Source organism: Bifidobacterium sp. LH_450, from assembly GCF_056356715.1.
The window spans coordinates 456791-514461 of the sequence record NZ_JBKEUU010000002.1; the positions used below are offsets into that span (position 1 = coordinate 456791).

General features: G+C 66.4%; 41 protein-coding genes and 2 tRNA genes (2 of these 43 running past the window's edge). 10 read left to right on the forward strand and 33 right to left on the reverse strand.

Features of this window, described 5'->3' with window-relative positions:
• The 5 genes from AC1AXT_RS04385 to lysS all read right to left on the reverse strand — a co-directional run.
• Positions 1 to 617: the 5' portion of an ABC transporter substrate-binding protein gene (locus AC1AXT_RS04385; RefSeq protein WP_476541813.1), read on the reverse strand. It extends 574 nt beyond the left edge of the window; the window shows 617 of its 1191 coding nt (coding positions 1-617); the start codon lies at positions 615 to 617; its stop codon lies beyond the left edge, outside the window.
• A gap of 46 nt (positions 618 to 663) precedes the next feature.
• Positions 664 to 1869, reverse strand: a complete 1206-nt coding sequence (locus AC1AXT_RS04390) for a uroporphyrinogen decarboxylase family protein (RefSeq protein WP_476541811.1) — start codon at positions 1867 to 1869, stop codon at positions 664 to 666.
• Between the two features lie 291 nt (positions 1870 to 2160).
• On the reverse strand, positions 2161 to 3489 hold the full coding sequence (locus AC1AXT_RS04395; RefSeq protein ID WP_476541809.1) for a hypothetical protein: 1329 nt from the start codon (positions 3487 to 3489) through the stop codon (positions 2161 to 2163).
• Between the two features lie 211 nt (positions 3490 to 3700).
• Positions 3701 to 5290, reverse strand: coding sequence for a hypothetical protein (locus AC1AXT_RS04400; RefSeq protein ID WP_476541808.1), 1590 nt, complete (start codon positions 5288 to 5290; stop codon positions 3701 to 3703).
• Positions 5291 to 5476: 186 nt separating this feature from the next.
• Positions 5477 to 7114: a lysine--tRNA ligase gene (gene lysS, locus AC1AXT_RS04405; RefSeq protein ID WP_476541851.1), complete on the reverse strand. Its 1638-nt coding sequence runs from the start codon at positions 7112 to 7114 to the stop codon at positions 5477 to 5479.
• Positions 7115 to 7375: 261 nt separating this feature from the next.
• Between lysS and AC1AXT_RS04410 the strand changes: the two genes are divergently transcribed.
• Positions 7376 to 7449 (forward strand) — tRNA-Pro (locus tag AC1AXT_RS04410).
• Positions 7450 to 7690: 241 nt separating this feature from the next.
• On the opposite strand, the gene AC1AXT_RS04415 is transcribed toward AC1AXT_RS04410, so the two are convergent.
• From AC1AXT_RS04415 to AC1AXT_RS04440, 6 genes are all read right to left on the reverse strand, one after another.
• Positions 7691 to 9025 carry an O-acetylhomoserine aminocarboxypropyltransferase/cysteine synthase family protein gene (locus tag AC1AXT_RS04415; RefSeq protein WP_476541806.1) on the reverse strand — a complete coding sequence of 445 codons (1335 nt, stop codon included), beginning with the start codon at positions 9023 to 9025 and terminating at the stop codon, positions 7691 to 7693.
• Positions 9012 to 10271, reverse strand: a complete 1260-nt coding sequence (locus AC1AXT_RS04420) for a trans-sulfuration enzyme family protein (RefSeq protein WP_476541804.1) — start codon at positions 10269 to 10271, stop codon at positions 9012 to 9014. Before AC1AXT_RS04420 ends, AC1AXT_RS04415 begins: the two co-directional genes overlap by 14 nt.
• Positions 10272 to 10572: 301 nt before the next feature.
• Entirely contained in the window at positions 10573 to 11445 is an 873-nt protein-coding gene (locus AC1AXT_RS04425; protein ID WP_476541802.1) for an ABC transporter permease, read from the reverse strand.
• A gap of 223 nt (positions 11446 to 11668) precedes the next feature.
• Positions 11669 to 12457 (reverse strand): ATP-binding cassette domain-containing protein, encoded by a 789-nt coding sequence (locus AC1AXT_RS04430; RefSeq protein WP_476541801.1) that lies wholly within the window; start codon positions 12455 to 12457, stop codon positions 11669 to 11671.
• 34 nt (positions 12458 to 12491) lie between these two features.
• A complete protein-coding gene (locus AC1AXT_RS04435) occupies positions 12492 to 13022 on the reverse strand; it encodes a hypothetical protein (protein WP_476541799.1) in 531 nt (176 codons plus the stop codon).
• Positions 13023 to 13077: 55 nt separating this feature from the next.
• Positions 13078 to 15153 (reverse strand): PspC domain-containing protein, encoded by a 2076-nt coding sequence (locus AC1AXT_RS04440; RefSeq protein WP_476541798.1) that lies wholly within the window; start codon positions 15151 to 15153, stop codon positions 13078 to 13080.
• Between the two features lie 290 nt (positions 15154 to 15443).
• Between AC1AXT_RS04440 and AC1AXT_RS04445 the strand changes: the two genes are divergently transcribed.
• Positions 15444 to 17030 carry an ATP-binding protein gene (locus AC1AXT_RS04445; protein ID WP_476541797.1) on the forward strand — a complete coding sequence of 529 codons (1587 nt, stop codon included), beginning with the start codon at positions 15444 to 15446 and terminating at the stop codon, positions 17028 to 17030.
• Between the two features lie 255 nt (positions 17031 to 17285).
• On the opposite strand, the gene AC1AXT_RS04450 is transcribed toward AC1AXT_RS04445, so the two are convergent.
• Positions 17286 to 17972: a LuxR C-terminal-related transcriptional regulator gene (locus tag AC1AXT_RS04450; RefSeq protein ID WP_476541795.1), complete on the reverse strand. Its 687-nt coding sequence runs from the start codon at positions 17970 to 17972 to the stop codon at positions 17286 to 17288.
• A gap of 343 nt (positions 17973 to 18315) precedes the next feature.
• On the opposite strand from AC1AXT_RS04450, the gene AC1AXT_RS04455 reads away from it, so the two are divergent.
• From AC1AXT_RS04455 to AC1AXT_RS04465, 3 genes are all read left to right on the forward strand, one after another.
• Positions 18316 to 20520 carry a DUF4037 domain-containing protein gene (locus tag AC1AXT_RS04455; RefSeq protein ID WP_476541850.1) on the forward strand — a complete coding sequence of 735 codons (2205 nt, stop codon included), beginning with the start codon at positions 18316 to 18318 and terminating at the stop codon, positions 20518 to 20520.
• Positions 20521 to 20534: 14 nt separating this feature from the next.
• Positions 20535 to 21149, forward strand: coding sequence for a DUF4125 family protein (locus AC1AXT_RS04460; RefSeq protein ID WP_476541793.1), 615 nt, complete (start codon positions 20535 to 20537; stop codon positions 21147 to 21149).
• 226 nt (positions 21150 to 21375) lie between these two features.
• Entirely contained in the window at positions 21376 to 23040 is a 1665-nt protein-coding gene (locus tag AC1AXT_RS04465) for an alpha/beta hydrolase family protein (RefSeq protein ID WP_476541791.1), read from the forward strand.
• Here the strand turns inward: AC1AXT_RS04465 and AC1AXT_RS04470 are convergent.
• From AC1AXT_RS04470 to serS, 13 genes are all read right to left on the reverse strand, one after another.
• A complete protein-coding gene (locus tag AC1AXT_RS04470; protein WP_476541790.1) occupies positions 23037 to 23780 on the reverse strand; it encodes a GntR family transcriptional regulator in 744 nt (247 codons plus the stop codon). The two genes, AC1AXT_RS04465 and AC1AXT_RS04470, sit on opposite strands and share 4 nt — an antisense overlap.
• Position 23781: 1 nt before the next feature.
• Positions 23782 to 25257 carry an aspartate aminotransferase family protein gene (locus AC1AXT_RS04475; RefSeq protein WP_476541788.1) on the reverse strand — a complete coding sequence of 492 codons (1476 nt, stop codon included), beginning with the start codon at positions 25255 to 25257 and terminating at the stop codon, positions 23782 to 23784.
• Between the two features lie 262 nt (positions 25258 to 25519).
• Positions 25520 to 26956 (reverse strand): metallophosphoesterase family protein, encoded by a 1437-nt coding sequence (locus AC1AXT_RS04480; RefSeq protein WP_476541786.1) that lies wholly within the window; start codon positions 26954 to 26956, stop codon positions 25520 to 25522.
• 168 nt (positions 26957 to 27124) lie between these two features.
• Positions 27125 to 28243 (reverse strand): ABC transporter ATP-binding protein, encoded by a 1119-nt coding sequence (locus AC1AXT_RS04485; RefSeq protein ID WP_476541784.1) that lies wholly within the window; start codon positions 28241 to 28243, stop codon positions 27125 to 27127.
• Between the two features lie 132 nt (positions 28244 to 28375).
• Positions 28376 to 29341, reverse strand: a complete 966-nt coding sequence (locus AC1AXT_RS04490) for an ABC transporter permease (protein ID WP_476541782.1) — start codon at positions 29339 to 29341, stop codon at positions 28376 to 28378.
• Positions 29329 to 29472 carry a hypothetical protein gene (locus AC1AXT_RS04495; protein WP_476541781.1) on the reverse strand — a complete coding sequence of 48 codons (144 nt, stop codon included), beginning with the start codon at positions 29470 to 29472 and terminating at the stop codon, positions 29329 to 29331. Before AC1AXT_RS04495 ends, AC1AXT_RS04490 begins: the two co-directional genes overlap by 13 nt.
• Before the next feature lie 15 nt (positions 29473 to 29487).
• On the reverse strand, positions 29488 to 30165 hold the full coding sequence (locus AC1AXT_RS04500; protein ID WP_476541779.1) for an ABC transporter permease: 678 nt from the start codon (positions 30163 to 30165) through the stop codon (positions 29488 to 29490).
• Positions 30162 to 31229, reverse strand: a complete 1068-nt coding sequence (locus tag AC1AXT_RS04505) for an ABC transporter substrate-binding protein (protein WP_476541777.1) — start codon at positions 31227 to 31229, stop codon at positions 30162 to 30164. Before AC1AXT_RS04505 ends, AC1AXT_RS04500 begins: the two co-directional genes overlap by 4 nt.
• Before the next feature lie 656 nt (positions 31230 to 31885).
• Positions 31886 to 33406 (reverse strand): amino acid permease, encoded by a 1521-nt coding sequence (locus AC1AXT_RS04510; protein WP_476541776.1) that lies wholly within the window; start codon positions 33404 to 33406, stop codon positions 31886 to 31888.
• A gap of 179 nt (positions 33407 to 33585) precedes the next feature.
• A complete protein-coding gene (locus AC1AXT_RS04515; protein WP_476541775.1) occupies positions 33586 to 34701 on the reverse strand; it encodes a phosphotransferase enzyme family protein in 1116 nt (371 codons plus the stop codon).
• Between the two features lie 145 nt (positions 34702 to 34846).
• Positions 34847 to 35812 (reverse strand): hypothetical protein, encoded by a 966-nt coding sequence (locus AC1AXT_RS04520; protein WP_476541773.1) that lies wholly within the window; start codon positions 35810 to 35812, stop codon positions 34847 to 34849.
• 82 nt (positions 35813 to 35894) lie between these two features.
• A tRNA-Ser gene (locus tag AC1AXT_RS04525) sits at positions 35895 to 35979 on the reverse strand.
• 755 nt (positions 35980 to 36734) lie between these two features.
• Positions 36735 to 38021 (reverse strand): serine--tRNA ligase, encoded by a 1287-nt coding sequence (serS, locus tag AC1AXT_RS04530; protein WP_476541771.1) that lies wholly within the window; start codon positions 38019 to 38021, stop codon positions 36735 to 36737.
• Between the two features lie 226 nt (positions 38022 to 38247).
• On the opposite strand from serS, the gene AC1AXT_RS04535 reads away from it, so the two are divergent.
• A complete protein-coding gene (locus AC1AXT_RS04535; protein WP_476541770.1) occupies positions 38248 to 39336 on the forward strand; it encodes a diacylglycerol/lipid kinase family protein in 1089 nt (362 codons plus the stop codon).
• 395 nt (positions 39337 to 39731) lie between these two features.
• On the opposite strand, the gene AC1AXT_RS04540 is transcribed toward AC1AXT_RS04535, so the two are convergent.
• Positions 39732 to 42713, reverse strand: a complete 2982-nt coding sequence (locus AC1AXT_RS04540) for a collagen-binding domain-containing protein (RefSeq protein WP_476541768.1) — start codon at positions 42711 to 42713, stop codon at positions 39732 to 39734.
• A 459-nt stretch (positions 42714 to 43172) separates the two neighbouring features.
• Positions 43173 to 45323, reverse strand: coding sequence for a glucose PTS transporter subunit IIA (locus tag AC1AXT_RS04545; protein ID WP_476541766.1), 2151 nt, complete (start codon positions 45321 to 45323; stop codon positions 43173 to 43175).
• Between the two features lie 399 nt (positions 45324 to 45722).
• Here AC1AXT_RS04545 and pgm point away from each other — a divergent pair, with 399 nt between their 5' ends.
• Positions 45723 to 47399 carry a phosphoglucomutase (alpha-D-glucose-1,6-bisphosphate-dependent) gene (gene pgm / locus AC1AXT_RS04550; protein WP_476541765.1) on the forward strand — a complete coding sequence of 559 codons (1677 nt, stop codon included), beginning with the start codon at positions 45723 to 45725 and terminating at the stop codon, positions 47397 to 47399.
• A 134-nt stretch (positions 47400 to 47533) separates the two neighbouring features.
• Here the strand turns inward: pgm and AC1AXT_RS04555 are convergent, their stop codons facing one another.
• Entirely contained in the window at positions 47534 to 48601 is a 1068-nt protein-coding gene (locus AC1AXT_RS04555; protein ID WP_476541763.1) for a ribonuclease H family protein, read from the reverse strand.
• 237 nt (positions 48602 to 48838) lie between these two features.
• On the opposite strand from AC1AXT_RS04555, the gene rpiA reads away from it, so the two are divergent.
• Positions 48839 to 49543, forward strand: a complete 705-nt coding sequence (gene rpiA / locus AC1AXT_RS04560; RefSeq protein ID WP_476541762.1) for a ribose-5-phosphate isomerase RpiA — start codon at positions 48839 to 48841, stop codon at positions 49541 to 49543.
• Positions 49544 to 49647: 104 nt separating this feature from the next.
• Here the strand turns inward: rpiA and radA are convergent, their stop codons facing one another.
• On the reverse strand, positions 49648 to 51090 hold the full coding sequence (radA, locus tag AC1AXT_RS04565; RefSeq protein WP_476541760.1) for a DNA repair protein RadA: 1443 nt from the start codon (positions 51088 to 51090) through the stop codon (positions 49648 to 49650).
• Positions 51091 to 51259: 169 nt separating this feature from the next.
• On the opposite strand from radA, the gene AC1AXT_RS04570 reads away from it, so the two are divergent.
• Positions 51260 to 51883: a hypothetical protein gene (locus tag AC1AXT_RS04570; protein ID WP_476562584.1), complete on the forward strand. Its 624-nt coding sequence runs from the start codon at positions 51260 to 51262 to the stop codon at positions 51881 to 51883.
• Between the two features lie 247 nt (positions 51884 to 52130).
• Positions 52131 to 52220 (forward strand): 30S ribosomal protein bS22, encoded by a 90-nt coding sequence (locus AC1AXT_RS04575; RefSeq protein WP_004268639.1) that lies wholly within the window; start codon positions 52131 to 52133, stop codon positions 52218 to 52220.
• A 435-nt stretch (positions 52221 to 52655) separates the two neighbouring features.
• Here AC1AXT_RS04575 and AC1AXT_RS04580 read toward each other — a convergent pair whose 3' ends face one another.
• From AC1AXT_RS04580 to infB, 4 genes are all read right to left on the reverse strand, one after another.
• Complete coding sequence (locus AC1AXT_RS04580) at positions 52656 to 54119, reverse strand: riboflavin kinase (RefSeq protein WP_476541756.1); 1464 nt, start codon at positions 54117 to 54119, stop codon at positions 52656 to 52658.
• 58 nt (positions 54120 to 54177) lie between these two features.
• Positions 54178 to 55188: a tRNA pseudouridine(55) synthase TruB gene (gene truB, locus AC1AXT_RS04585; RefSeq protein ID WP_476541754.1), complete on the reverse strand. Its 1011-nt coding sequence runs from the start codon at positions 55186 to 55188 to the stop codon at positions 54178 to 54180.
• 151 nt (positions 55189 to 55339) lie between these two features.
• Entirely contained in the window at positions 55340 to 55873 is a 534-nt protein-coding gene (gene rbfA, locus AC1AXT_RS04590) for a 30S ribosome-binding factor RbfA (protein ID WP_476541753.1), read from the reverse strand.
• 150 nt (positions 55874 to 56023) lie between these two features.
• Positions 56024 to 57671: the 3' portion of a translation initiation factor IF-2 gene (gene infB, locus AC1AXT_RS04595; RefSeq protein WP_476541752.1), read on the reverse strand. 1172 nt of this gene lie beyond the right edge of the window; only the last 1648 of its 2820 coding nucleotides appear in the window; its start codon lies beyond the right edge, outside the window; the stop codon is at positions 56024 to 56026.

Below are 57671 nucleotides of genomic sequence, written 5' to 3' on the forward strand. Positions count from 1 at the left end.
TCCTCCTTGAAGTATTCGTACGCCTGCTTGCCCCAGTCGTTCTCGATGTACACGACCGAAATCTTCTTCGCCTTCTTCGCGATGGCGTCGGCATATACCTTCTCATAGGAATCGGTGCCGATGGCCGGGCTCCACACATGGTCGCCGGTGTCGGTGAACGTCGGCGAGGAGTTGTTGAACCCGTAATGGACGAGCCCCGCCTCCTGGAACGTCGGGCTCGCGGCGGCCGACGCGGGCGACGAATAGTCGCCGACGACGGCGATGACCGACTGGTCCGACGCCAGCTTCGGCGCCACCGACGCGTCCTGCTTGGCGTCCGACTGCGTGTCGTAGTACTTGAGCGCCAGCGTCTTGCCGCCCACGCCGCCGTTGTCGTTGACTTCGTCGACGGCGAGGTCCAAGCCCTGCTGGAACAGCTTGCCGTACTCGGCATACTGCCCGGTCTTCGGGTACAGCACTCCTATATATACGGTGGAGCCGCCGGTCCCCTCCGCTTCGGCGCTCGCATCGCCGTTCAGGCCGCAGCCTGCCGCCGAAAACGCCAGCGCCGCCGCGCCGATGGCGGCCACCGCCGCCGTTGCCGCCCTATGCGGGCGTCCGGTCTTCCTCACAGCCATGGTTCCTCTCTTTCCTTGCTGAAAAATCTTGGTTTTTCCTTTAGATTCAGTCGACCTCGCCGAAGCGTTCGCCGGCAACGGACAGCGCAGCCAGTTCGCGCAGCGTTTCGTCGGCGGCCGGCGTCGGCACCGTGCAGCTCGGGGCGAGCAGGAACGGGCGGCCGGCTTGCGTACGGACCGTTTCCTCGAGCTGCTCGCGGATGCGCGCGGCGTTCGCGGCGTCGGCGAAATCGAACGAGTTGGCGCCGAGCACCGGCACCGCCGAAAGCGACCCGGCGTCGGCGACGGACGGGTTGCCGTCGGCGAACGCGTCCCACTGCAGGATGTCGACGTCGGCGATGTCGAACCACTCCGGGTTCGCGTGGTCGCGGCAGGTATGCAGCAGGATCGCGGCATCGGGATTGGCCGCGCGGATGGCGTCGAGCACGATCCGGTCAAACGGCTCGCCGAACTCGGCGTACTGTTCCGCCGTGAAATAGCCGTTCGACACGGTGCCGGTGACGGCGTAGAAGATGCCGTCGAGGCCGGCGCCGCCTTCGCTTTCCGGCTTGACGAGCGCGGCTGCGTAGTCGGCGAGCGTTTCGGCGATGTTCGTCAGCGCCGTCTTGGCGGCTTCGGGCTGCGCGTAGAGGAAGTCGGCGAGCGAGACCGCCGGGTCGGCGTACGCGTCGCCCGGGTAGAGCGGCAGGTCGGCGATCTGCAGCAGCACCGACAGCGGGGAGAAGATCGACTGCAGCACGGCGCGGTCCGTCAGTTCGCGGCGGATCAGCCTCGCCGCTTCGAACGATTCGGCCAGAGGCGCGCTCTTGGAGGCGTCGAGGCGCCCGATCTTCGCGATATCGGACGGCTCGGCGATGACGGAGCTCACCTTGCGCGGGATGACGTAGCCGCCGTAGTCGTTTTCGTCGTAGACGTTGCCCCAGCTTTCGGCATAGTAGACGGCGCGCGGGTTGATCTTCACCCAGTCCCAGTCCCAGCGGCGCACGAACTCGACGTACGCGTCGGCGAATTCCCGCGCGCCGTATTCGTGCCCGACCAGGTGCTGCCACGCCGCGACGAGGTACGGCGCGGTGTTTTCGGACAAGATTTCCGCAGCGGTTTCGGCAGGCTGCGTTGCGGCGGGGACGGCGGCGTTCGCGAGGACGGTTTCCGTGGCTGCGTCGGAGCCGGCTGCAGCCGCGGTCGCCTTGGCGGCACGCTGCTTGCGGGAGTCATTGACGATGGCGTGGAACAGATCGCGGCGGTTGGTCATGGGTTGCTTCCTTTCGGGAGGTTTCCAGCGGCGTTGCGCTGGAGGAGATGGTTTCGTACGACTGTCGTGGGAACAGTAAAACACACGAAAAAACGCAATCGCAACCCAAAAACCGGCGTGTTCTTCCATCTATTTTCTATACCGCGCTATCAAAGATTGCAGTGCTTCCAAAACACGCCATCCCATAACTTTTTCTTAGATATAACCACAATTTATTACCCGCATCAAATGGCAAACGAAAGGGCCCCTCCCAAAAGGGAGGAGCCCTGAATCTTAGGCAAGCAAGGATTGTCAGCTCTGCTGCGGCTTGCCTTGGCTTGCGCCCTGCGGATCCTGCGCCGGGGCCGCTTGCGCGGCCGGCACACCCTGGGCGTTGTCGTAGCCGTCCGGCATGAACTGGCCATTGGCGTACTGGAAGCCGGGCTGGTTGCCCTGCGGGGACGGCGGCACGGTCGGCGAACCGTCCGGACCGTTCATGAACTGGCCGTTCGCGTACTGGAATCCGTAGTCGGACACGCCGGCCGGAACGCCGGTGTTGCCGTTGACGATCGGGTTGCCGGCCATCGCGGCCTGCTGCGCCGCGTACGGGTTGGCGGGAGCGGCCGGGGCGCCGGCGCGGACGGCAGCGGCGCCAGCGGTGCCGGCGGCGTGGCGTTCGTTATACAGCGAAATGATCGTGCCGATGAGCAGCACAATGGCCGAGATGATGATCAGCCATGCGCCGGCGCTGAAGCTGAACGAGTACGACGCCATGCTGCTCGAACCGGAGGTCTTGGCGTGGCCGCCCATGTAGTAGGCGCCCTCTTCGGCGACGGTGTAGACCATCAGGATGTCGGCGAGAATCGTGACGGTCAGTGCGGAGACGTTCTGGCGCAGCAGCGCAAGGACGGCGATGGCGATGACGCCAACGAAGATGACCCAGCCAAGCGCGCCCTCGACGTCCATCAGCGACGCGCTGAACGTCTGCGTCACCGAATCGGACAGGCTGAACAGGCCGCCGCCAATCGTCGCCTTCGCGGTGATGAACGGCACGAACACGCCGATGACGCCGATGACGGCGCCGATCACGGTAATCAGCGCGCCGTAGTCGAATTCCTGGCCGGCGACGGTCAGCGAAGTCTTGGACGCCTTCTTGCCGGCGGCCGGCGGCGGCGCGACCGGGCGCTGCGGCTGCTGCGGCGCGCCCTGCGCCGGAGCACCCTGCGGAGGAACGTTCGGCACGCTCTGGCGCGGTGCACCCTGCGGGGCTGCGTTCGGCGCGCCCTGCTGCGGCGCGTTCGGAGCCGCGTTAGCCGGCGCAGCGTTCGGCGCGGCATTCGCCGGAACGCCGCCCTCGGTCGCCGGGGCGCCATTGACCGGCGTCGGCGCGTAGCCGGTCGGCGCGGCGCCGGCGAACGTGCCGTCGGGCACGGCGTTCGCGGCGCTCTCCTCGACGGTGATGGACGCTTCGAGCGGCGGCTCCATCGGCGTGATCACGGTCTGGTTTTCAAACGGGCCCATCGGCACGACGGGTTCGTCGGAGACGCCGGCGTCGGGCGCGACGCGCACCTCCTCAACGGTTTCGGTAACGGTTTGGTCGGCCTGCTGCGGCTCGCGGGCCGGATCCTTGGGCTGGTCCATGTCCCCTCCTCGGTAACGTTTGCGTTCGGTCTCACTCAATCTCGCAGTCAATCGAGCATTGCCGGGGGCGCACCCCCGTCGTTACGCACCAGTGTAGGGCGGCCAAGCTGGGCGGTGACTGAAAACTTTCCGACAACGAACAGGCCGGGGCGCGCTGCTGCGTCGCCCCGGCCTGTGCCGCCTTCAATCTATGCAAGATTTCCCGCGGCCGTTACCGCTGTCCGGCTCCGTTTTCCGGCGGCGTCGGAATCGAAGATTCCTCGGTTTCCTCAATCACGACTTCCTCCTGCGCAACGGGAGCGGCAGGCGGCACCGGAATGCCGGCGGACGGCGCGGTACCCGTCGCCTGCGCGGCCGGCTCGGCGGCGGCTTGCGGCGCCGGCTCCGGCGTGGCGGTGGAGAAGACCGGCTGCATGCCCGGTTCCGGCGCGACCGGCTGGCCGTATGGCTGGTACGGCTGCGGTGGCTGCTGCGGCGGCTGCTGGCCGGCTGCCGGCTGGGCATATGCCGGCTGCCGGTACGGGTTCTGCTGGTACGGCTGGCCCGGCTCCTGGACGTACGGGTTCTGCCGGTAGTCCTGCTGGGCGGCGCCTTGCGGAGCGGGAGCCTGCTGGTAGCCGGGCTGCGCATAGGGCGCCGGCTGCTGGTAGCCGTAGCCGGGCTGCGGGGCGCTGCCGGAACGCGGCGGCATGCCTGCCGGCACGCCGGGCTGGACGGGAGCGCCGGGCCTGGGCGGGCGCTGCGCCGCGCGGGCTGCCTGCTGCTGCTCGTAGCGCTGCATGCGGGCGCGGGCTTCGGCATCGAAGGGCTGCATGCCCATGCCCATGCTCGGCTCGACGGAAGCGGCGAAGTAGGCGTGCGCATCGCCGGCGACGGCGGCGGTACGCATCTTGTTGAGCTTGACGGCGTTGAACTCGGTGAAGAACGACACGAACGTGCCGGCCAGCAGCAGGATGACGGCGATGAGCGCAAGCCACAGGCCGGCGCCGTACGAATAGCTGGCGGCGCGGTCCATCGTCGACAGGCCCAGGCCCGAATAGCCCTGGACCTGGCTGTTGTAGTCCGAGTACATGGAGTTGAGCTGCGAAACGGAGCTCTTGATGGTGCTGTAGGTGGCGAACAGCGTGCAGATGGAGATGAGCGCGTCGGCGAGCGCGACGATGGCCGCCGCAAGGTTCTTCGCCAGCACCACCAGCACGACGGTGGCGATGGTGGCACAGATGATCAGGACCTGGAAGAACGTGTTGTAGCAGAAGGGAGAGGACGTCAGGCCGCCGGTGACGGCCGTCAGGCCCGCGCCCGACAGCGAGATCTTCATGAACGGCACGAAGCAGGCGACGATCAGCAGCACGGCGCCGAGCAGCGAGGCGATGGCGAAGTAGCTGTAGTAGTGCTTGCCGATCTTGATGCTCATCGGCGGCACGGCGACGGTGCCGGGCACCGCGGCGTTGGCGGCCGGGGGCACCGCTGCGGGCGGCGGGACGGATGCCGACGGCGGCACGTTCGCGGCGCGAGGCGGAACGTTGGCGGCAGGCGGCACCGGCGCGCCCTGCGGCGGCATGCCGGCCGGGCGCTGCCCGGACTGCGGGGCCGAGTGGAACCGCTGCGGCTGAGACTGCTGAGACTGGGATGGCTGCGGCTGCGCGTACGGCGACTGCGGCGGCGTCTGCTGGTACGCGCCCTCTGCATACGGCGTCTGCTGGTACGCGCCCTCGGCGTAGGGCGACTGCTGGTACCCGCTGGCACCATCCGGCACTGGCATGCCGGCGGGGCGCTGCGGGTTGGGATTGGCGGAACCCATGGCTCTCCTTTATGTTGACTGAACCCTATTGGAAAAATCTTGGCGGGAAAACCTGACAGAACCCGGAAAGACAGGTGCCGGCGGAAACGCCGGCGGAAAATCTCGTTGAAAATCTCGCGGAAAAAACAGCGCGGCCGCAGGCGTTTTCCGAACCGAGCGGAACGCCTGCGGCCGCGATGCGCGCGCCTAGCCGATGAGCGGCTTGACGAGCGGGAACGTGATCGTTTCGCGGATCGTCGCACCGGTCAGCGCGATCAGCAGGCGGTCGATGCCCATGCCCATGCCGCCGGCCGGAGGCATGCCGACGCCGAGCGCCTCGAGGAAGTCCTCGTCGATGTCGCAGGCTTCCTCGTCGCCGGCGGCCGCGTCCTTGGCCTGCGCGACGAAGCGTTCGCGCTGCACGACCGGGTCGTTGAGCTCGGAATAGCCGGTGGCCAGCTCGAAGCCGCGCACGTACAGGTCCCACTTCTCGACGACGCCGGGGATGGAACGGTGCGCCTTGACGAGCGGGCTGGTTTCCACCGGGAAGTCGCGCACGAACGTCGGCTCGTACAGCTTGTCCTCGTAGAAGTGCTCCCAGAGATGCTCGACGAGCTTGCCGTGGTTCTCGACGTCGTCGCGCTCCACGCCGAGCTTGTCGGCGATGGCGCCCAGGTGCTCGACCGACGTGCCCGGATGCTCGGGGCCGCCGTTCGGCACGATTTCCTCGCCGAGCGCTTCGGAGAGCGACTCGTACATGCTCATCGTCTTCCATTCGCCGCCGAGCTCGTACTCGGTGCCGTCGAGCAGCGTCACCTTCGTCGTGCCGTAGACGTCCATCGCCGTCTTCTGCACGAGCTCCTTGACGAGCGCGCCGATCGTGTCGTAGTTGCCGTACGCCTGGTAGGCCTCGACCATCGTGAATTCGGGGGCGTGCGTCGCATCGACGCCTTCGTTGCGGAAGTCGCGGTTGATTTCGAACACGCGGTCGATGCCGCCGACCAGGCAGCGCTTGAGGAACAGTTCCGGCGCGATGCGCAGGTAGAGGTCGAGGTCGAACGCGTTCATGTGCGTCGTGAACGGGCGGGCGGCCGCGCCGCCGTGCACCGTCTGCAGCATCGGCGTCTCCACCTCGATGAAGTCGTGGTCCTCGAACGTATGGCGCAGGGAGCTGACGGCCTTGGAGCGGTTGCGCACCATGTCGCGGATGCGTTCGTCGGCGATCATGCCGATGTACGGCTTGCGGGTGCGGGTGTCCTCGTTGAGCTCCTTGTGCAGCGCCGGCAGGGGCTGGAGCGACTTGGCGGCGATCTTCCAGTCGTCGGCGAAGACGGAGAGCTCGCCGGTCTTCGAGGCGATGACCTTGCCGTGCAGGTACAGGTGGTCGCCGAGGTCGACGAGCTGCTTGAACTGCTTGAGCGAGTCGGCGCCGACGACCTTCTTCGAGATCATGCCCTGGATCTTCGTGCCGTCGCCGGCCGACAGCTGCACGAAGCACAGGCCGCCCGCGTTGCGGATGAACAGCACGCGCCCGGCGATGCCGACTTCGTCCTCGGTCTCCGCGCCGGCTTCCAGCGTCAGGTCGCCGTTGTCGTCTTCGTAGCGCTTGCGCACCGCTTCGATGGTGTCGGTCACGTCCAGCGTCACCGGGTAGGGGTTGACGCCGTCGCGCAGCATCATCGCGCGCTTGGCGACGCGCATCTGCACCTGCTCGGGGTGCGCGAGCGGCCCGAACTGCTCGTTGGACGGGTCGACGGCTTCCTCGAGCGTCGCGTTCGCGTCGATCTTCTCGCGGATCGCCGCGTCCTGCGCGAGCAGCATTTCGGCGCGCTCGACCGTCGTCATGACCGGGCCGTTCGCCTCGGCTTCGGCCGCCGTATCGGGTTCCTCGACGACTTCCACGCTCGCCGCCGCTTCTTCAATCTGTTCCTGGGGCTCGTTCGCCACGTTCGTTCCTTTGTCTATACGATTCCTTTTGGGCATGCAATCTGCTCCAGTCTACTTACAGCCCTCCTCTTTGCCTTGCGATTCCCGCGCGCCGCAACTGCGACACGCCGATTTTGCGTTTTCAGGAACGCCGGCTTAATATATCACTCGTTGCAAAAACGGGCTGTAGCGCAGCTTGGTAGCGCGCTTCGTTCGGGACGAAGAGGCCGCGAGTTCAAATCTCGCCAGCCCGACCCAAAGAAAACCCGCTGGAATCCACAAGGTTCCAGCGGGTTTTCGCTTTCCTCCGCCGCCCCTCTCCCTCGGGCCGGCTGAGGCGAACGCTTCGCGTCCGCTTGACCACTCCCGCTTCGAGCTTCGCCTTCGGCTTGCTCTCAGCGACCCCCGAACAAGGCCGCAAACGCTTTCGCGTTTGCATATTTCAGCGGCGGGCGCCAGCGGGGGTGAGTAGGTTGCGCGAGGTTGGCGTGCAACCTAATAGGCGGCGCGGATGGCTTGGTCTAGGTCGGCGATGAGGTCGGCGGGGTCTTCGAGGCCTATGGAGAGGCGAATCAGGTTGTCGGTGACGCCGGCGGCTTCGCGGTAGGCGGCGGGGACCTCGCGGTGCGTGATCCGCGCTGGGTCTACGATCAGCGAACGCGTGTCGCCGATGTTCGCGACATAGGAGAACAGCCGCACGCTGTCAAGGATTGCGGCGACGTTCTCGCGGCCGCCGTCCACCTCAAACGACAGGATGCCGCCGATGCCGTCAGGAAGGTAGCGGTCCGCCAGTGCAAGCTGCGAATCTTCACCGGCAAGCGGGCTGGCGCCGGGGACGGAGGCGTAGTGGACGCGGGTGACGTGCGGGACGGACAGGAGATGGCGGGCGATCCTGGCGGCGGACGATGTCTGCTGGCGGATGCGCTGCGGGAGGGTTTCGACGCCGGTAAGCTGCAGGTAGGCGTTGAACGGACTCAGGACGGCGCCGAACGTGCGCACGTACTTGATCCGCACGCGGCGGATATACGCATCGTAACGCCCATACTTCGAACAGAACGATTCCCACCGGCCGGCGCGTTCGTCGCTGACGACGAGCTCCGGCGTGCGCAGGTGCTCGAAGCGCGGCGAATCCCAGTCGAAGCGGCCGGAGTCGATGATGACGCCGCCGACCGAGTTGCCGTGGCCGCCGATCGCCTTCGTCGTCGAGTGGACGACAACGTCGGCGCCGTGCTCGATTGGCCGCAGCAGCACCGGCGTCGGCACCGTATTGTCGATGATCAGCGGCACGCCGTGGCGGTGCGCGGCCTCGGCGAGCGCGGCGATGTCGGTAACCTGCGTCGACGGGTTGGCGACCGATTCGGCGAAGACGGCCCGCGTGTCGGGGCCGATCAGCGCCTCGACCTGCGCGATGTCGTTGATGTCGTCGACGAAGTCGGCATGCACGCCGAACTGCGGGAAGAACGTGGCGAGCGCGTCCACCGACGCCCCGTACAGGTTCGTCGGCGCGATGATCCGACCGCCGCCTTCCGCCGCGCACAGCAGCGCGAGCGAGACGGCGGCCATGCCGGAGCCGACGGCGACGGCGTTCGCGCCGCCTTCGAGCGCAGCCAGGCGCCTCTCCAGCAAATCGACGGTCGGGTTGGCGACGCGCGAGTACGAAAAGCCGTCCTCCTCGCCGCTCGAGAGCCGCTCGCCGCGCTCGGCCGTTTCCAGGCCGAACGCCGCGGCCGCGTAGATCGGCGGCACGATGGCATGCTGGTGGCTGGCGTCGCTTGCGTAGCCAGCGTGCACGGCCTGCGTCGCCAGCGAAAAACAGTCAGGCTGCGACATGCACGGCCTCCTTTGCCGAAGCCGGAACCGACGCCGAAGCGGTGGCGGAACCGAACGCGCGGCCGGAACGCAGCGAGGCACGCTGCCGGGCAATCTCGAACGCCTGCTCGAGGTCGTCGATCAGATCGTCGACGTTCTCGATGCCGATGGACAGCCGCACGAGTTCGTCGCTGATGCCGGCTTTGAGCCGCTCTTCGCGCGGCAATTCGAAATGCGTCATGACCGCCGGCAGTTCGGCGAGGCTTTCGACGGCGCCGAGGGACACGGCGAGCGTGAACAATTTCAGATTGTCGAGCACGTCGGCGGGGTCGATGCCGCGCTCGACTTCGAAGCTGAGCACGGCGCCGAAGCCGCGCAGCCCCTTGGCGGCGAGCCGCGCGCCGCCGGCCGACCCCGGCAGCCCCGGGTAGTTGACGTGCGCGACCAGCGGATGCGCCGCCAGGTACTGCGCGATGGCGACGGCGTTCTCCTGCTGGCGCTCCATGCGGATCCCCAGCGTCTGGATGCCGCGGCGCACCTTGTCGCACTCGGCCGGCGCGAGCACGCCGCCGAGCCGGTTCTGCGCGAAATAGATCCGCTCGGACAGTTCCGGCGTGCGGGTGACGACTGCGCCGGCGACGACGTCGGAATGGCCGCCCAGGTACTTCGTCGCCGAATGGATGACGATATCGGCGCCGAGCGTCAGCGGCTGCTGCAGGTACGGAGTGACGAACGTGTTGTCGACGATTGCCAGCGCGCCGGCTTCGTGCGCGAGCGCGGCGATCTGGGCGACGTCGTTGACGCGGAGCAGCGGATTCGTCAGCGTTTCGAAATAGACGGCCGCCGCCGGCTTGCCGCCGCTGCCGACGCCGGCGAGCGCCGCGCGCAGCGCCAGCGGATCGGTCGTGTCGACGGCCTGCGTCAAGATGCCGCGCTCTTCGAAATACTCGTGGAGCAGCGAGTAGGTGCCGCCGTAGATGTTGTCGCCCACGACGATGCGGTCGCCGGGACGGAAAATCGAGAGCGTCGCGTGGATGGCGGCGAGCCCCGACGCGAACGCGAAGCCGCGGTCGCCGGCTTCCAGCGCCGCCAGCTGCGTTTCGAGCGCGGCGCGCGTCGGGTTGCCGGAACGCGAGTAGTCGTAGCGCGGCATCGACCCGACCGTTTCGAAAGCGAACGTCGACGAATCGTAGATGGGCGGGTTCACCGCGCCGTGCGGCTCGCTGGCCGCCGCGCCGTGCACCAGCTGGGTTTCAAGCCGGGTCATGTTGCACCTCCTCGGGTTGGTTGCGGTTGCAGGAGCCATCCTGCCCGAAGGAGGTGCGCGCCACGCGGCCGGCGGCATAGGCAAATCTTATACAGCGCGTTTTCTGTTCAAGATTTCGCCGCGGAAACGCTGGAATTCCAACGTTTTTGCGCTTCAGTCCCAGCGTTGACGGTTCTGGTTATAGCGCGTTGCAATGCCGCTTGTTCGCGGCGCGGGCGGTTTTTTAACGACGTCCCCGCCGCTTTTTCCACGGCTTCCGTTTCCTTTCCCGAGATTCTTTCCCGGCTTCTTTTCTCTGGCTTTAGCGGGTGGAAGCGCTTTTCGATTTGCCGCTCGCTTCCTTGGCGGCGCGGCGGCCGACGAGGATGTCGCGCAGCTTGTGTTCGGGAGCCGGCGGCGGCACGAAGTAGCGGTCGAACGACACGAAGCAGCGCTTGTAGACGAGCGCGACGATGATCGAGTCGGCCAGCAGCGTCAGCGCGCCGATCGCGGCGAGCATGACGAACTGGTATTTCGCCGCGTCGATCGGGCTCTTGCCGGCGATGACCTGGCCGGACATCATGCCCGGAATCGTCACGATGCCGCTGGAGGCGAGCATGGCGATCGACGGCAGCAGGCCCATCTTGATCGACGAGACCATCGACGGGCGCGCCGCCTCCCACTTGGTCGCCCCGAGCGCGAGCAGCGTCTGCACTTCGCCGGAACGCGAGCGCATCGAGTCGAAGAAGCGGGTCAGCGCCAGCGAAATCGCCGATACGGTGTTGCCCAGCAGCATGCCGGTGATCGGGATGACCAGCTGCGCCGCGTACCACGGGTGCGGCCGCACGATTGCCTCGGCGACGATCGAGAGCATCAGCAGCATCGTGACGACGAGCGCGAGCAGCACGGTGCCGGTCAGCCCTTTCGGGATGTTCGAGGCGCGCGACATCGTGATCTGCGCGGCGGCGAGCGTCATCAGGCAGATCAGCCCGACGACGAGCCAGCCGTTGTTGGCGCGGATGACGTAGGCGAGCACGTAGCCCATGACGAGCAGCTGGATGAGCGAGCGCGCCGTCGACCAGAGCAGGCCCTTGGCGACGCCCATCTTCATCGCCACCGAAATGCCGGCCGCGATGCACACCATGAGGATGGCGACGAGCATCCCCCATATGTCAATCGAAAAATAACTGTCCATAACCCCTCTTCCTGCAATATGGACGTCCCTGCTGTGTGTCCTCTTCGGTTCCGGTTCCTCCGCCAGCGGCGTGTCGAGGAACCGGAACCACAACCAATCCGAAAACCTGAACCCGGTTCCTCCGCCAGCGGCGTGTCGAGGAACCGGAACCACAACCAATCCGAAAACCTGAACCCGGTTCCTCCGCCAGCGGCGTGTCGAGGAACCGGAACCACCATAGTGGTCAGCTCGTCGGAGCGGCGTCGCCATACGCGGCGGCTGCGGCGTGGCCGGCTTCCTGCTGGGTTTCCAGGTGGCCGTCGAGCAGGATCATCGTGCGCGCGGCGCGGTGGTCGGTGGCGCGGTGCCGCACGCGCACGATCGCCATGCCGTTCGCGGCCGCCTGCGTGAGGATTTCCCCGACCTTGTCGGCATTGGCGGCGTCGAGCCCCGCGTCGACTTCGTCGGCGAGCATGACGTCGGGCTTGGTCAGCAGCGTCCGCGCGAGCGAAACGCGCGCCGCCTGGCCGCCCGACAGGTCCGCCGGGTTGCGCGCCAGGTCGATGTCGGCACAGCCCACCGAGTCGAGGAATTCGCGGATCCTGTCGTCGGGCAGCAGTTCGCGGGCGCTTTCGCCGGTCTCGCGCATGCGCACCTTCAGCGTGAACGGCAGCCGGATGGCGTCGGCGACCGTCTCCCCGATCAGCGTCGCCGCCTGCGGCAGGTACGATACGTGCACGCGCCATTGCTGCGGCGTGAACTGCGACGAATCCTTGCCGCGCAAGAGGAACGTGCCGTCGGTGTTGACGTCGAGCCGCGCGAACGCCTTGAGCAGCGTCGACTTGCCGGCGCCGCTCGCGCCGGTCAGGTCGACGATCTGCCCGGCGTCGATATGGAACGACAGGTCGGAGAAAATCGTCGTCGTGCCGCCTCCCGGCGCCGGGACGGCGGCGTTGACGCCGCGCGCTTCGAACAGATGCGGCGAAGCGGCCGGGGATTGCCCGGCCGCTTCCTTCAATCTGGGTTCATCCATGCCTCCACTGTAACGCAACGCACGGCGGAATGCGTCAATTGCCTCGTGGTTTCTCGGAGCGCGACGAAACTCCCTTCGCCACCGCCCAGATGACGGCGATTGCGATCAGCAGCACGCCCAGTCCGCCGACGAACACGGCGAACAGGTCGTTCGGATCGACCCAGCTGAACAGGTCCTGCGGAAGGAAGATGCCCAGCAGCAGCGCGACGACGCCGACGACGAGCGCGAGCGCGCCGAAGACGATCGTTCCAGCGGCGGGACCAGCCGGCTGCGCGACGCCGGCGTCCGGACGCGGCGTTGCGGGCGCGGCGGCCGCCGGAGCTGCCGACGTCGCCTTGGTTTCGGGAATCGCCTTGGTCGCGGCGAGCGTTTCCGCTGCGTCCGGCCCGGCGTCGGCCGCTACCGGCGACGCAGGTACGTCAGCCGGCTCCATCCGCACAGTCTGCGCAACGCTCTCTTGCTCCGCAGTCTCGGCATCGCTGGCCGGAAACTCCACGCTGGCAATCTCAATGGTCTCCTCCTCCGCTTTGGACAGCGGTTCCGTATTCTCGTTGCGTTCGTTCATCGTTGCTCCTTTATATATCCAAGATTCTTCTGCCGGTTGCGTTCCGCCGGACGGTTCAGTCGACGAGCATGATCGAGTCGAGCTTCTTCCAGTCCTTCGTCGACGGCGCTTCCGAGGCGTACTGCACGTCGACGCTGCCCGAAACGAGCCCCTCGACCTCGATGGTCAGTTCCGGCGTCTTCGGCGCCTTCTTGTCGTCGACGGCGCACGGCCAGTACTTGCCGTTCTTGATCAGATTCTGCTGGCGGGCGGTAGCGAAGTCCTTGTCGACGACCGTCTCGCCGTCCGGAGTCGTGTAGATTCCCGAGCAATCGGTCGAAATGGTCTCGATGCTGGACCGGCGGTCGGTGACGCCGAAGTGGAACGAGGAGCCATCATCGTTGGATGCGTGGCCGAGGTAGAACTCAATTTCGCCGTCATAGCCGACAATGACGTTACGGTCGCCAATCGAGCCGATTGGCATCGCTGTACCGTTGGCGGCGTCATACTCCATGCCATCCGCGGACGAGACGCCGGTGATGCTGAACGAGCAGCCGTCGGGGATCGTGACGCTCAGCTGTGCGTTGACGACGCTCGCCTTGATCGTGCCCGTCGGGCAGTTCGACGTGGCGGTCGTGCCGTCGTTGAGCGTGATATCATGCTCGCCGGCAAGCTGCTTGCCGGTCAGGTCGAGGTTGAGCTGGGCGTCGTCGTAGTTGCTTCCGGCGACGGCGATGCCGCTGGCCATCTCCTTGAGCTGGTAGGCGTTGGGCGTGACGGTCGTCGGCGTGCCGACGTAGACGCTTTCGAAGTTCTCGCCGGCCACGATCGTCCTGTCGTAGAACGTCGAGTAGACGCAGAACAGCGCGACGATGGAGCAGGTCAGCAGCATGGCGATCCAGGTGATCGGGATCAGGCCGCCCGAGCGCCGGCCGCGGCAGCCGAGCACGATGATCAGCGCGCCGATGGCGATGCAGGCGATGCCGCAGGCGACCAGGACGTCGCCCAGCCAGCTTTTGAGCGTGTAGTCGGTGCCGATCAGCGTCGTCGTGATGGCGGCGCCGATCAGCAGCGCGCCGAGCACGGTGAGCACGATGAACGGGCCGGCCGGCTTGCGGCGGGGCGTGTAGGCGCGCTCGGCCTGGGCGGCTGGGGCGGCTGCCGGCTGGCCCTGCGGGTAGGCAGGCTGCTGGTAAGGCTGGTACTGGTACGGCTGGGAAGCAGGGTTCTGCGGGACACCCGAAGTCTGGTAGTACGGGACGCTGGACGCCGGCTGCGCGTAGGGGTTGCGCGGGGCGTTCGGCTGGCTGGCGGCTCCCGGCTGGGCTGCGCCGGAACCCTGCTGGGCAGTGGCGGAACGGTGCGGCTGCTGGGCGCCGGCTGGGCGGGACGGCTGGGGCTGCGCGCCCGGAGTGCCCGGCTGCGGCTGGGGGCCGTATGCCTGCTGCGCGTAGGGACCCGGCTGGTAGGCGCCCTGCGGACGCGGGGCTCCCGGCTGGGCCTGACCTGGCTGGACTGGCTGCTGGAATGAGGCGATGGCGCGGCGTACGCCGTGCTCGATCAGCAGGTAGAGCAGGAACGCGGCCAGCACCAGCGACGTGACGTTGACGCCGAGCGGGCTCCAGTTCCACCAGCCGACGCCGCCGGTCAGGATGGCGACGAGCGCGCACAGGATGACGCCAAGCATCCCCCAGTCCCAATGGCCGTGCACCATGTCCTCGGCGAGGATCTCGCCGGTCGCTTCGTCGGGAAGCAGCAGCCAGCCGAGGGCGTAGAAGTAGGCGCCGAAGCCGAAGAACAGCGTGGCGACGATCATCAGCACGCGTACCAGCGTGACGCTCCAGCCGAGCTGGCGCGCCACGGCGCCGCATACGCCGGCGATCCACCGGTCGTTGGGGCGCACGATGCGGCTGGAACGGATCCAGCCGAAGAACTTGTCGGACGCGCTCGGCCGCGACGCTGCGGCGGGAGCGGGGCCTTGAGGCGCGCCTTGGGCCGGTCCGTGCGAAGAAGATCCCTGCTGGGCTCCTCCTTGCTGGGCGGACTGACCGGTGTACCCCGTGTACGGCGACGATGCAGCCTGCGGGGCGGACTGCTGGGCGCCCTGCTGACCCGGCTGCGGGGCCTGCGGTGTTTCATTGAAGTTGCTCATGGTTCCATTTGACCATTCCTGAACGCTCGAGGGGGTCGGGGAACACCCTGATTCGCCCCCTGATTAGCGGCCGGGAACCCCTACCTCTCAGGGCGCTGGACCCTTACGAACGCTCGGCTTCACATGGACTGCAGATCCCCCCCGGTCCCCCAGAGTCCCCTGCCTCCACTCTTCTGGGGCTGCCGGGCTTGACGCAATGGTTAGCGCAGCTCCTAACGTTCCGTTACCGCAACCCTGAATCTGGTTGGTCAGGGTGGTTTCTTGAGGATGGGTTTGCCACAATGGAATCTATGAGCGTTCCCCAGAACCAACCCTCCGGTTACCCAGGTCCCCGGCCGGCGATGCCGTACGGCGCGCAGCCGGCGCAATCTGGCATGTCGGCGCCGACGCAACCCGGCATGCAGCCGACGATGCAGTATGGCGGCCAGCCCACGGGCAGCCAGCCGATGGGTTCCGCGCCAGCCGCTCCGGGGGGAGCCGCCGCAACGCCGGAACGGCTGCCGCTGATGCGGCCGAAGAAGGGGCGGATGCTTGCGGGCGTGTGCAAGGGCGTGAGCCTGCATATCGGCGTCGGGGTCGGCTGGATCCGGCTGATCACCATCCTGTCATGCATCTGCTACGGCGCCGGAGCCATCGCGTACATCCTGCTGTGGATCGTCGTGCCGGCCGGCGACCCGTATGAAGAGGCCGCGCGGCAGCAGGCGATGCGCCATGTCGGCAACGCGCCGCTGGCCGCTCCCCTCGCCTCCCCCGTCCCCTCGCCGTTCGCTGCGGGGACCCAACGAACGCAAGGGGCACCGAAATCTCCCTCCTCTCCGTCGCCCTATGCCGCGACGCAGGCAGCGTCGGCACCCCCGAAACCGTTCACGGCGAACGGGGCGCGCGAGGCGGCGCCGGCACAGGGCGATGCAGAAGAACAATCGGCGCCCGCACAGGCGCTGGCGGCGCTGAAGAACGCGCCGAAGCCGGCGCTGTTCGCGCTGGCGGGGGCGCTGCTGCTGGGCGCCGCGTTCCTCGCGGCGTATTCGGGAGTGGATTTCTGGCTGTGGGCGCCGCTGGCGATTGCAATCGTTGGCATCGGCGTGGCGTGGCTGCCCTACCATGACGAGCGCGGCCATGCGCGGGCGATGGTCGCCGGCATGGCGCTGATCTTCGGCGCCTACTCGCTGCTGATGGCGCAGGCCGCGATCAGCGACGGCATGGTGCCGCTGGGACGAAGCGTCGCCGCGGGCCTGGGACTGCTCGTATGCGTCGGGTTCGCGCTGGTGCCGTGGATTACCGCGCTGGTACGGCGCATCGGCACCGAGCGCGCATCGAAGGAGCGCGAGGAGGAGCGCGCCGACATGGCTGCGCACCTGCACGACGGCGTGCTGCAAACGCTGGCATTGATCCAGCTCAACGCAGCCGACCCGCAGCAGGTGTTCACGCTGGCGCGGTCGCAGGAACGCGAGCTGCGCGGCTGGCTCTACCAGGAGCGCACCACGTCGGACCGGTCGGTGGCGGCCGGCATCGAGGAAGTGGCGGCGCAGACCGAGCAGACGTTCGGCGTGCCAATCGACGTCGTCACCGTCGGCGACGCCGAGCCGAGCGCGCAGACCGACGCGCTGCTCGGCGCCGCCCAGCAGGCGCTCGTGAACGCGGCGACGCATGGGGCCGAGCCGATTTCGGTGTATTGCGAAGCCGGCGACGGCGTCGTCGAGGTGTTCGTACGCGACCACGGCCCCGGATTCGATATCCATGCGATTCCCGAGGGTCGCCTGGGCATCCGCGAATCGATCATCGGCCGCATGGAGCGCCGCGGCGGCACCACCGTCATCACCAGCCGCCCGAACTGGGGCACCGAAGTCCACCTCACCATGCCCGTCGCCTCTTTATAGTTTTCTCTCTACGTTCCAGTCGCTGACAACCCGCAGGCGACTGGTTTATAGCGGTCTTTCTACGTTCCAGTCGCTGACGGTCCCTCAGCGACTGGAACGTGACAATCTCACTACATTCCAGTCGGTGATGGCGCCTTAGCGACTGGAACGTAGATCCGGAAATACGTTTCAGTCGGTGACGGCGGCCTAGCGACTGGAACGTAGGAATCTTGCGATATTCCAGCGGAACGGGACTAGATTCCAGCGGGAACGGTTTTAGACGATGCGGCGGTCGGCGGCCCAGCGCGTGAGTTCGGTGCGGTTCGATAGCTGGAGCTTGCGCAGCACGGCGGAAACGTGCGTTTCGACGGTCTTGACCGAAATGAACAGTTCGCCGGCCACTTCGCGGTAGGTGTAGCCGCGGGCGATCAGGCGCATGACTTCCTGTTCGCGGTTCGAGAGCCGGTCGAGTTCGTCGTCGTGCACTTCGCCGCCGGAAGCGTCCGGTTCGGCGGCGCCGGGCTGCCCCATGCCACGGAACGCCGACAGCACGAAACCGGCGAGCTTCGGGGAGAACACGGCGTAGCCGTCGGCGACCTGCTCGATCGAAGAGGCAAGGTCGTGGCCGCTGATCGTTTTCGTGACGTAGCCGAGCGCGCCGGCGCGGATGACGGAGCCGACGTCGGCGGCCGAATCCGACACCGACACGGCGAGGAAGCGGGTCGCCGGCGAATACTGCAGCGAGCGCGTCAGGATTTCGCCGCCACCGCCGCCCGCGCCGCCGGGAACGTGCACGTCGAGAAGCACGACGTCCGGCTTGGTCTGCGCGATCATCGCGACCGCGGACTCGACGTCGCCGGCCTGCCCGACGATGTCGAACGAAGGCTGCAGGGTGGCGATGACGCCGGCGCGGAACATTTCATGGTCGTCGACGACCGCAACGCGAATCTGGCTCTCACTCATGCCTCCACCCTACCCGATTGAGCCCCTCCCCCGCTCGCCGCGCCGACTGTTTCGTTCCGTTTTCCCTACGTTCCAGTCGCTGGGGCGCCGTCACCGACTGGAACGTAGAGGGGAGCCTATTTTCCAGTCGCCTGTACGTCGCCAGCGACTGGAACGTATTTTCCCAATCTACTTTCCAGTCGCTCAGGCGCCGTCAGCGACTGGAAAGTAGAAGGCGGGATATGTTTCGGACGGCGAACATGGGCGTTCGGAACCGGCGGCGGGAGCAGGGCGGCGGTAGAGTGTTGGCATGGATGGTTCGCAGGATGATCTGATGGCGGCGCTCGCTGCGCATAACGACCCGATGGCACTGTATGGGGACGCTCCGGATTCGCAGGACAACGGCAACAACTGCAACAGCAATGGCAGCGGCGAAGGTGACAACGGCGCAGGCAATGGCCAAGGCAGCAACAGCAAAGGCAACGTCGGAACCAGTAACAGCAACGCCAATGCGGGCGCCAGACAATCTGCCGGCGCGCATACAACCGCTTCGTTTGATGCGGAGGGGTTCCTGCGGGGGCTGGACGACATCTTCGCGCGGCATGCGGGGCCGGCGGAGGCGTCGGACTATCTCGAGGAGGCGATGGCGGACGCCGAGAACGCCGGCGACGACGCCGGGCTGCTCACCGTGCTCAACGAAACGATGGGCTATTACCGTTCGCAAGGTCGCCACGAAGAGAACGCGTGGATCGTCCAGCGCGCGCTGGAGCTGGCGATGCGCATGGGGCTGCCGGTTTCCGGCGGCGAGGCGTGGGCGACGACGCTGATCAACGCGGCGACGGCGATGCGCGCGGCCGGCCGGTTCGACCAGTCTGCGGACCTGTACCGCCAGGCGCTGGCCGCCGCGAAGGACGCGTTCGGCCCGGCGGACCGTCGCGTTGCGGCGCTGCACAACAACCTCTCGATGCTCTACAGCGACACCGGCGACTTCGCGGCCGCGCACAGCGAGCTGCTCGCCGCGCTCGCGATCTTGAAGCAGACGACGAAGGACGCCGGCAGGGACCAGGAGATTGCGTCGACCTATACGAACCTCGCGCTCGTGCTGCTTGGCGAAGCGAACGAGATTGACGAAGCCGCCGAAAACGAGGCGAAGGCCACCGAACGGCGCGAGAAGACGCAGCAGGCGGTGCAGTTCGCCAACGAATCTGTGGCAATCTACCACCGCGGACATTTCGAACGCAGCGCGCACTACGCGTCGGCGCTGGCCGGGGCGGCGCAGGCCGCGTTCGCTACCGAAGCGTACGCCGAGGCGGCGCGGCTGTATGAAGAAGCGCTGAGCGTCATCGCAGAATGCTATGGCACCGACACCGACTACTACCGCATCACCGCGGCGAATCTCGAACAGGCACGCGAGCGCGCCGCCCGGGAAACCCCGCAGCAATCCGCGGAAAAAGCCACCCCAAACCCGCCGCAGGAAAAAGCCGAACGGACCGCCGAAAAGTCAGCCTTCGAACCGGCAAAATCCAGCGAAAAGCCAGCGGAATCCGCGGGCGCAACCGCGCAAAAACCGGCGCCGCGCGTAATCTCGTCCGGGCTTGAACTCTCGCGCGCGTACTGGGAGGAGGTCGTGCGGCCGATGGTGCGCGCCGAGTTCCCGGCGTACGAAAGCCGCATCGCCGCGGGGCTCGTCGGCCACGGCTCGGAATGCTACGGGTTCGACGACGCGATCTCGCGCGACCATGATTTCGGCCCCGGCGTGTGCCTGTGGCTGACCGCCAACGACTACGCCGCGATCGGCCCCGCGCTGCAGGACGCCTACGAACGGCTGCCGCGCGAGTTCGCCGGCTTCGCGCCGCGCCGCGAAACGGCGCGCGCAAGCGGCGAAGGACGCCGCACCGGAGTCTTCGCCATTCCGGATTTCTTTGAAAACCTCACCGGCTACGCGCAGGCGCCGGCCGCCACGAGCCCGCACGAATGGCTGCTGCTGCCGGAGGCGACGCTCGCTGCGGCGACGAACGGCCGCGTCTTCGCCGACCCGCTCGGCGAGTTCTCGAAAACGCGCCGCGGCTTCGCGCTGATGCCCGACGACGTGCGCGTCGCGCTGATCTCGCGCCGGCTGGGCATGATGGGCCAGGCCGGCCAGGCGAACCTTCCGCGCAGCTTCGCGCGGCACGACGGCGCGGCCGCGTGGGCGTGCATTGCCGAGTTCGTCGACGCCACGGCGTCGCTGGTGTTCCTGCTCAACAACCCGGCGTCGGTCGGCTACCTGCCGTACTACAAGTGGCGGTTCGCGGCGCTGCGGCGCCTGGCGCGCCGCATGGGCACGACGCTGCCGCAGGTGCCGGCGCAGCTGGAAACGCTGCTGGAAATCTCGTCCGCCGCCTGCTTCGGCGGCGACGAAACGGCGCAGCGCAACGCCAGCGCGACCATCGAGGACATCGCCGTCGAAACGGTCGCCGCGCTGAAGGCAGCCGGGCTGACCGGCAGCGGCGAAACGTTCCTCGAATGGCAGCGCCCGTACGTCGAAGAGCGGATCGAAAGCGAGGAACCGTGCCTGCACAGCCTGTGAAGGAGCCGAACGAAGTGAACGAAACGCAACAGCTGATCGACGCGATCATCGCCGCCGAATGGAGCCAGTTCCAGCGCACGACGAACGAAGGCGGCCGCGCCTCCTGCCAGGGCAACTGGCCGATGTTCCGCGAAATGCGGCTGAGCCAGTTCCTCACGTGGCCGGAACCCCTGCTGCGCAGCTACCTGCGCGACCTCGAAACGGCGGACAGGGCCGGCCGCAATCTCGTCACCGAAAAATACGGCCGCATGATGGAGTCGACGGCGCCGGACGAGTTCCGCCGCAATATCGCCCCGTTCATCCCCGCGCTCGACGCCGGCAGAATCTGCCACCAGGAAGCGGTCATCGCGACGCAGGTTTCCTGGGCGCAAGATTTCCGGCGCCGCTTTCCGCGCCTCGGCGCCGGGATGCGCGTGCTGACGACGGCCGAGGACACCGCCGAGGCGACGTCGTTCGAAACGTACCTGCGCGGCGAGCTGGGCACCTATTCCGACGCGACGTTCACGCTGTACGAAACGCTCGTGGCGAATCTTGAGGAGCGCGGCGAGAACCTGACCGAGATTACCGTCGCCAACACCGTCCGCCTCGCCGGCTTCGCCTCGCTGGAGGAAGCGGAAGCGGCGCAGTAGCGCTGCCGACCGCCTGCCCACCCGCCGCGGCCGCCCAGCCGTCCCTGGTCCCAGCGGGCCCCGCCGGCCCAGGCTTCCCGCGCACCCCCGTGCGTACCGGATGGCCCGCCAACAACACTCGCGCCGGAGCCGACGACTACCGGTATTCCTAGACTTGGCTTGAATATCTTGAATATCGTGAATACGCCCCGCGGGGCGACGGCTTTCCTTGAGGATTGGGTTTGAAATGATGTCGGTGCAATCGCACAACGTATGGAAACGGATCGAGCTTACCCTCTTCATCGCGCTGATCCTGCTGGGAACGACGGCGATCCTCGCGACGGCGATGTCGCCGGACTGGAAGGTGCAGACGTACGGCGAGCACCTGCGCGTGTCGTCGCCGGATACCGCCATCGCCGCCAACGGCATCGAAACAGCCGCGGAAGGCACCTACAAAGTCAAGACGACGAACATCACGATGACCGTTTCCGGCGGCAAGAAGGTCAACGCCATCGTGCGCGAGCCGGTCGGGGCTCCGTCGGGGCGCCCGGCGTGCGTGTTCATCCACGGCGCGGGCACCGGCAAGGCGAGCGAAGTGTACGAGGACCTCGCCAGCGCGATGGCGAGCGCCGGCATCACGACGCTCGTGCAGGACAAGCGGCTCGACAACTACACCTGGCTGAGCCGCGACTACCTGTCCAGCGCCGTCGACTACGAAACCGGCCTCGACACGCTGCGGCACTGGGACGGCGTCGACGCTTCGAAGGCGGGCCTGTACGCCGAATCGGAGGGCACGTGGATCGCCACCGTCGTCGCCCGGCAGGACAAGGACGTCGCGTTCGCGGTGCTGACGTCGCCGCCGGTCGTCGGCGCGCGCTCGCAGATGGCGATGGCCGCCACCGCCTACCTGAACATCATCGGCGCGCCGGAAGGCGTCGAGTCGATCGTGCCGAAGGTCATCAGCATGGACTTCGGCTGGGTGGGGCTGAACTACGCCGACTTCGACGCCTCGAAGTACTTAAGTTCGCTGACGATGCCGCTGCTGGTCAACTACGGCACGCTCGACCCGGCGATGCCGGTGGAGCAGGGCGCGAAGATGCTCATCGAGGACGCTGCGGCCGTCGGCAACGACAACGTCACCGTCCGCTACTACCCCACCAACCACCAGATGCGCACCGGCTCGGCGCTTTCGCTGCCCGGGCTCCCGCTCGAGGAGCACTATACGGTGAATCTGGAGGATTGGGTCAACGCCGTCGCCGCCGGCGCGGACGCCGACGACTGGTCGACGCCGATGATCGCCGGCGAGCAGCCGTTCCAGGAGTACGCGGCGCCCACCGACATCACGCCGGGGCTCGTGACGAACCTCAACGTCATCATCGTCGTCGCGGTGCTGGCCGTGCTCTTCTGGCTGATCGCCGCCGTCGGTTCGGTCGCGCTCGTCGCCGTGAACTTCACGCGCTCCCGCCGCATCCGCCGCGCCCAGCGCGAGGCCGCCGCGGGCCGCTGGGACGCTGCGCGCGGCCCGATCAGCCGGCTGCCGAAGCCGCGCCGCTTTACCGGCGGCACGGGAGCGCTGATCGCGGTGAATCTGCTGGTGTCGCTCGCGTTGACGGCGGCGAGCGTCGGCTACGTCGCGGTGACGGCGAGTTCGGCGATGGCGCTCAAGGACAGCGGCACGTTCCTGCACGCCGGCTGGCTGCTGCTGCAGATCGGGCTGATCATCGGCATCGTGCTGTTTGCGTGGATGTGGACGCGCATTCTGGTCAACAAAACGCGCTTCCGGTTCCGCGACGAACCGGAACACGAGCCGATGCGCATGCTGCCGGGCCACTGGGTCGTCATCGTCGCCACGACGCTGAGCATCCTGTGCCTGCTGTTCCTCGCCGCCTGGCTGGGGCTTGCGTCCTACTAACGCCGCGTGGCGGAAAGCCGCACGTAGCCGGAGTGGTGCATCGTGAAGCGGATCCGGTCGGCGATGTAGACGTCGGTGGCGCGTTCACACGGCACGCCGTCTTCCCCGTACGCCACGCGGTGCAGCCGCAGCAGCGCCGTGCCGGGCGCGACCGACAGCATCGCCGCTTCCCGCTCGCCGGCGGTAATCGACTCCACCGTCTCGTCGACGGCCTTGGGGCGCACGTTGTAGTCGCGGTCGAACGTTTCGTAGAACGAGCGCGTCAGGTCGCGCGTGAGGAACCCGGGAAACAGCGCGCCGGGAAGGCTCGTCGTTTCCAGCGACAGCGGCTGGCCGCCCAGCGACCGCAGCCGCGTGATGCCGATGACCATCGGCGCCTCCCCTTCCAGCCGCAGCAGGCGCACGTCCGCAGGAGAGGCGGGCGCTATCGCCGCCGAAACGACGCGCGATTCGAGCGTCCATCCTTGCCGCCGCGCAATCTCGGGCAGCGATTCGAGCGTATTGAGATTGCGCTCCAGCTTGCCGTCGGCGACGACGATGCCGCCGGCGCGGCCGATCTTGCGGATGATTTCGTGGCTCGACTCGAGTTCGGCGAGCGCGATGCGCAGTTCGGAGCGGCTGATGCCCAGCTCGGCGGCAAGGCCGCGCTCGCTGCCCAGCTTCTCGCCGGGCATCATTTCGCGGCTGCGGATCATCGCCCGCAGCCGGTAGACCACTTCGCTGACCGGAAGACGGAGCATGTCAGCACCCGAGTTCGGCGAGCGTCGCCTCGAACCCGTCGATGAAGAACGCGACGTCGTCTTCGGTGAAGACCAGCGGCGGACGCAGCTTCAGAATGTTGCCGAAACGGCCGCACACCGACGTGAGGATGTTGTGCGCGCGCAGCGTTTCGAGGATGTCGAGCGCGGTGGCCTGGTCCGGTTCCTTCGTGCCGGGCCTGACGATTTCGCAGCCGATGTACAGGCCCGCGCCGCGCACGTCGCCGATGGCCGGGTGCGCCGGCTGCATCGCCTCGAGCGCCGCCTTGAACGCGGCGCCGACGCGCTTCGCGTTGCCCATCGTGTCGTCGTCGCGCATGACGTCGAGCGTGGCCTGCGCCGCCGCCATGCACACCGGGTTGCCGCCGAACGTGTTGAAGTACGGAATGGAGCCGGCGAACGGCTCAAGCACTTCGTGGCGCGCCGCCATCAGGCTCGTCGGCAGCCCGTTGGCCATCGGCTTGCCGGACGTGACGAGGTCCGGCACGATGCCCTGGCGTTCGAAGCCCCAGAACGCGTCGCCGGTGCGCGTGAAGCCGGGCTGTACTTCGTCGGCGATCCACACGCCGCCGAGCTCGTGCACGGTGTCGATGACGGGCTTGAGGAACCCGCGCGGGTCCGGGTAGACGCCGTCCGAGGAGAAGATCGAGTCGGCAAGCAGCGCGGCGAACTTCGTGCCGTGGCGCTCCATGTCGGCGACGGCGGCGCGCACTTCGCCGGCCATCCAGTTGCCGAACTGCTCGGCGGTGGCGTCGCCGGCGCGCATCATCGTGCCGTTCGCGAGCCCCGCTTCGATGGCGGCGAGCGACGCCGGGTCCTTGTCGATGCCTTCGGAATACCAGCGGCCGGCGTTCGGCCCGGGCGTGGCGGTGTCGGCGACCGGCAGCACGAGGCGGTAGGTGTCGGGCGTGGGGATCATGCGCATCGCCTGGCCCACCGGCTGCGCCGTGCCGAGCGCCGGGGAGAGGCCGGATGTCAGGTCGGTGTTGCCGTGGTAGGCTTCCGCGGTGACGATGACGCCGGTGCCGCCGGTGTACGCCTGCGCGACGCGCACGGCCAGGTCGTTGGCTTCCGAACCGGTGCACTGGAACATGATCCGGTCGAGTTCCTCCGGCATCGTCGACAGGATGTCCTCCGCGTAGTGGAGCACGTTTTCGTGCAGGTAGCGCGTGTGCGTGTTCAGCGCCGCCGCCTGCGCGCTCAGCGCCTCGACGACGCGCGGATTGGCGTGGCCGACGGAGGCGACGTTGTTGTAGACGTCGAGGTATTCGGTGCCCTGCGCGTCCCACAGCCGCGCCCCGCGTCCCTTGACCAGGTGCACCGGATTGCGGTAGAACAGCCGGTACGCCGGCCCCAGCACCTCGCGCTCCTCGGCCAGCGCCCGCGTTTCGGGGTCCAGGCCGTCCGCCATTTCCGGCCGGAAGCTGTTGGTATCCATAATCGTCGATCGGGTAGCCATCGCGGCCCCCTCCTTCCTCTCTCCAGGCTGTTGCATTCAACCAGATTCTGCACCCGGTTCCGTTCCAGCCATCGCTCAGGTTCGATACCGGCGAGCCTACCCCGCCGATGTTATGGAGATTCCGTTCGCCAGTAATCCCCCAGAAACGAACCTTTTCGCGCCGAACGGCGTTAATTGGTCGCGCTCGCCCCCGAACAAGGCCGCAAACGCTTTCGCGTTTGCGTATTTCAGCGGCAGGCGCCAGCGGGAGTGGCGTGCATGTCTATCTGGCGCTGGTTGCCATTCTGGCAACCGCGGTGGCGGCCGCCGCAATCCCGGCCAGCGCTACACCGACCGCAACGCGGCGCACCACTCCCGGGCGCCGCAGCTGGTTGCCCAGGTTCGCGACGCTGGAGAGCATCGTCTCGCCGACGGCAAGGCGCGCGGGCTTGGTGACCGGCATCGCCATCAGGCGCGGAAAATCGCCGTAGCGGATCAATCTCGTGTCGTAGGAAGCCGGGTCGGACTCGCGGAACACGAGCAGCCGCAGCGCCCGGTCCGCTTTCTTCGGCCCGTAGGACGCGAAGCCGCACGTCGGCGCGTAGCCGAGGTCGAGGCCGCCGACGTGCCCGATCAGCGTGTTCGTATGGTCGTGGCCGGAGAACAGCGCGAAGTAGCCCGGCGAGCGGCGCAGCGCGTCGACTTCGCCAACGTTGCGTTCCGAACAGCACGGCGATTCGTTGAGTTCGGAACCGGGCCGGCACACGAGCCGGTTGACGACGAAGCAGCGGTCGGAGAACGCACGGTAGCCGCGGATCGCGTACGGCGTGAAGCGCGACGCGACGCTCAGGCAATCGTAGATTTCCTGCGGCGGGATGTGCTGGAACGCAATCGTCGGCAGCGGCGCGCCGGCCGCCGTCATGCCGCGCTTGGCGCGGTGCAGCCAGTCGACGGCGCGGGCGCTGGGCGCGCCGTAGCCGCCGGCCGGGTCGAAATCGCCGGAATTGACGAGCGCGATGCCCATCGCGTTGCCGTCGCCGTCGCTGGCGGCGACCGGCAGGAAGAACGTGCCGGCTTCGCACGCCAGCGCGCCGGTTTCCGGCTGCGCGGCGGCGTATCGTTCGCCGCTCGCCGGCGCGTCCGGGTCGTAGGGCCGCGGCGCCGAGGGGTTCAGGCAGCCGGGGAACGAGCGGTACAGCTCGTCCTGTTCGTCGACGTCGACGCCGCACTGGAAATCGTGGTTCCCGTAGGTGACGGCGAACGGGATCCCGCGCCGCACGATCGGCTCGAGGAACCCGGCGAACGACTGCCGCAGCTTGGCGCGCGTCGCCTCGAGCGCGTCGCCATTCCTTATATATTGCGCGGATTCCAGGCAAGATTCACCGGCCCCCGCTGCGCCCGCTTCCCCGCTTCCGCCGCTGTGTGAAGCCGCGCCGGAAATCTTCTCCTTCAGCGACTGGACGCGTTCCAGCAGGCGTTCGGCCTTCGCGCCGAGCCCCGCGTCGGCGCCGGGTTCCGCCCCGCGGCGCGCGACGAACGTGTCGAGATAGGCCGGGTCGTAGCCGCGCACCTGGTCGCCGGTCAGCACGACGAGATCGGGGTCGGCGGCCTCGATGGCCGCGTCGATCAGCGCGATGGCGTTCGGGCTGACGTCCGGTCCGTCCTGGACGTCGGCGAGCTGCAGCACGCGGAACGTGCCGTCTTTGCGGAAGCGAAGCATCGCGTCCCCTTTCGTTGTTCTTGTTCGGTTCCGTTCGCAGGTTTTCCACAAGATTTTTCCCCGAATTTCCCGCGTACGTTGCCGGCTCCCCGCCCGCTTGCATACGGACGGGCTGCGTTCCATCGTAGCGTTTCCAACGCTGCGTTCGCGGCGCGAATCTTGGTTCCCCTAATCCTGTGCCGGTTCGGCCATGACCGGCACCGGCGCGATCCGGACGTCGACCCGTTCGCCGTCGCCGTAGCTTTCCGACGCCGGATGCTGGCTGACGAGCTGCGCCGGCGCCGCCGCTCCCCCACCGTCGCCCGAACCGGAACCGACGCCGGAACCGTCGCCGGCGATCGTGACGCCGGTGCGGCCGAACGACCCCAGGAAGCTGGTGTGGCGCACGGTGCCGCGGCCGCGTTCGGAACGCTCGAGCCGGACGTGTTCGGGGCGCACGTAGACCTGCACCCGCGAGCCGGCGGCGTACGGACGCATGAGCGGCAGCCGGCTCCCGCACACCTCGACGCAGCCGTCGTCGCCGACGGTCGCGCCGACGCGGTTCGACTGGCCGATGAATCCGGCGACGAACGGCGTGGCCGGCCGGCCGTACAGCTCGCCGGGCGTGCCGATCTGCTCGATGGCGCCGTCGTGCATGACGGCGATGCGGTCGGCGACGGCGAGCGCCTCCTCCTGGTCGTGCGTGACGAACAGCGCCGTCACGCCCAGCCGCCGCTGGATTGCGCGGATCTCGTCGCGCAGCTGCACGCGAATCTTCGCGTCCAAGGCGGAAAGCGGTTCGTCGAGCAGCAGCACGTTCGGTTCCATCACGAGCGCGCGGGCGAGCGCGACGCGCTGCTGCTGGCCGCCGGAAAGCTCCGCCGGATAGCGCTCGCCGAACCCTTCGAGACCGACCGTTTCAAGCATCGCGCAGCTGGCGGCGCGGCGCAGGCCCTTCGGCATGCGGCGGATCTTGAGGCCGAACGCGACGTTGTCGAGCACCGTCATGTTCGGGAACAGCGAGTAATGCTGGAACACCATGCCCATGCCGCGCAGCCGCGGCGGCACGCCGGCGACCGACTCGCCGCCGACGAGGATGTCGCCGCCGCCGATCGTCTCGAAGCCGGCGAGGCAACGTAGGATCGTCGACTTGCCGCAGCCGGACGGCCCCAGCAGGCACACCATTTCGCCCGGTTCGATTTCCAGATTGCAGCCGTGCAGCACTTCCTTGCCGCCGTACGACTTGACGACGTCGCGGAACGCCACCGCGTTGCCGCGTGAAGCGGCGCCTTCATTGAGATTGTTCACGGTTCCCTTTCCTTCCGCTTTCTTGCTTTCTTTTCGCTTTCTTGCTTTCTTTTCGCTGGTTTTGCGTTCTTCTTTGCGTGCTTCTTTGCGTTCTTTCCGCGGCGCCGGAACGTTTCCGCCCCGCACGCGCCCCTACCGCGCGCGGCGGTCGCGGCGCCCGCGACGGCCCGCGCCGGCCATCGCGAACAGCGCGGCGAACGTCAGCGCGAGGACGATCAGCGTGATGATGACCGCGCCGTAGACGTTGCTTTTCGAAATGCTGATGAGCGCGGTCTGCAGCGTCGTGCGGTTGAGCAGCGACGCGATCGTGAACTCGCCGAGCGCGATTGCGGCCGTCACCAGCGTGCACGACACGATGCCGCGCTTGAGATTCGGCAGCAGCACCAGCCGCAGCGTCTGCAGCCAGCCGGCGCCGAGCGATTCCGCCGCCTGCGCCAGCGTCGACCCGTCGAGTCCGGCGAGGTCGGCGCTCAGCGTCGTGTAGACGAACGGCAGCGCGAGCACGCCGTAGGCCAGCGCGAGCGTCCAGGCGCCGGAGCCGGCGAACGAGGCGATCCACGAGAACACCGGCGCCAGGCCGACGACGAGGATGATGGCGGGGATGGCGATCGGCAGCAGCATGAACACGCCCATCGCCTGCCTGAGCCGCGGCAGTTTCACGTGGATCAGCACGACCGCGGGAATGACGATAGCGAACTCGATGCCGATCGTGATGGCGGTAATCGCCAGCGAGCTGGTCAGGCCCGGCTCCAGCGCGCCGACGAGCGTCGAGGCGCCGGTGAACAGCTCCTTCCAGTGGCCGAGCGTGAAGCCGCCGGTCACCGAACGGAACGTGAAGTACAGCATGCCGGCGATCGGCAGCGCGAAGCAGATGCCGAACAGCGCGAGCACGGCGCGGCGCAACCCCGCGGCCGGCTGGTCGTAGCGGCGCCAGCCGGCCGCGCCGCGGACCGGAATCTGGGTTCCCAGCGCCGAGCCGACGCTTACTTTCGTATGGTTGCCGCTTCCGGCGGCTCCGGCACCCACTCCGGCGGCCGCGCCGGTTCCGGCGGCAGGCGACGCAATCGACGCAACGGTACACGGTTTTACTTCAGCCATGACTGGGCCTTTCTTTCGACGATGCCGTAGAGCGTGACGATGGCGGCCATGATCGCCAGCATCGCGACGGCGAGCGCGGCGGCCGCGCCGTCCGAGCCGAGGCCGGTTTCGCCGATCAGCGCGCCGCGCACCTGCAGCGGCGCCAGCTAGGAGCCTTGCGAAATCAGCGCCGCGGCGGTGGCGTAGGCCGAGAACGCGTTGGCGAACAGCAGCAGGAAGCCGCTGCAGAAGCTGGAGGCGAGCATTGGCAGGCCGACGCCGAGCCAGTAGTGGCGCGCCGAGCCGCCAAGCATCGCCACCGCTTCGGCCAGGTGGCCCGGCAGGCGGGCGATGGCCGGCTCGAACGCGATGACCATGAGCGGAATCTGGAAGAACAGGTAGGGCAGGATGAGCCCGGCCGGCGTGTACAGCCACATGCCGTTCGCGTAGATGTCGACGCCGACGACGTCGCGCAGCAGCAGCGTGACCATGCCCTGGTTGCCGAGCGTGGCGACGAACGCGAAGGCGAGCATCACGCCGCCGAACTGGGAGAACGCGCTCGAGGCGGCGTCGACGAGGCGGCGCACCGGGCCGCCCGGCCGGCAGCCTTGCAGCGCGTAGCATACGAGCGCGCCGAAGACTGCGCCGAGCGCGGCCGTCGCCGCGGACAGCCACAGCGAGTTGGCGAACGCGGCGCCGACGCCGGGCCGGGAGAAGACGGCGAAGTTCGCCAGGCTCCAGCCGCCGTCGGCGCGGAACGCCGAAACGACGACGATGGCTGCGGGAAGGAAGAAGAACGCGGCGACGTAGGCTCCGAACGGCGCCAGCCGCAGGGTATCTTTCATGACGCGGCCACCGCGTTCCAGCGTTCGGCGAGCAGCTCGTTGGCGCCGTCGACCTGCGTGCCGCTCGCCATCGCGATGCCGTCGGGCAGGCCGCCGGCTTCCTTGAGCGCGGCCTGGTCGACGGTGCCGCTGTCGGACATGTCGGCGGCGAGCACGGGCAGCGCGCCGGACTTGAGGAACAGGTTCTGCACTTCGTCGGTGTAGAGGAACTCCTGCCACAGGCGCGCGGCCGCGGGGTGCGGCGCGTCCTTGTTGATCGCCTGGCTGTAGTAGGAGCCGTACGCGTTGTCGGGAAGCACGACCGTCTTGAAGTTCGCGTTCTGCTGCGCGGCCGCGACGTTGTTGTAGTTCCACGCGACGACGACGGGCGTCTCGCCGGACGCGATCGTCGACGGCGACGCGTCGATGGACAGGAAGTTGCCAGCCGCCTTGAGTTCGGAGAAGAAGTCGATGCCGTCGGAGAAGTCGTCGAGCGTACCGCCGCGCTGCAGCGTCGCCCAGGCGACCGCCGCGAACGCCTCGCCGGCCTGCGTCGGGTCGCCGGAAATGGCGACCTTTCCCTTATATTCGTCCTTCAGCAGGTCGTCGAGCGTTTCCGGCTCGCTCACCTTCGAGGCGTCGTAGCCGATCGAGACGACGCCGGTGTAGTCGTTGACCCACAGGCCGCTCGCCTCCTTGTTGCCGTCGGGGATGCGGTCCCAGCTGGCGACCTTGTACGGCGCGTAGTATTCGGTGTTGCCCAGGGCCACGTTCGAACTCAGGTCGAAGACGTCCGGTGCGTTCGACTGACCCTTGAGGTCCTTCGCCGCCTTGATTTCCTCGGCGCTCGAGCCTTCGGGATTCGCGGAGTTCACCTTCAGGCCGTAGCGGTCCTTGAACAGCTGGATGATCTCGCCCCAGTTCGCCCAGTCTTCCGGCAGCGCGATGACGTTGAGCTCGCCTTCCTTCTGCGCGGCTTCCACGAGACCGTCCATGCCGCCGAAGTCGGCAAGCGACGTCGCCGTCTTCGAGTTTTCGTCGACCTGCGCAGCGTTCGAACCGCACCCCGCCGTCCCGAACGCCACCGCGGCAACCGCGCTCGCAGCCGCGACTATTTTCCCAAGATTCTTCCCGAGTTTCTTTCCACGGTTTTTTACAATATTATTCTCAAGATTACCCTTAAGATTCTTCATAAGATTTTCTTCTCTGCTTTCGTTTTTTCTTCTTCAGGCACGCTCCGCCATTGCTACGGCAGAGCGCGGAAATCATTGCTATCACAAGATTTTTCTTGCGTCTCCGCGGGCTTTTCAACCCGACAATCTCAATCCTAACGACACAAACCCAAGAAAAAACCAAAAACAGCCACTCTTAAATAACCCTTAATCTCCCGTTCACTTTCGCTGGAACATATCCTAGATTCTACGTTCCAGTCGCTCACGCCCCCTCACCGACTGAAACGTAGACAAAAAGATACGTTCCAGTCACTGAAGACGCCCTACCGACTGAAACGTAGCCTCCAACCTACATTCCAGTCGCGCACGCCCCCTCACCGACTGAAACGTAGACGGCCCAATACTTTCCAGTCGCTCACAACCCGTCACCGACTGAAAAGTAGACAAAAAGATACGTTCCAGTCGCCTAGGAGCGCTCAGCGACTGGAACGTATCGGGTGGGCTATGAAACAGCGGGAACGTTACGGAACGTTACGGAACGTTACCGGACGTTACGCGCCGTCCGGACGCTACTCGTGCGTCTTGTATTCGGCGGTGCCGCCGGACGCGGCGAACTCCTCTTCCGGGGACAGGACGAGGTGCTTGCGTCCGTAGAGCGCGAAGAACGCCGTCGCCAGGAGGTAGATTGCCACCATTGCGTAGACGGCGAGCCGGTAGTCCGGGTTCAGCAGCACGGCCACGAAGATCGCGAGCGCCAGCAGCCCGGCGATGACGGCGCCCGGAACCCCGAAGCGCGACTTGAACGGCCGCTTGATGTTCGGCATCTTGCGCCGCAGGATGACGTACGACACCATCTGCAGGATGTAGGCGAGCACCGCGCCCCACACGGCGATGTTGAGCACCACCGAGCCGGCGCCGGAACCGCCGTACGCGATGATGAACAGCGCGGCGAACCCGATGACGGCGCCGACGACCAGGCCCCAGTACGGCGTCTTCTTCTTGCCGGTCAGCGACAGGAAGGCCGGGTAGTAGCCGGCGCGCGAAAGCGAGTACAGGTTGCGTCCGTACGCGAACATGATTCCCTGGATCGAGGCGAGCAGCCCGACGAGCGCGAACGCGGAGAGCACGGCCGCCATGTTGCCCGGCAGGATGGCGCGGAAGCCGTCCAGCAGCGGCTCGTCGGAGCCGGCGAGCGCTTCGGAACCGGTGACGGCCGGGTTGAGGAACACGATGACCAGCGCCGACAGTCCCAGCGTGAAGATGCACAGGCGCGAGGCCTTCGGGATGTTCTTTTCCGGCTCGCGCACCTCTTCGGCGGCCAGCGGCAGCTGCTCGATGCCCAGGAACAGCCACATCGCGAACGGCATCGCGAAGAAGATCGCGCCCCAGCCGAACGGAAGGAAGCTCGAGTTGCCGGCGGTCGCCTTGATGTCGAACAGCGACGAGAAGTCGACGGAGCCGGACGCCACCGCCCAGATGCCGAAGAACGCGACGATGGCGAGCGCGGCGACCGACACCACTTCAGCGAAGCGGAACGAGCTTTCAGCGCCGGCCCAGTTCACGGCGACGAAGATCGCGTACAGCCCCAGCCACCATACCCACTGGTAGCCGGCGTCGTTGAGCGAGAACCCGGTCAGGTCCATCAGGATCGAATCCGCGTACGCCGAAGAGAAGTAGACGATCGTCGCCGCGGTCATGATGTATTCGACCGTTTCGGCCAGGCCGGTGAAGAAGCCGCCCCACGGGCCCATCGCGGCGCGGGCGAACGAGTATGCGCCGCCGGTATGCGGCATCGCCGACGCCATTTCCGAAATGGAGTTGAGCATCAGCACGTACATCGTATACACCACGGCCGCCGCGATGAGCATGCCGCCCCAACCAGCCTGCGCGATGCCGCCGTTCCAGCCGGAGAAGTCGCCGGAAACGACCGCCGAAACGCCGATCGCCCACAGGCCGAACGCGCCGGCCGTGCGCTTGAGCTGGCGCTTCTTGAAATAGTCCTTGTCGGTTTCCCTATACGTTACGGCGCCGATGCCGGTGCCCGTCGTGACGCCGCCGGAAACGGCGCCGTCGGAAATTGCCGTTGTCATGATTGGTTCCTCCCTGGTTTTTCGTTTCAGTAAACTCTCGTTGGTCACACGATTGCAGAATCTTGGATCATCAGCCCCGCGCAACGGTTCCGCTTTGCGCAACGTTTGCATTCCGCACAACGTTTGCAGTCCACAAAACGTTTGCAATCAGCGCGCGGACCATACCGGCCGTCAGCGCCCTATCGCAGCAGCCACTGCGAGTCCGCAAGGTAGCGTTCGGCGACCTCGACGGTGCCGGGCGCCTGCGCGGCGGCGAGCCCGTCGGGAAGCGCGTCCTCGCGGTGGTTCGTCGTCCAGCCGAGCATCTGCAGCCGCCGGATCATCGACAGCGCGCCCATGATCTCGAGTTCCGCATCGCTGAACGCGCCGGCGATCTCCGTGTAGCCGGCGACCCACGCCTCCGCGAGGTCCGGCGCGTACGGTTCGTGCTCGATGAAGCTCAGCGACGACGCGTAGTCGTAGAGATACCAGCTGTAGCCGGCGTCGTCGAAATCGATGACGGTGAGCGACCCGTCGGGACCGGCGATGACGTTGCTCGGCCGCAGGTCGGCGTGGATGAGCCCCCAGCTCCAGTCGTCGCGTGGCGCTTCCATCATCACCGACAGCGCGCGGCCGAGCGCCTCTTCGCAGATCATGCGGTCGAGCCGGCTCAGCGGCGCCGTCTCCCAGCGCCCCCAGCGCGGCGCCGGCCCGACCATGTCGGAAATGTCCCAGTTGAACCGCTTGAACCCGTACGGCTTCTTCCAGCGGCGCGACTGTTCATGGAACTTCGCCGCCCACTTGCCGATCGTGCGGTAGTACGGCGCCGGGTTCTCGAGGTCCTCGAGCACCGTCCCTTCGACGAATTTGGTGGAGATGACCATCCAGCCGACGCCGTTCGCGTCGCGGATCTTCGTGACGAACGTGCCGCGGACGGTGGGCACGGGGTCGATGAGATTCACCCCGTCGCATTCGTGCAGCGCGTTCAGCCAGCTGATTTCGGAGGCGACGGCGTCCGGACCGCCGACGTAGCCGGGCTGCGAGACGCGCACGACGCCTTCCGGCTTGCCGTCGAGCAGCAACAGGAACGTGGCGTTTTCCGAAACGGTGATGAGATTGAGTTCTGCGTGCTCCGGCTGGATGCCCCACGCGCCGCACACGCCCTGGAACAGCCAGAACGGCGCCGGCGAGCCTTTCGTCAGATTGGAGAAGGCGCACAGCGAGACGGCGTCGACCGGATCGAGCGGGCTGTCGAGCAGGCTGACGATCGAGTGCGGCGCGGAAGCCAGCGTGGGGGCGAGGGTCGGTTCGGGCATGGAAACCTTCTTTCGTTCGGCCCGCTGCCAGCGCTGCCGGCGCCGCGGGCGGCTATTTGGTTTGCATGCTTACGATTCTGCCCGCAACGCCGCTTCCACTCGCCCCCGCGCCGTTACGGCTCGGTAAAGAAAGGGGCGCGGGCGATTAACGGTTGGTAACGAATGTTTCCGGCACGTTGAGCCGGTGCACGTACGCAGCCAACGCGTCGAGCTGCGCGCCGTCGATCGCCTTCAGCTCTCCGCCGAACCGGGCGCGCGCCGCGTCGTCTTCGAACGCCAGCTGCGCCATCGGCACGATAAGGAGGCAGCCGGTGCCGCCGGGAAGGTCCAGCGGAATGGCGTGGACGTCCAGCTTCGCATCGGCGCGCAGCCTCCCGTTCCAGTACGGTTCCAGCCAGTTGTATATAAGATTGAGTTCGTCGTCGCCGGGAACGGCATCCAGCACGAACGCCACCGGCATCGGCCATTCCTCCAGGTACCAGCGCAGATTGCCGTGGGGCGCGGCGCCGTTCCACGGCACCGAACAGGTGAGATTGATACGGGCCGCGCCGCGCGGGTCCTTCACGAACAGCCGCGTTACGTGCACTTCGCGCGCCTTGATGGCCACGAGAGGCACGGCGAACATCAGCAGCAGGAACGCCAGACCCAGCGCCAGGCTGTCGAGGCCCTGGACGCACCAGCAGCTGATGACGGCGCACGCAAGCACGGATGCGACGAGCCCGAAGGCGAACGCCGCCGTCGACCCGCGCCGGCAGCGCTCGGCCATCAGCGCCGAGAACCGCGCGGCGCGCTTGCGGGCCGGCGAGCCGGCCGTCGCCGCCGCGGCGCCGGGCGTGTGCTGGGTCTGCGGCAGCGACTGCGAACGGCACGCCCACACGACCAGCGGCGAAATGGCGATGCATACCAGCGAACAGATGAACAGGATTCCGACGAGCCCGACCTGCCATTCGTCGCCGCTGCCCAGCAACGCGAAGGCGACCAGCAGCACCGCGTCGAGCCCCAGCATTCCCCAGCCGATGATCTGCCCCGTTGCGTACGGGTGACGTTGCCAGAACGGGCGTCCGTCGCGCCCTCGCCCCTGGCCGGCGCCGTCGCCGCCGTTTCGCCCCATCGTCCAATCCTCGCTCTCGCACCGCTCAAAGTAAAAGTAAAGAAAGGAGAAGGGTCCCGGCATATCGCCGGAACCCTGGTTGCGGAGAGAGCGAGATTCGAACTCGCGGATGGTTGCCCATCAACGGTTTTCAAGACCGTCTCTTTCGACCGCTCAGACATCTCTCCAAGCCATCCGGAAGCCACTCGGCCACCGCACGCCCACCCAGTATACACGCCCAACCCCCTCCACCCCTCCCCGCGTGCCGACGCCCCCCCCCGACTGGAAAATAGCCTCAAATCTACATTCCAGTCGCTCACGCCCCGTCACCGACCGAAAAATAGCAAAAAGCCTACGTTTCAGTCGCTCACGCCCCGTCACCGACCGAAAAATAGCCAAACCAATACGTTCCAGTCGCCTACGCCCCGTCAGCGACTGAAATGTGGGAGATTTTCCACGCCTCAGTCACCTGCGCTCCCACCGACTGGAAAATAGCAAGAAGCCTACATTCCAGTCACTTACACGCCCTCAGCAACTGAAGCGTGGAAGATTTTCTGCACTTCAGTCGCCTACGCCGTCACCGACTGAAAAGTAGCAAAAAGCCTACGTTCCAGTCGCTCAGGGCGCCTCAGTGACTGGAATGTGCCGATTGGCCTACATTTCAGTCGCTGGCGACGCGTGAGCGACTGGAACGTAGGCAATTCGATATATTCCAGCGGCCAGCGCCCGATACGACAAGAGCCTGATACGACAGAGGGGCCCCGCGCCTAGCGGGACCCCTCTTACGAAACAGGAGCGCTCACCCGAGAAACCCGAGAAACCCGAGAAACCCGAGAAACCCGAGGAACCCGAGGAACCCGAGGAACCCGAGGAACCCGAGGAACCCGAGGAACCCGAGGAACCCGAGAAACCCAAGGACCCCGAGTAACCTACAGAAGCAACCTCACGCTTCCCACTTCTGCGGTTCGATGACCTCCATGCCGTTCATGTAGGGGCGCATCGCCTTCGGAATGACGATCGAGCCGTCTTCCTGCTGGTGGTTTTCGAGGATCGCCACGAGCCAGCGGGTCGTCGCCAGCGTGCCGTTGAGCGTCGCCACCGGACGGGTGCCGCCTTCCGCCACGCGCTCGCGGATATTGAGCCGGCGCGCCTGGTATTCGGTGCAGTTCGACGTCGACGTGAGCTCGCGGTAGCGGCCCTGCGTCGGCACCCACGCCTCGCAGTCGAACTTGCGGGCGGCGGAGGAACCGAGATCGCCGGCGGCGGTGTCGATCACGCGGTACGGCACCTCGACCTTGCCGAGCATCTCCTCTTCCATCGCGAGCAGCTGCTGGTGCTGGTCGTAGGAATCCTCCGGCTTGCAGTACACGAACATCTCCACCTTGTCGAACTGGTGCACGCGGATGATGCCGGCCGTATCCTTGCCCGCCGCGCCGGCCTCGCGCCGGTAGCAGGAGCTCCAGCCGCAGTAGCGCAGCGGCCCGTTCTCAAGGTTGAGGATCTCGTCTTCGTGCATGCCGGCAAGCGCCACTTCCGAAGTGCCGACGAGGTACTGGTCGTCGGGTTCGCGCAGGCGGTAGATCTCGTCGGCGTGCGAGTTGAGGAAGCCGGTGCCGCGCATCACTTCCGGCCGCACGAGCGTCGGCGTGATGGCGAGCACGAACCCGTTGTCGCGCGCCTGGTCGACGGCCATCGTCAGCATCGCCAGCTGCATGCGGGCGACGTCGCCGCGCAGGAAGTAGAAGCGCGAGCCGCCGACCTTCACGCCGCGCGGCATGTCGATGCCGGCGACTTCCTCGCCCAGCGTCAGGTGGTCCTTCGGCTCGAAGCCTTCCGCCGCGAAGTCGCGGATCGTGCCGACCTTCTTGACGACGACGTAGTCGTCTTCGCCGCCTTCCGGCGCTTCCGGCTCAACGATATTCGACAGCTTCCACATCGCCGTCGTATATTCGCCGGCTGCGTTGTCGGCATCCGCCTTGAACGACGCGACCTGTTCGGACAGCTGCTTGGTTTCGGCGATCAGCGCGGCCTTTTCCTCCGCCGGAGCCTTCGCCACCTTCTTGCCGATTTCCTTCTGCTTGGCGCGCGCGGCCTCGTATTCCTTGAGGGCGGTGCGGCGCACTTCGTCGCTCTTGAGCACTTCGTCGACGAGTTCGACCGACTCGCCGCGCTTGCGCTGCGATTCCTTCACGATTTCGGGATGTTCACGGATGAACTGAATATCAAGCATGGGTTCTAGCCTAATGCGGTTCAGCGACACGATAATATATGGGATTTCCCGCGCCCGATTACGCTGCCAGCCGCCCCTTCCGGCACCCCCGCGCCGCCTGTACGGACGCCCGTTTGCAGCGGCCGGGCCCGGTTTGTGGAAGAATGGATAGTCGAAGACTGTACAAGATTGGATATGGCCACCGCCGCCCGGCGATGGGTACGCGTACGAAAAGGGGTAGCATCGTATGTCGGATTCGTGGGTTGCAGGCATCGCCATCACCGTCGCCGTCATTGCCGTCGCTGCGGCCATCGCGCTCGCCGTCCGCTTGCGGCAGCTCAACCGCCGCCAGCGCCTGCTCCAGCACCGCGACGACGACCAGGTGCACTACACCGTCGTCATCAACCCGTCGAAGCCGACGGCTGCTCAGGTACGGACCAAGATCGAGGATTTCTGCCGCGACAAGGGCATCACGCAGCTCACCTTCATCGAGACGCAGCTGGACAAGGACGGCCGCGCCTGCGCGCTCGAAGCGCTCGACAAGGGCGCGGACGTCGTCATCGCGGCCGGCGGCGACGGCACGGTGCGCACCGTCGCCAGCGCGATGGCGGGCACCGACCACGCGATGGGCATCATCCCGATCGGCACCGGCAACCTGTTCGCCCGCAACATGGGCATTCCGGTGGACGATCTGGACGCCGCCATCGCCATCGCCACCTCGCACGGCTCGCGCAAGGTCGACATCGGCCGCCTGACGCTGCTGGACCGTCCGGACGTCGACCATGGCCATGCGTTCCTGATCATCGCCGGCATCGGCTTCGACGCGCTGATGATCGACGACACCGACCCGGAGCTCAAGAAGAACATCAGCTGGCTGGCCTATTTCGTGTCGGGCGCCAAGCACATGTTCGCGCCCAAGTACCATGCCGAGGTCACGATTACGCAGCCCGACGGCGCGCAGCTGCGCTCCGAGCTCACGTTCCGCACGTTCATGGCCGGCAACTGCGGCGAGATCCCGGTATTCTCGCTGATGCCGGACGCCTCCTTCAACGACGGCCTGCTGGACTTCGAGGTCATCGACACGTCCGGCGGCATCATCGGCTGGGCGAACCTGCTGGGCGACGTCGTCCACCAGACAATCACCCGCAAGGCCGAGCAGCGCCCCCTGTCGCACAATTCCACCATCGACCAGATGCAGGGCGTCTCCGCGGAACTGCGCCTGCCGAAGGCCGTCCCCGCCCAGGTCGACGGCGACATGCTCCCTCCCACCTCCCACCTCAAGTTCGAGGTAGAACCCAACAGCCTCACCGTCCGCGTCCCCACCGTAGAAGCGTAGCTTCGCTCGTCCCCGCTAGCGTCCGCCGCCAAAATAAGCAAACGCGAAGCCTCCGTCCCCGCTGGCGGGGACCGGAGAGCCGAGCCGAAGGCGAAGGCGATCCGAGGGGTGGTCCCTCCGCTGGAACGCGAGCTACCCCAATTTTCAAGGGACGGCCCTTCCGCTGGAACGCGAGTTACCCCGATTTCGAGGGGTGGTCCCTCCGCTGGAACCTAAGCCAACCCGATTCAGAAGAACACCCCCACCCCATAATCCGAAGAAAACAGAACCAAAACGAGAAGGGTGAGCCGCCAGGGCGAGGAAAACCCGCCGACTCACCCAACTCCTTATTCACCATCGGAATCCAGCGTCGTAGAGAGGGGAAGGGGAACGCTACGGATTCCGGCGCCCTACAGTCAGGGCAAGTATTCCGGCTTGCGGCACATGCCAGCAAGCAGCGCGAGCGCAAGCAGCGTCAACGCGCAGCCGCCTACGACCGGCGCGATAGCCGAGCCATCGCCACCGGCTTCCGGCAGGACATACCCGGGTTCCTCCGAACTTTCATTGGCGAACACCATCGTGTACGTCACGCCGTCATTGCCGTTGAGGTTCTGCCAGTGGTCGACGAACGCGTCATCACTGTCAGTCAGCGAGTTCTGTTCCCGGTACGCGCCGTACCCGTCGGCACCGTCCACGTCGACGATGGCAAGCATGATGTTGTCGGCTTTCGTGCCGCTGCCCCACAGGTACTTGTTGGTATGCACTTCCCGCACCGTCACCGTCAGCTCATGCGACCGCGCGTTCTCGTCCGCCACGACATTGGTAACGGAATCGCCGTTCGCATCCACCGGATGCCCGTCGCCATCCACCCGCTCGCTGAACGTGTACCGGTACGTGCCAGGTGAGGTCAGACACAGCGAATACTCGGTCGCGTCATCGCCATCGCCAAAGCTCAGATTTCCGCCGGCGACATTGTGCGCGGTGGCGACCACATTGCCGGCCGAGTCGGTCAAATCAAACAGGAACCGATATTGCGAGGCGTCCGGTGCGCTGCCGTCCAGCGCCTTCGTCGCGGAAATCTTCACGCACACCTGGTCGCCGTACGTATTCTCGATCGCGACTTTCCCGCTGGAATCCACGCCGCCGGTCACGGTGACGGCATACCGCTCGCTGTCGTCGGGATCGTCGGCGACATGGACGGTCACGACGGTGCCGTTAGGAATGTTCGATTTGTACCCGTCGCCCGCCGTTTCGGTGACGAGATAGTAATGGTCGCCGACCGGGTCGGTTCCGCTGTCGTCCGCCGGCTCGGTGAACGTGATCGCAGGGAACGCGAAGTCGCCCTTGCCGGCCGTCACCGACTGTACGGTCGCGTCGGCAAGCGGGGTGCAGCTGCTCGCATCGGCCACGTTTGTGCAGGAAACTTCAACAAGATTGAACCGGTATTCTGCTCCGGACACTTCATAGTCGACCTTCGACCCGTCCGCCTGCTCCTTCTTCACGCTCTTCGTACCCTCGATGACGATGCTGCCGCTGCGGTGGCTCCTCGTCGTGTTCGTGAACGTATTGCCGCCATCGACGGTAACGGCGTTGTTATCCTTGTCATAATAGGTGTAGGAAATCGGCTCGACGATCTCCCCGCACTTAACAGTGACTTTGGCGATGACGTAGCCGTTGTCGTAGGTTATCCGGGTGTCGGCGCCCTGCTGTTCGCGGATCTTGAACGTATACGTCGTCGACTCGTTGTTACCGGGCTTCGCCTCGAACGGATCGGTGATCAGGTAGTCGATATCGGAATTCTGCAAATTGAATTCAACGTCGTTGCCGACATTGGTGGCGGTGCCCACCGGCTCCTCGGAACCGTCGCCCAACACCAGAGAGAGCTCGAACGTGAATTCGCCAGTCGGCGCCGTCCGCCGCTCGCCATCGACCAAATAGGCCTTCTGCGCCTTAATGCGCGACAGCGCGTCGCCGGTGTACGGCTTGCTATGGCCCTCGTTGCCCAGCGTGATATTCTTCGCAATGAACGAACCGTTCGGACTGCCGGAATCCATGACGAAGTCGCCATTGGGCACGACGACATAGCCGACCACGTCGATGCTGCCCGAGTTCACCAGCGTGGCGTTCGGGTAGAGGAACAGCACGTTGGCGGCGTTCGGATCGGCTTCGGCGATGTTCGGCTTGATCTTCTCGCCGTCGACGGTGTGGTAGGTGACGGCCGGCATGGTGGTCGTGCCGTCCGACTTGATCAGGAAGACGGTGTCCGGCACCACGTCAAGCGCGTCGGTGGCGTTCTGCACGTCGGCGGACGTAATGCCCCAGTCGCTGACGTCGATTTCAATGCCCTGGTCATAGTGTCCGCTGTCAAAATAGCTCTGGTCGATTTCGATGGTCAAGCCGGCCTTGCAGCGGATGATCTTCGTATTGGTCTTCTCGCAGCCGGAACCAGTCAGGTTCCAGTCGGGCTTGCCGCCTTCACCCCACGTTTTTCCATCCCAGCTAATCGTTACGTCCGCGCTCTTGCTGGCGATTGCCTGCACCTCCGCATCAACCTTCGCCATGACTGAACTGAAGTTGATGTAGTTGTCGGTGTAGCGAATCTGACCGCGATAGGACGACGAAGAGAACAGCCCGCTGACGCCATAGTTGGAGGTGCCCAGGTACAGCGGGATCATGTAGCTCTCCGTCGTCGGGTACGTCGCACCGTACGGCACCGAATTGTAGTAGCGGCCCGCATTGAAGTACCCAAGCTTCGACGCATCGCCGGCAATGTACGACGGCGCGGGTTCCTGGAAATTGCCATTGCCCAGGCCAAATCTGGCATTGCTGTCATTGGACTGCGGGATCAGGTTGCCGCCGACGGCAATGGCGCCTACCGAATGTCCCGACTTGATGGTCAGGTTCCCCGGCGTAAACGCCAGATAGTGCGACAGGATATAGCTCATCGTCGCCTTGCCGCAATCATCAGCCCACACGCGCTTGGATTCATACTGCGCCTGCGAGTACTGCGACGTATCCGTCCAGCAGGGAATGGTGGTCGACGAGGAACCGCCCTCGCCGCTGCCGTCACCTTCACCGCTGCCGTCACCTTCACCGCCGTCTTCGCCATTGCCGTCCTCATCCAGGGCCATGATGCCCCAGTCGGCGTCCGGCTGCGCACCCAGCGCAAGATCGCTTTCTGCAGCGGCGTCCGTGTGCCCGTCCAGCACGATGCCGCCTTTCGCATCAGCATCACCATCAGCCTGGCCGTCCTGCGTTGCCGCAACAACCGCCCCGGCGCTCTCCTCGCCATCATCCTCGGCCCAGGCCACGCCAGGCGTCCAGATGCAGGCGAATACGAGCGCCACGATGGCGGCTATGGCGCACAACGCCTTGCCTGCCTTGAATCGTCCGTTCATCTCAACTCCCCACCCGGCCTCCGCGCCGGCGAGTTCGCCTTTCGTGAAGCGCTTAATGTTTTGAAAAACAACTTCTTAACCGCTTAAGCTACACCCATATTCCCCTCTTAGCGAAAACGAACGTCCAAAATGTGAACTCCACCACACCCCCGTTGCCATCCGGAGCGCAGATACCACGCACAGCAAGAACGAGACGGCCGCCCCGAGGATTCGGCCGGCCAAGCTCCCGTGACCGGAGACATAAGGGGGTCGAACATAAGGGGCGAGAGACGAGGGGATGAAGAATCGAGAGACGAGAGATGAAGAGATGAGGAATCGAGAGACGAGAAGTGAGAGACGAAGAATCGAGAAACGAGAAATGAAAGACGAGAAATGAGAAAGGGGCCGCCCCCGCTACTGCGTGCGGGACCGGCCCCTTGGGTTGATAGGAGGAGAAAAGGGATGGTAAGTAGGTAAGTATCAGTGCTCGATGGAGATCACTTCATCGCCAGCGAGCACGTCGCCGGTAATCGGGGTGACCTTCTTGAGCATGGCGGTGTTGAGCACCGTCATCAGCGTCGTCGTCGAGAAGCCGGCGGCCTTGACCTTGTCGAAGTCGACGGTGGCGAGCTTGTCGCCCACGTTGACCCGCTGGTCGGCCTTGACGGCCACTTCGAAGCCGTCGCCGTTCATCTTGACGGTGTCGATGCCGACGTGCACGAGGATCTCCACGCCGTCGTCGGTCTTAAGGCCGAACGCATGGCCGGTTTCGGCGACGGTCTGCAGCACGCCCGAAACCGGGGCGAGCACGTCGACCTTCGAACCGGACGGCACGATGCCGACGCCTTCGCCCAGCGCGCGGGACGCGAACACCGGGTCGCCGCAGTCGTCGAGCGACACGGACTTGCCTGCGAGCGGCGCGAACGCGGCGACGGTCGGCACGGCTTCGGCGGAAGCGTCCATGACCGGCTCGCTCATCGTCTTGTCGCCCGGCAGCAGCGCGTCGTCTTCATGCGTTTCGGCATATTCGACGGCGTCGCGGTTGGCCGGCGTCTCGTTGGCGGCTTCGGCGCGGGCAGCGGCCACGCGGGCCAGCACTTCCGCCTTCTGCTCCGGCGTGCGGTAGTCGAAGATGATGATCAGGAACATCGACACGAAGAACGCCACGGCGATCGAGATGGCGTACACCCACATCTGGCTGAACACCGGAATCGTCAGCAGCGAGGTGAACGCGAACGCCGTCGTCGTCACGCCGCGCACCGTTTCGCCGGCGGCGGTGACGGACGGGAACAGCCAGCCGAGGACGGCGATGACGACGCCGCCGGTGGCGCAGCCGACCAGCATGCGGCTATAGACCTTCTTGAAACGCAGGTGGATGCCGTACAGCGACGGTTCCGAAACGCCGCCGAGCAGGCCCGCGGCGAGCGCGCCGGTAGCCGTCTGGCGCATTTCGGAGTCACGGTCGCGGATGGCGAGCACGAGCACGCCGGCGGTCGCGCCGAAGCAGGCGAAGTTCCACACGCCCATCGGGCCCTGGATGAAGTCGTAGCCGAGCGTGTTGATGTTGATCAGCATCAGGGCGTTGAGCGGCCAGTGCAGGCCGAGCGGCACGAGGAACGGGTAGAGCATCGGGATGAGGATGGCAAAGACGAACGGCGCATGCGTGTTGAGCCATGCCAGGCCGACGCCCAGGCCGTTGCCGATCCAGATGCCCAGCGGGCCGACGAGGAACGCGGTGAGCGCGCCGACGATGATCATGCAGAAGAACGGCACGAACACGAGCTGCACCGAATCGGGGATGATCTTCTTGAGCCCGTGGTACACGAGCGCGAGCACGGCCGCCATCAGCAGCGGCACGAACACGTTGCCGGAGTAGTCGTTGAGCTGCATCTGGATGCCGAATACGCTCGTCGTGCACTGTTCGGTGCCCAGCGACGTCGTCGTGCAGTGGGTCTGCGCCCACGTCGTGTTCATCAGGCTCAGGAACGACGGCGTCATCAGCGCCGCCATGATCGCGCCGCCAAGCCACGGGTCGACCTTGAGCTTCTTCGAGGCGTTGTAGGCGATCATGATCGGCAGGAAGTAGAACACGCCCTTGTACAGCGCCTGCACGAACACGGTAGTCGGGCTGTCGGTCTCGCTCGAGATCCAGCCGCATGCGATGCACACGTTGAGGATGGCGATGATCAGCGACGCGCCGAGCAGCACGCCGAGGATCGGACGGAACGAATCGGAGAGGTATTCGAAGAAGGAATCGACCCATGCGACCTTGCCGCGCGCCTTCGAACGCGCCGCGGCCTTGACGTCGGCGTTGCTCATCTCGCCAGAGCCGGAACCAGCGCCGTCGCCGGAGGACTTCGCGCCGGCGGTTGCGCCGATCTTCTCCATTTCCGGCAGGTGCATGATCTCCTCATACATGTTGGCGACGCCGCCGCCGATGACGACCTGGTAGCGGTCGCCACTCTGCGGCACGGCGCCGAGGACGCCCTTCATGTGCTCAAGCCGGCTTTGGTCGACCTTCGAAGCGTCGACCAGTTCGAATCGCAGGCGGGTGGCGCAGTGCGTCAGGCTCTTGACGTTCTGGGGGCCGCCGACGGCAGAGATGATCTGCTGCGCAGTGGACTCGGCCATCTTGTTCCTTTCCTTGCAGTTTCCTTCTTCAGGGTTCCGTTATGCCGCGTGCAAAAGCGGCGCCAACGGGAACGGCAGCCCCGCGTCGGCTGCGAACGCTCGCGTTTGCAGCATGGTCGGCGGTACCGGTTTTCTCGCTGGGTCAGAACGGCGCCTTTGCTCGGTGGAATCAATCTGAGATTGTATCGCGTTTTCTCTATTCAGAAAAATCCAGAAAAGAGCGGAACCGTTCCGGTTGCAGAGGAAAGCGTACACTAACCAGTGGAATTCCGGCGTTTGTTTACAAGATTTTCAGAAATCGTTTTCTCGTTTCTTGCGCGCGTTGCGAACCGCCGGCGTGTCGTTTTGCCGCCCCGTTTGCCGCTTGATATGGCCGTTGCTCGTGGCACAATGGTCACCATGGTTGCAAAGAATGCGGGCATGCCCGCCACCCCAGAAGATCTGATTGATGTTGACGAGGTCATCGGCAAGTACTATGACGTCGTCCCCGACCCGTCGGTGCCGACCGAGCGCGTCATTTTCGGCACGTCCGGCCACCGCGGCTCCTCGCTGAAGAACTCCTTCAACGAGGCGCATATCGTCGCCATTTCGCAGGCGATCGCCGAATACCGCAAGGCCACCGGCGTCACCGGCCCGCTCTACATCGGCCGCGACACCCACGCCCTGAGCCTGCCGGCCTGGAAGACGGCCATCGAGGTGCTCGTCGCCAACGGCGTGACCGTGCGCATCGACTCGCACGACGACTTCACGCCGACGCCGGTCATTTCCCAGGCCATCCTGACGCACAACCGCGCGGCGGACGGCACCCAGCGCTTCTCCGGCGAGGGCCTGGCCGACGGCATCGTCGTCACCCCGTCGCACAACCCGCCCACCGACGGCGGCTTCAAGTACGATCCGGTCACCGGCGGCCCGGCCCCGGCCGAGGCGACGAACGCCATCGCCAACCGCGCCAACGAGCTGCTCGGCGACTACAAGAACGTCAAGCGCGTCCCGTTCGAGCAGGCCATCAAGTCCGACCTCGTGGAACGCTTCGACTACCGCGAGCACTACGTCGACGACCTGAAGAACGTCATCGACTTCGACGTCATCCGCTCCTCCGGCGTGCGTCTGGGCATCGACCCGCTGGGCGGCGCCTCGGTCAACTACTGGCCGCTGATCAACGAGAAGTACGGCCTGGAAATCGGCGTCGTGCGCCCCGAAGTCGACCCGACCTGGAAGTTCATGACGATCGACCACGACGGCAAGATCCGCATGGACCCCTCCTCCACCTACGCCATGAAGGGCCTGGTGGACGAGCTCAACGCCGGCGCCTGGGACAAGTACGATCTCGTCGGCGGCACCGATCCGGACGCCGACCGCCACGGCATCGTCTGCCCTGACTGGGGCGTCATGAACCCGAACCACTACATCGCCGTGTGCGTGGAGTACCTGTTCGGCGGCAACCGCCCGGATTGGCCGGAAGGCACCGGCGTCGGCAAGACGGTGGTCTCCTCCTCGCTCATCGACCGCGTCGCCGCCTCCATCGGCGCCCGCCTGGTCGAGGTGCCGGTCGGCTTCAAGTGGTTCGTCGACCCGCTGTTCACCGGCGAAGTGGCCTTCGGCGGCGAAGAGAGCTCCGGCATGAGCTTCCTGCGCTTCAACGGCCGCGTGTGGACGACCGACAAGGACGGCATCATCCCCGACCTGCTCGCCGCGGAAATCACCGGCAAGACCGGCAAGAACCCGGCCGAGCTGCACAAGGACCAGGTCGCCCGCTTCGGCGAAAGCTGGTACACCCGCGTCGACACGCCGACCACGCTCGAGCAGAAGCAGAAGTTCTCCAAGCTCACCGGCGACGACGTCACCGCCACGATGCTCGGCGGCGAGGAGATCACCGCGAAGATGACGAAGGCCCCCGGCGACGACGAGCCGATCGGCGGCCTGAAGGTCACGACGAAGGACAACTGGTTCGCCGCCCGTCCGTCCGGCACCGAGAACATCTACAAGGTGTACGCCGAGTCGTTCGTCTCCCCCGAAACGCTCGATTCCGTCCTCGAAGAAGCCACCGTCGTCGTCGACAAGGCCCTCGAAGACTGATTTCCGGCGTTCCTAGCGAACGCTAGCCAACGAAAAGAGGCCCCCGCCTTCCAAAAGCGGGGGCTTCTTCGTTTGCCGCAACATCGTCGCGGCTGCATCACTGCGCTTGCTTCAGTGCGTTTGCTTCACCGTGGCTACATCACGAAATCGGCGCCGGACAGTTCCAGCGTGCCGTCGCCGTTGACGTAGCCGTCGACGGCGATGTACCCGCGCACATGCCGCGGCTTGCCGTCATACGTCGCGCTGGTGGCCGGCGCCGGCGAGAACACCACGGTCCCGTCCACCGTCAGCCCCGTGGCCCGCAGCGCCGACTGCGCAGCCGGACGTTGCGCCGCCGGTTCCCGCACGGCAGGTTCCGCTGCCGCCGGTTCCGCGGCCGCCGGTTCCGCTACGACGGATTCCGTTTCCTCAGTCTCCGCTTCCTTCTCAAGATTGCGCGCCGACAGTTCACGCAACGACCCGCCTTGCGGCACGGTTGCGCGGGTTTTCTTCGCCGGCTTTCCGGACGGAGTCTCGGATTCCTGAATCTCGGTTTTTTCAATCTTGGATTCCGCAGCGCCGGAAGCCACCTCTTTCAGCGGTTCTCCCGCATGCAGGGCGCGGTAGTCGGCGGGGGACATGGCGCCGTCGAGCAGCATCCGCGCATCCTGCGGCACCTTCGTGCCCTTGGAATATTCGGAGGCGAGCAGCGACTGCCAGCCTTCCAGCGGCAGGTAGCCCTCCTCGGCGCCGCTGCGGCAGTCCCCCGCGTAGGTCCGCGCCAGCCGGTCGCACTTTTCGTTGCCTTCGTTGCCGGCATGGCCCTTGACCCACTTGAAGGTGACGGAACCTTCCCTCTTCGAGATTTCGGCGTCGATGGCCTTGATGACGTCGGCGTTCTTCACCGGCTTCTTCTGCGAGTTCTTCCAGCCGTTCTTCTTCCAGCCGCGCACCCATTTCGTCGAGCAGTTGATGGCGTACTGCGAATCGCTTTCGATGACGAGCGGTTCGGGGCCCGGGTGCGCGCGCAATGCCTCCAGCACGGCGCACAGCTCGCCGATCTGGTTCGTGCCGTTCGTGGCGCCGCCGGCGTCGGCGTCGCCGGCGTGGCGGTGGCAGGAACTTGCGTCCGACTCGGCATCGTGGTGGTCGGCCCAGGCCCACCCCATCGGGCCGTTGGGATTGCCCAGCGCGGAGCCGTCGGTAGAAACGGTAATGGTCATGCTTCCAGCCTACGCCACCCGAACGAGCCCCGGTTCGCAACGTAAGCCGCCCCTTACCCTGCCGCCCGCTACGCCCCTCGCCTAGGAGACGCCCCAGCCTCCCATGGCGGAACACCTGCGGTGCCCCGCGTTCCTTCCTTCTGTGAGGAAAGGCCGGCCGGAGGGAAAAAGGAAGGGCCGTCGATAGGATGGAACCGTTGGACGGCACCATCCGTCACCGAACGTTAAGGAGCGTTTATGGACAAGGCACAGCAGGACGCAATGAAGAAGGCTGCGGGCATCGAAGCCGCCAAGCTCGTCGACAACGGCATGATCGTCGGCCTGGGCACCGGCTCCACCGTCCGCTTCCTCGTGGACGAACTCGGCCGCCGCGTGCAGGAAGAGGGCCTGCAGTTCACCGGCGTCACCACCTCCCGCCGCACGCAGGAGCAGGCCGAAGGCTACGGCATCAAGATCGTCGACATCGACGACGTCGACCACATCGACGTGACGATCGACGGCGCCGACGAAGTCGACGCGAACTTCAACGGCATCAAGGGCGGCGGCGCGGCCCTCCTGTGGGAGAAGATCGTCGCCGTGAACTCCGACAAGATCGTCTGGATCGTCGACGAATCCAAGGTCGTCGAGGTCATCGGCAAGTTCCCGCTGCCGGTCGAGGTCATCCCGTTCGGCGCCGCCCACGTCATCAAGCGCTTCGAGGACCGCGGCTACAAGCCGGTCCTGCGCCTCGACGCCGAAGGCAAGCCGGTGCGCACCGACGAGAACAACTACGTCGTCGACCTGCACCTCGAGCGCATCGACTCCCCGGCCGAGCTCGCCGAGGACCTCATCAACACGGTCGGCGTCGTCGAGCACGGCCTGTTCCTCAACATGGTCGACGAAGTGATCGTCGGCAACCCGGCCGGCCCGCGCAAGCTCGTCAACCCGAACAAGAACGTCTGAGACGTCTCCCGCTGGGAACGGCCGGAAGCCAAGGCAATCAAAGCAAAACCGCCCCGGTTCCGCAGGCACGAACCGTACGGAACCGGGGCGCGGAAACTGCCCGCCTACCCCAGCAACGCGGCGAGCGCGTCACGCAGCGTGCTCGCCTCCACCACCGCAAGGCCGTCAATCGACGGCCTTTTCTTCATTGGCGGCACGACGGCGCGGGTGAACCCAAGCCGCGCCGCCTCCCGCAGCCGGTACTCGAGCCGCGGCACGGGCCTGATCTGGCCGGTGAGCGAAATCTCCCCTATCGCGCACGTCGAGCGCGGCACGGCCTTGCCTTTCGCCGCGCTGGCGAGCGACGCCGCAATCGCCAGGTCGCAGCTCGGCTCCTTCGCCTTGCCGCCGGCGATCGTGGAGACGTACAGGTCGTTGGCGAGCAGCTGGATGCCGCCGTGCCGGTAGAGCACGGCGACGAGCATCGCCAGCCGGTTCGGGTCGACGCCGTTGACGGCGCGCCGCGGCGTCGGCAGCACCGAATTGGTCACGAGCGCCTGCACCTCCACCGGCAGCGAGCGGTGCCCGTCCAGCGTGAACGTCACGCAGGTGCCGTCCACCGCCGGCGCGTCGTCGGCCGACAGGAACAGCCCGGCCGGGTCGGTGACCTCCTCGATCCCCTCCCCGCTCATGTCGAAGCAGCCCACCTCGTCGGTCGGCCCGAAACGGTTCTTCACGGCGCGCAGCAGCCGCAGCGCCGTCTCCGGCTCGCCTTCGAACTGGCAGACGACGTCAACGAGATGTTCCAGCGTGCGCGGGCCGGCGATCGAGCCATCCTTGGTGACGTGGCCGACAAGCAGCACCGGCACGTCCAGCGTCTTGGCGGTGTCGATGAGCGCGCTGGCGACCTCGCGCACCTGCGTCGAACCGCCGGAAATGCCGTCGACGTCCTGGGACACGATCGTCTGCGCCGAGTCGACGATGGCGAGCGCCGGCCGCTCCCGCTCAATCAGCGCGAGCACCGTCGCCAGATCGGTCGTCGACGCAAGCAGCAGCGCATCCTCCACCGCGCCGATCCGTTCGGCGCGCAGCCGCACCTGCGCGGCCGACTCCTCGCCGGAAATATAGAGCACCGTCCGTCCGCCTTGTGAATCTTGTTCAAGATTTCCCCCGCCCACGAGCCGCGCGACGTTGCCGGCGGTCTCCAGCAGCAGCGTGGACTTGCCGATGCCGGGTTCGCCGGCGATCAGCACCACCGAACCGGGCACGATGCCCCCGCCCAGCACCCGGTCGAACTCGCCGAAGCCGCTGGGCAGCCGCCGCACCGCATCGGTGCCGACCTGCGTCATCGGCTTCGCGTCCGCCGCCGAGCCGGCCGGCACGCCGGACGCCGCCACCGTGCGCGCCGTGCGTCCCGGCGCCGCCGTGCGCGAGCCGGCCGCCGGCTTCGCCTCGCGGAACTCGGTCACGGTGCCCCACGCGCCGCATTCGGGGCACTTGCCGACCCATTTCGGACCGCTCCAGCCACAGTCGGAGCAAACATACTGCACTGTCGATTTCGCTGCCATGATTCCCGAATCTACCACCGGCGCCCGGTTCCGTCAGCAGCGGCGCAGCGAGCGGGCGCCGGTGCCATTGTCCACCGGCGCCCGGCGCCCCGCTCCGGCCGCCCCTCCCCTCGCCGCCTTCCCAACAATTCCAAGGAATCCGTCAGGATGCCGTGTAGAATTGGCAACTATGGCAAATCCGGGACCCAAGGCGAAGAGTGGCGCGCAATCCTCTTCCATGAAGAAGCTTAGGCTTGCGGTGGTAATCGTCGCCGTCGTCATCGTACTGTCGGTCGTCTCGGCGTTCATCTGGCCGGGCTGGGCCATCCGCGAACAGCCCACGCCGTCGGCGCTCGAAAGCGCCACGACGTCCGCCTCCCCCACCATCAAGGCGACTGCCCTTCCCGACGACGCGTCCGACCTGCTCAAGGCGATGCCGGACACCGTCGCCAACTTCGCGCGCACGTCCGCCAAGGCGAGCGAAACCTGGAAGTCGTCGTCGCCGACCGAGGAATACACGCTGACGTATTCGACCGGCGACGCCGCCAACGACGTCACCGTCATCGTCGGCCAGTGGTCGGACGAGGACGCGGCGGCGAAGCAGTACGACGCGCTGCAGTCGGCCGCCAGCGGCACGACGCTCGCCGCCGGCAACATCAAGGTCGACGGCGAGAAGACCGGCTCGTACATCGTGCGTACGAACGGCGACGACACGTCGAAGGCGACCGCGCTGTGGCTCAACGGCACCGTCGTGTTCGAAGCGACCGGCGCCGCCGAACCGGTCGAAACGATCTGCGAGGAGTTCCCGCTCTAGCCGCGCCCGGCTAGGATCCGGCCGCACCCTGGCCGCGTTCTAGCCACGTTTTCCGCCGGCTCTTCCCCACCCCTCATCGAACCGGGCTCCCGCTTCCCCGGACCGCCCCGGGGCTGGCAGCGATGGCTAGCGCGCCGAGAACCCCGCGTCCCGTTACCTAAGACTCCCCAAAGTCGGCTTAGGCGTGTAGAGTAGGCCAAGTTGCAATCTTTACTGTATTGAAATACCAAGGAACGGGAGGCTTACGATGGGTTCCGTCATCAAGAAGCGCCGCAAGCGGATGAGCAAGAAGAAGCACCGCAAACTGCTGCGCAAGACTCGTCACCAGCGCAAGTAGTGTCCAGCGGGCGCCTGAAGCCCGCTGCCAGCGCTCAAGCGAAGGCCCCGGCCGCACCTCACGTGCGCCGGGGCCTTCCCGTTCCTCCAGATTCTTTCCGCCAATGGTTCCGGTTCCTCCCCCAACGGCGTGTTGAGGAACCCGACCCAAGATTTCCAGCCTTTCCTGGTTCCGGTTCCTCCCACCACGGCATGTCGAGGAACCGGGCCCAAGATTTCCAGCCTTTCCCAGGTCCGGTTCCTCCGCCGGCGGCGTGTTGAGGAACCCGACCCAAGATTTCCAGCCTTTCCTGGGTCCGGTTCCTCCCACCACGGCATGTCGAGGAACCGGGCCCTAAGATTCCAGCCAGTAATGGGTCCGGTTCCTCCAGAGGCGGCGTGTTGAGGAACCCGACCTTAAGATTTCCGGTTTGCGCCGATCCGGTTCCTCTGCCGGCTAGGAGAGCTGGGCGCGGACGTCGGCGACGTTGCGCTTGAGTTCGTCGGTGAGTTCTTCGGCGCCGTCGAACTTGATCTGCGGGCGCAGGAAGTGCTCGAATTCGATGCGCACGCGGTGCCCGTACAGGTCGATCCAGTCGTCGGCAAGCGCGTAGGCTTCCACGACGCGCTCGTTGCGTCCGGTCTTCTCGTTGAACGTCGGCTTCGTGCCAATCGAGATCGCCGCCGGCCAGCGGTACGGCGAATGCGGCGCCAGCAGGCTTTCGACGCCCCCAGACTGGTACTGGTGGGCGATGCCGCTGTCGGACGGCATGCGCGCTTCCAGCGGATTGACGATGGCGCCGGCCTGGATGGCGGCTTCAGCAGCAGCCTCGGCGGCCGCGTCGGCGTCTGCAGCGGCGTCGGCGGCCGCTTGCGTTCCTTCCTCAGCGTTGCCAGCAGCCGTCCCAGGCGCCGCTTTGCCGGACGCAGCGGCTCCGGAACCGGAACCGGCTCCGGCCCCGGCACCGGCACCGGCACTCACTCCATCATTTCCCTGCGCCCCGTACGAGACTTCCCGCGCATACAGGTCCGCCGGCCCCAGGTCCACGAGCCAGCCGGAATAGACGCCGTCGACCGGTACGTAGCCGGCGATCGGTTCCTCGATGTTCGCCGTGGGGAACCCGATCGTGCGCCCGCGCTCCTCGCCGTGCACGACGGTGCCCTCGATGCCATGCGGCGCGCCGAGAATCTCCCCGGCCGCCTCGACGGCGCCGTGGCCGAGCAGGAACCGCACGTTCGTGCTCGACCAGTCGCGCACTTCCTTCGCGTTGTGCTTCTTGCTCCACGCGCGCAGCTGGTCGCGGGTCAGCCCGGCGCGCGGGTCCGCAGCGGTGCCGCGGCCTTCCGGCATCTGCGGCACCAGCGTGGACGGCACGCGCGTCTTGCCGTTGCCCTTGTCGTCGACGACGACGAGCTCGAACATGCCGGTGGCCAGCGCAAGCCGTTCGATCGCTTCGACGGTTCCGGCGCGCCCCGCCCCCATCGACGCGTCGGCGCCGAGTACCAGCGTGCGCATGCCGAGCCGCCCGACGAGCTGCCCGAGGAAGAAGCGGAACGACTTGTCGGCGAATTCCAGCGTATACCGCACGACGAGCACGTAGTCGACGCCGAGCGCCGCGAGCGTGCGCAGCCGCTGGTCGACGGACGAGATCTCGTCGGGGTCGGCGGTCCCGGCCGGCACGTCCTGCCCGTCATGGGCGGCGGCGTAGGCGTGCACGAACGCAGGCCGCGGCGTGAACATGATGACGACGGAGAACGCGTTCTCCTTCTTCGCCAGTTCGACGGTGGTCTTCACCACCGACCGGTGCCCCTGGTGCATGCCGTCGAAGGCGCCGACGGTCACGACGGACTTCTTGTCGGCGCTCAGCAGCGGCCAGTCGATATTGCCGCTGTCGTCCGGCGCCAGCTGGATGATCTTCATTTCGTGCTCCCCTTTCGGTGCAGGGTTCGTTCGCTTCCTTTACGGTACCGCGGATCCGTCATTCCGCCGCGTTTTCTTGCGCTGGGAATACCACCGTCGGTTTCGCCTTGCCGTGGGCGGGGGCGACGATCGCGACGACGTCGCCTGCGTTCCCATTGTCCAAGATTGCGGCCGAGATTTGTTTCACGGGCAGTTTCACGAACCGTCCGTAGCGCAAATCGGAGGCTTGCGCCGCCGTGACGCCCACGACCGGCATCGTGCGGCGCGCGGCCTGCGCCATCGAGTAGGCGTGCGCGAGGAGATTCTCGGCGCCGGCGTCGAGCACGGCCCTCTGCCGCGTGACCGTTTCGCCGTCGCGGTTCGTGAAGGTCCGGGATTCAGCATGTGCGGTTACCGGGCCTTCCTGAACGCTGAACGCGCCGACGGCGAGCCGGCGCAGGCGCGTCAGGTGCGCGCCGCAGCCGAACGCGGCGCCCAGGTCGCGCGCCAGCGCGCGGATGTACGTGCCGGCCGAGCATTCGACGACGACGTCCACGTCGGCGACCGGCGTGCCGTCGGCAGCGGTCCCGGGGCGCACGTCGCCGGCGTTGAAGCGCGTGATGGTGACCGGCCGCGCCTCCAGCTCGACGTCCTTGCCTTCGCGCGCCAGGTCGTAGGCGCGCTGGCCGTTGACCTTGATGGCCGAGAACGCGTTCGGCACCTGCATGATCTGCCCGGTGAAGCGTTCGGCGATCATTGCGCGCAGGGCCTCCGTATCCGGCAAGGCGGCGCTCTCTTGCGGCGGCGCGATGACGGCGCCGTCGGCATCGTCGGTGTCGGTGGCCTGTCCGAAGCGGATGGTGGCCTCATAGGTCTTGCGGTGGTCGACGATGTACGGCAGCAGCCGCGTGGCGTTGCCGAAGCCGACGACCAGCGCGCCGGTCGCCATCGGGTCGAGCGTGCCGGCATGGCCGACGCGCTTCATATGCAGCGCCGAGCGCACCGCCGCGACGACGTCATGGCTGGTGACGCCCTGCGGTTTGTCGACGACGAGGACGCCGGAGATTGCCGGTTCGCGGCGCTTGGCCATATGCTCCCTTTCAGTATGGTTCGGTCCGGCCCGGTCAAGGTTGGCTTACGCCCAGCCGGCGTTAGTGTAAGCTCGTTCGGCCAGCCTGCGCCCGATCCGGTTGATTTGGGCTCAGTCGGATGGTCTTACAGCCAGCCAGCTTGGTTTTGACTTAGTCGAGTTCTTCGATATCGACAGCGTAGTCGGCGGCATCTTCAGCGCCGTTTTCGTCAGCCTCGTTGTCTTCAACACCGTCCGCTTCGTCGCCCTCTTCGTCGTCGTGGCGATACGGGTCGGCGTCGCCGGCGTACGTAGCGTTTTCGCGGATGCGCTGCAGCTCTTCGTCGCGGCGGCGCGCGGTGACGAGGATGTCTTCGATTTCATGCGCTTCGCCCGGCACCTCGTCGAACACGAACTTCAGGTCCGGGGTCAGGCGCAGGCCGGCCTTGCGCCCCACGAGGGAGCGCAGGCGCCCCTTGGCCTGGTTCAAGGCCTGCTCGGCGCGCTTGCGGTCGCCCTGTTCGTGGCCTTCGCGGCCCAGGATCGTCCAGTAGACCTTCGCGAGCTGCAAATCGTTGGTGACGCGCACGTCGGTGATCGTCACGCCGGCAAGGCGCTTGTCGTGCAGCGCCGACTCCATGTTCGACGCGATGACGCGCTGGATGAGCGCGGCGATGCGCGCCGCGCGCGGGTTGGTTCCTGCCATGGGAATCCTTTCGAAAAAAATCCTGAAGAAAAATCTTGAAGAGAAAAGCAAGCCCCCTCCGGCTGGAGGGGGCCGCGGGGTTCCGAACGGCGCAAATGTCCGGAATCCGGGCCCCCGCGTCGCCGCAGGGGCCGTGCCAACGGGAGAACGCTACTTGCGCTCGATCTCCCTCATCTCGAACGTCTCGATGATGTCGCCGATCTCGATGTCGTTGAACTTGCCGAGGTTGATGCCGGCTTCGTAGCCTTCGGTGACGCTGGTGACGTCGTCCTTGAAGCGGCGCAGCGACGTGATCTCCAGATCGTTGACCGTCGTGACGCCGTTGCGCAGGATGCGTGCCTTCGTGCCGCGCTTGACCTCGCCGTCCTGCACCATGACGCCGGCGATGTTGCCGAACTTGGAGGAACGGAAGATCTCGCGGATCTCCGAATGGGAGGTCGTGACCTCTTCGTACTCCGGCTTGAGCATGCCCTTGAGCGACGCCTCAATGTCCTCGATGGCCTTGTAGATGACCGAGTAGTACTTGATCTCCACGCCCTCGCGTTCGGCGAGGTCGGCCACCTGGCGGTTCGGACGGACGTTGAAGCCGATGATGACGGCCTTGTCGACGGTCGCGAGGTTGACGTCGTTCTGCGTGATCGCGCCGACGCCGCGGTGGATGACCTGGATGCCGACTTCGTCGGACACCTCGATCTTCATCAGCGAATCCTCGAGCGCTTCGACCGAGCCGGACGAGTCGCCCTTGATGACGATGTTGAGCATGTCGATCTCGGACTTCGCGAACTGCTCCTTGAGGCTCTCGAGCGAAACGACCTTGCGGCGCTTGGCCAGCTGGGCCGCGCGTTCGGTCGCCTGGCGCTTCTCGGCGATCTGGCGGGCGGTGCGGTCGTCCGGGGCGACGAGGAACAGGTCGCCTGCGGTCGGCACCGAGGTCAGGCCGAGCACGGCCACCGGGGTGGACGGGCCTGCGGCCTCCATGTTCTGGCCGTTCTCGTCGAGCATGGCGCGCACGCGGCCATAGGAGGTGCCTGCGACGATCGAGTCGCCGACGTGCAGCGTGCCCTGCTGGACGAGCACCGACGCGACGGCGCCGCGGCCCTTGTCGAGTCGCGCTTCGATCGTGGCGCCGCGGGCGTCCATGTCGGGGTTGGCGCGCAGGTCGAGGTCGGCGTCGGCGGTGAGCAGCACCGCTTCGAGCAGCTTGTCGATGTTGATGCCCTGCTTGGCGGAGATGTCGACGAACATCGTGTTGCCGCCGTACTCCTCCGGCACCAGGCCGAATTCGGTCAGCTGGCCGCGCACCTTCTCCGGGTTCGCGCCGGGCACGTCGATCTTGTTGACGGCGACGACGATCGGCACGTTGGCCGACTGCGCGTGGTTGATGGCCTCCACCGTCTGCGGCATGACGCCGTCGTCGGCGGCGACCACGAGGATCGCGACGTCGGTGAGCTCGGCGCCACGGGCACGCATGGCGGTGAACGCTTCGTGGCCCGGGGTGTCGAGGAACGTGATCTTGCGCTTTTCGCCGTCGAGGTCGACCGACACCTGGTAGGCGCCGATGCGCTGCGTGATGCCGCCGGCTTCGCGGGCGATGACGTTCGTCTTGCGGATCGTGTCGAGCAGTCGGGTCTTGCCGTGGTCGACGTGGCCCATGACGGTGACGACCGGCGGACGGGGCTTCAAATCCTCGTCGTTCTGCAGCTCTTCTTCCTCGAGGTCGATGTCGAACTGCTGCAGCAGCTCCTTGTCTTCCTCTTCGGCGGAGACGATCTTGATGTTCCAGCCGATTTCCTCGCCC

Excerpts from the sequence above, each read along its gene's own strand:
- AC1AXT_RS04430 (WP_476541801.1), bottom strand. The coding sequence starts at position 12,457 with ATGGATGAACCCAGATTGAAGGAAGCGGCCGGGCAATCCCCGGCCGCT.
- AC1AXT_RS04500 (WP_476541779.1), bottom strand. The coding sequence starts at position 30,165 with ATGAAAGATACCCTGCGGCTGGCGCCGTTCGGAGCCTACGTCGCCGCG.
- AC1AXT_RS04555 (WP_476541763.1), bottom strand. The coding sequence starts at position 48,601 with ATGACCATTACCGTTTCTACCGACGGCTCCGCGCTGGGCAATCCCAAC.
- AC1AXT_RS04395 (WP_476541809.1), bottom strand. The coding sequence starts at position 3,489 with ATGGACCAGCCCAAGGATCCGGCCCGCGAGCCGCAGCAGGCCGACCAA.
- AC1AXT_RS04465 (WP_476541791.1), top strand. The coding sequence starts at position 21,376 with ATGATGTCGGTGCAATCGCACAACGTATGGAAACGGATCGAGCTTACC.
- AC1AXT_RS04475 (WP_476541788.1), bottom strand. The coding sequence starts at position 25,257 with ATGGCTACCCGATCGACGATTATGGATACCAACAGCTTCCGGCCGGAA.
- AC1AXT_RS04420 (WP_476541804.1), bottom strand. The coding sequence starts at position 10,271 with ATGACCCGGCTTGAAACCCAGCTGGTGCACGGCGCGGCGGCCAGCGAG.
- AC1AXT_RS04445 (WP_476541797.1), top strand. The coding sequence starts at position 15,444 with ATGAGCGTTCCCCAGAACCAACCCTCCGGTTACCCAGGTCCCCGGCCG.
- pgm (WP_476541765.1), top strand. The coding sequence starts at position 45,723 with ATGGTTGCAAAGAATGCGGGCATGCCCGCCACCCCAGAAGATCTGATT.
- AC1AXT_RS04440 (WP_476541798.1), bottom strand. The coding sequence starts at position 15,153 with ATGAGCAACTTCAATGAAACACCGCAGGCCCCGCAGCCGGGTCAGCAG.
- AC1AXT_RS04455 (WP_476541850.1), top strand. The coding sequence starts at position 18,316 with ATGGCACTGTATGGGGACGCTCCGGATTCGCAGGACAACGGCAACAAC.
- AC1AXT_RS04545 (WP_476541766.1), bottom strand. The coding sequence starts at position 45,323 with ATGGCCGAGTCCACTGCGCAGCAGATCATCTCTGCCGTCGGCGGCCCC.
- AC1AXT_RS04515 (WP_476541775.1), bottom strand. The coding sequence starts at position 34,701 with ATGCCCGAACCGACCCTCGCCCCCACGCTGGCTTCCGCGCCGCACTCG.
- AC1AXT_RS04480 (WP_476541786.1), bottom strand. The coding sequence starts at position 26,956 with ATGCTTCGCTTCCGCAAAGACGGCACGTTCCGCGTGCTGCAGCTCGCC.
- rpiA (WP_476541762.1), top strand. The coding sequence starts at position 48,839 with ATGGACAAGGCACAGCAGGACGCAATGAAGAAGGCTGCGGGCATCGAA.
- AC1AXT_RS04535 (WP_476541770.1), top strand. The coding sequence starts at position 38,248 with ATGTCGGATTCGTGGGTTGCAGGCATCGCCATCACCGTCGCCGTCATT.
- rbfA (WP_476541753.1), bottom strand. The coding sequence starts at position 55,873 with ATGGCAGGAACCAACCCGCGCGCGGCGCGCATCGCCGCGCTCATCCAG.
- AC1AXT_RS04415 (WP_476541806.1), bottom strand. The coding sequence starts at position 9,025 with ATGTCGCAGCCTGACTGTTTTTCGCTGGCGACGCAGGCCGTGCACGCT.
- AC1AXT_RS04400 (WP_476541808.1), bottom strand. The coding sequence starts at position 5,290 with ATGGGTTCCGCCAATCCCAACCCGCAGCGCCCCGCCGGCATGCCAGTG.
- AC1AXT_RS04520 (WP_476541773.1), bottom strand. The coding sequence starts at position 35,812 with ATGGGGCGAAACGGCGGCGACGGCGCCGGCCAGGGGCGAGGGCGCGAC.
- truB (WP_476541754.1), bottom strand. The coding sequence starts at position 55,188 with ATGGCCAAGCGCCGCGAACCGGCAATCTCCGGCGTCCTCGTCGTCGAC.
- serS (WP_476541771.1), bottom strand. The coding sequence starts at position 38,021 with ATGCTTGATATTCAGTTCATCCGTGAACATCCCGAAATCGTGAAGGAA.
- lysS (WP_476541851.1), bottom strand. The coding sequence starts at position 7,114 with ATGACGACGGTCGAGCGCGCCGAAATGCTGCTCGCGCAGGACGCGGCG.
- AC1AXT_RS04575 (WP_004268639.1), top strand. The coding sequence starts at position 52,131 with ATGGGTTCCGTCATCAAGAAGCGCCGCAAGCGGATGAGCAAGAAGAAG.
- AC1AXT_RS04390 (WP_476541811.1), bottom strand. The coding sequence starts at position 1,869 with ATGACCAACCGCCGCGATCTGTTCCACGCCATCGTCAATGACTCCCGC.
- AC1AXT_RS04450 (WP_476541795.1), bottom strand. The coding sequence starts at position 17,972 with ATGAGTGAGAGCCAGATTCGCGTTGCGGTCGTCGACGACCATGAAATG.
- AC1AXT_RS04435 (WP_476541799.1), bottom strand. The coding sequence starts at position 13,022 with ATGAACGAACGCAACGAGAATACGGAACCGCTGTCCAAAGCGGAGGAG.
- AC1AXT_RS04580 (WP_476541756.1), bottom strand. The coding sequence starts at position 54,119 with ATGAAGATCATCCAGCTGGCGCCGGACGACAGCGGCAATATCGACTGG.
- AC1AXT_RS04510 (WP_476541776.1), bottom strand. The coding sequence starts at position 33,406 with ATGACAACGGCAATTTCCGACGGCGCCGTTTCCGGCGGCGTCACGACG.
- AC1AXT_RS04540 (WP_476541768.1), bottom strand. The coding sequence starts at position 42,713 with ATGAACGGACGATTCAAGGCAGGCAAGGCGTTGTGCGCCATAGCCGCC.
- AC1AXT_RS04570 (WP_476562584.1), top strand. The coding sequence starts at position 51,260 with ATGGCAAATCCGGGACCCAAGGCGAAGAGTGGCGCGCAATCCTCTTCC.
- AC1AXT_RS04470 (WP_476541790.1), bottom strand. The coding sequence starts at position 23,780 with ATGCTCCGTCTTCCGGTCAGCGAAGTGGTCTACCGGCTGCGGGCGATG.
- AC1AXT_RS04490 (WP_476541782.1), bottom strand. The coding sequence starts at position 29,341 with ATGGCTGAAGTAAAACCGTGTACCGTTGCGTCGATTGCGTCGCCTGCC.
- AC1AXT_RS04425 (WP_476541802.1), bottom strand. The coding sequence starts at position 11,445 with ATGGACAGTTATTTTTCGATTGACATATGGGGGATGCTCGTCGCCATC.
- radA (WP_476541760.1), bottom strand. The coding sequence starts at position 51,090 with ATGGCAGCGAAATCGACAGTGCAGTATGTTTGCTCCGACTGTGGCTGG.